Source organism: Shewanella sp. SM69 (assembly GCF_025653985.1).
GTDB classification, from domain to species: domain Bacteria; phylum Pseudomonadota; class Gammaproteobacteria; order Enterobacterales; family Shewanellaceae; genus Shewanella; species Shewanella oncorhynchi.
Genome location: NZ_JAKKRV010000016.1, coordinates 1 through 57671, shown reverse-complemented (window position 1 = coordinate 57671; position 57671 = coordinate 1). Strand labels below are relative to the sequence as shown.

The following is a 57671-nucleotide window of genomic DNA, read 5'->3' as shown; positions in this document are numbered from 1 at the left end:
TTGCAGTGTGGTTTTATCGTCATCTAACCAACGGGCACGCAGAATATGCTGGCTGCGTTCGTCTAAGGTCTTGATGGCAGACAATAAACGACCTTGGGCATTCGATTCCCAGTTATCGTTTTCGATATTTTCCGCTAAATCCGATGAATGATCTTCCAAATAATGGACTGGGGCAAAATCATGCTCCTCGTCTTGATCATTGGTTAAATCAAATGCAGGATCTTGCGCTGCCATACGTGATTCCATTTCGGTCACATCGGCCTTAGACACACCTAAATTTTCAGCCACCATAGTGACTTCTGCATCGCTGAACCAACCTAAGCGTTTTTTCGCTTTACGGATGTTAAAGAACAACTTACGTTGTGCTTTAGTGGTCGCGACTTTAACAATGCGCCAGTTTTTCAGCACATATTCATGAATTTCAGCTTTGATCCAGTGCACAGCAAAAGACACAAGACGCACGCCAACATCGGGATCGAAGCGTTTAACCGCTTTCATCAAGCCTATGTTGCCTTCTTGGATAAGGTCTGCCTGTGGCAAACCATAGCCTGAATAGCCTTTAGCAACGTGCACTACAAAACGTAAGTGCGACATAATCAGTTGCTTCGCAGCTTGTAGATCACCAGTTTCCTGTAAACGCTTGGCTAACTCATACTCAGCCTCAGCGTCCAGCATGCTGATGCTAGTCACTGAATGGATATAAGCTTCTAGACTACTGGCGCCCTGTGGGACAGTCAGTGCCATTGATTGCGTTTGAAAGGTCATTCGCTCTCCTACATTTATCAGACTACTTAACGAGTGCATTCTTAGGTTCAACAACAAAATACCCTAAGAATAAGCTCACGAACTATCGGCTAATTGACAGAGTATGTCAACCTCAGCTCGTTTGCAGATACCCTTTTTACCTCGCTGAAGTAGACATTGCAAGTGAACAAAAGTTCATTCCTCAGCATTTTTTTCGTCACTTTTTTTAGTTTAATCGACTGATTATTATGAAGGTTCAATCGACCGTAAATGCTGACGTACAGACAAATACGAACCTAACCAACCTAAAAATGAGGCAAGTCCAACCAATTGCAGCAGTTCAATAAAAGTGAGTGATTTCATTTCAAGCTGACTGCCATACAAGCCTAAAAGCTCGGCAAGGGCAGAATCGAGATACCACACTAATAAGTTGATGATGAGCCAAGCCAATATGCCGCCAATGACTCCGTACCAAATCCCAGTGTAGAGAAATGGGCGCTGGATAAAGGCTTCAGTTGCTCCGACTAGCTTCATCACTTCAATTTCGCTGCGCCGATTCATAATTGCCAAGCGAATCGTATTACCTATCACTAAGACCACCGCCAGCACAAGTAATGCAGCAATCGCCATCACAGTACGTTCGAGTAGACGCACTACCGCCTGTAACCGTTCTAACCATTCAATATCTAAACGGCCAAAGCTAATCTCAGGCTCGCGCTCTAGTTTAGTTAAGAGTTCACGGGCGCCCACCGGCGTTGAGTAACGCGGCGTAGGCGTAACGGTAATGACCGCGGGCAAAGGATTTTTATCTAAATAGGCCAATGCCTCACCAAACCCAGATAAGCGTTGGAATTCTTCTAGCGCTTGATTTTTATCAATATATTGCACTTTATCCACTTCGGGATATGTCCGAATGCGAGTCAGCAGGCTCTGAATCGTTTGTTCACTACGATTATCGTCGATAAACAAGGAGATCTCTGCCGCGCTGTTCCAGGAACTGGTAATGGTCTCGGCATTTTTAACTAACACTTGCAATGCTGCAGGCAAACTTAGGCTCACCCCTAAGACAGCCATGGTCATCACAGAGGATATTGGGTTGCGCCAGAGCTCTCCCATGCTCGCCATTGCTTGCTGCGCATGACGAATAAAAAACATCACAATCCGGCCAGACAGCGGCAGCTTGCTGCGAGTTAATTTTGCGCTATCGCTCATTGCCCTTCACCTCTGTTCGTCGGTGCACTGCGAGTGTGCACATTAGGATGCAACTCTTGTGCACCTAACATACGGCCCTGTTTGAGGGTAAAAGTGCGATATTTCATTCGTGCGATAAGACCTAAATCATGGGTGGCGATTAATACGCTGGTTCCAGCATCATTAAAGGTTTCAAACAGACGCAAAATATCCATAGATAATTTAGGATCTAAGTTACCCGTAGGCTCATCGGCGAGCAGTAAGGGCGGCTTGTTCACTATCGCACGGGCAATGCCAACACGTTGCTGCTCACCGCCGGACAACATAATCGGGTTATGCCGCTCCTTGCCATATAAACCCACCATGTCGAGGGCACCCGCAACACGCTTACGGATTTCACCGTGTGAGAATCCCTCAATCACCAGTGGTAAAGCCACATTGTCGAACACACTTCGGTCCATCAATAGGTGATGGTTTTGGAAAATCATCCCGATATTGCGGCGCAAATAAGGCACATGTTTAGGGCTGACTTTGGCGATATCGTGACCGTTAATCGCGACGCGCCCCGTTGTTGCCCGCTCGATTACCGTGATTAATTTCAACAGCGTACTTTTACCCGCCCCCGAGTGGCCGGTTAAAAATGCCATTTCACCTTGCTGTAGATGAAAATTCACATCCTCCAGCGCCATTTGGCCGCCAGGATAAATCTTACTGACCTGCTGAAAATCAATCATAAATTAGCTATCCGCTTTTTCTTGAGTGAACAAGGCATCGATAAATTCTTTCGAATTAAAGGTACGCAAATCATCAATTTGCTCACCCACACCTATGTAACGGATCGGAATATTAAACTTATCAGCAATCGCAAATACCACGCCGCCCTTAGCCGTTCCATCTAACTTACTGATGGTAATACCCGTTACACCTACGGCTTCCTGGAATAATTGTGCTTGGCTAATCGCGTTTTGCCCTGTGCTCGCATCTAATGTCAGCATGACCTCATGTGGCGTATCTGGGTCGAGTTTCTTCATCACTCGCACGACTTTCTTCAATTCTTCCATCAAGTGCGCTTTATTCTGTAAACGACCCGCTGTGTCGGCGATCAACACATCCACTTTACGGGCTTTAGCCGCTTGCAAAGCATCGAACAGTACAGAGGCACTATCGGCACCCGTATGTTGGGCAATCACAGTAATATCATTACGTTGACCCCAAACCTGTAGCTGCTCAACCGCTGCAGCGCGGAAAGTATCGCCCGCGGCTAACATCACTGACTTACCTTGGCTTTGATATTGTTTGGCTAATTTGCCAATAGTGGTGGTTTTACCCACGCCATTAACGCCAACCATTAAGATAACAAATGGGCCATTAGCATTGTCTGGTACTAACGGGATAGCGACTGGATCGAGTGTTTTTTGCAACTCATCCCGCAGCAATTCATATAAAGCTTCGGCATCTTTAAGCTGCTTACGTGAGGCATGCTCTGTCAAATTCTTGATTAATCGCGTAGTGGTTTCGACACCAACGTCGGCGATTAATAATTGTTCTTCGAGTTCTTCAAACAGATCGTCATCGATTTTCTTGCCGCGAAATAGGCCGATAAAACCACTGCCAATATTCTCGCTGGTACGCATTAAGCCACGTTTCAGGCGAGCAAAGAGCCCTTCCTTAACGGGTCTAGCCTGCGGCTCAGGTTGTAATTCAGCAACTGCTACAACAGCTTGCTCAGTTTCAGCTTGTTGCTGAACTAAAGCCTCTGCTTGCTCACGTGCTAGTGCTTCGCTAGCGAGTTGTTCTGCCGCTAAGGCTTCAGCGGCATGCCGTTCGGCGGCCAAGCGGGCAAGTTCAGCTTGTTCCGCTGCGAGTAATTCTGCTTCTAGCTGAGCGGCAACTACACGCGACGCCTCTGCTTGAGCTAATTGCTCTGCGGCGGCTTGCTCAACCGCTAACTGCTGTTCTGCCAATTGTTCTGCAATGCGTTGCTCTGCTTCTAACTGTGCTTCGGCTAACTTCTCTGCAGCATGCTTTTGTGCACTAAGTTGTTCAGCAACCAAACGTGTCGCATCAGCTTGCTGATTAGCAAAATGCAACGATTCAATTCGGGCATGCTCAAGGGCGAATTGCTCGGCTTCGGCTTTTGCCTGTGTTTGTTCGGCCGCTAACTGTTCTGCAGCCTGTTTTTCAGCATGAGCTTCGGCCTCGATGACCCCTTGTAACTCTACTTGTTCCGGCGCTACACACTGTGCTGCATCAGTATCTTGTGTTGGAGTAACAACTGGCGTTTCAGCGACGACCTCATCTTGTGACTTATCTTTACGAAACCAAGAGAAAAAACCTTTCTTTGCCATGTGTGATTCCAGCGCTCTACTTCAGTATTGAATTTTGAATAAGACCCTGATGTTATACCAGATTGCCTCGGCAATTACGCCCAAAAAGTCGGCAATTAGCTAAGCTCAGTTAGCCTTCTCACCTTTTAGTGAGACTTTGATATAAAATAGCGGCCTTAATTAAGGTGGCACAGTCTACCACTTTCTTTCTTCAGGCAAAATCACGGGGGCACTTTGGTTAATCATCGAACGGTCAAAAATAATGTGACCAAGGGTCAAACAGCCAAAAATAAACCCGGCAGTGGACAAGTGCGGATCATCGCAGGCCAATGGCGCTCGCGTCGTCTACCTATCCAAGATCTCGAAGGTTTACGCCCGACGACAGACAGGGTTCGCGAAACACTCTTTAATTGGCTGGCTAATGATTTAGTCAATGCACGTGTACTCGACTGTTTTGGCGGTAGTGGCGCTTTAGCTCTCGAAGCCTTGTCCCGCTATGCCAGTTTCGCCAAAATTATCGAGTTGCAACGCGGCGCAGCCATGCAATTAAAAGAAAATCTACAAACCCTTAAATGCGATAAGGCCGAAGTGCTCAATGCTGATACGTTAGTGGTACTGCAAAGGGGCTGCGAGCAAGGTTTCGATGTGGTGTTTATCGATCCACCCTTTCGTAAGGGATTGGCAGAAAAGACGATTCAACTGCTAGATACTCAAGGCTGGCTCAATGATGGTGCGCTGATTTATGTCGAAATCGAGTCTGAATTGACGCAACTTGCTATCCCTTCTCGCTGGCACGCCTTAAAAGAAAAGAATGCAGGGCAAGTGAGCTACCGTTTATATCAATATCACTCAGAAACCACTGTTGAGCCCATCGAAGATGAAAACCATGCCCTTATTAATTAACTTAGGTAAAGCCATCACTCTGATTGCTTGGTTGATGATGGCCTACAACTTAGTCATCCCCTTTGAAGGCAATGTGGCGATTACTTTAAATATCCTGTTTGCCATTACCTGCATGATGCATTGCTTCCAAGTCGCGATTTTCCACATGCTGTTTAATAACTTACTGTCACTTCGTAAAACGGACTATCTGCAAGTCTTTATCTTCGGAATTTTCAGCCTGCTAGTTTATCGGCAACGGGTGATGACTCAAGCGAATTAACCGAGCACACAGACAGCAAAAAGCCCTCTATTGAGGGCTTTTTTAATGGTTATCAATTAAGAAACTTAATCGCTAAACCTTATCCTTTTGGATATGGGTGTGCTACGCCTTTATGGCAGTCAACACAGGTCTTTCTCGCGTCAGGTTCTTTCTTGAAGTTATTTGAGTGCATTCTTACAGCCATTTTACTCATAGTTTCTGGCTGATTCTCATAAATACGAGTGTGGCAATGCTGACAGTTAGCAGAATCGTTCGCACGGAAATAGTTCAGCGCTTTATCCGCTTGTTCTTTACGATTTTCATCTAACCAGGCTTGAGTGTTAAAGCCATCAATTGTCATGAAACCATATAAATCTTTAGATACGATGATTTTTTTGATCAAATAATCGACTGGACCATGGGGTAAGTGACAGTCTTGACACTGAACCGTAATCCCCGCTTTGCCGCCGCCATGGGCAGAAGCCAACACTTCATCCTTCAGCGAATGATTGCTATGGCAAGACATACAGAACTCATCTGTACTGGTCGCGTGTAATGTTTGTTGAGTGGTAAAGTACCCCACAACACCCACTACAATACCGACGACCAGTAGCGCCAGGATTGAATATTTCGCGCTAGGTTTAAATAGTGCACGCCAGTTCATCACTCTATCTCCAAAATTGTCAAAATTAGTTTTTATAAGACTAGTTTATGCTCTTTCATTAATTAGAAATTTGATTTTAAGCCGAAATTTGCTGATTAAATTAACCTTAAAAGCGCAAAATGAGACTTAGCTCTAACTATTTGGACGTCATTTGGTAAAAACCGCTAGCTGAACTGTGATGCACTTTAACTAAAGCTAATGCAATCACCCGATAATCGCAAGTTACCGATTTTTTATAGTTAGGTTTCCCCTTGATAATCTAGAACTAGAAAATTATTTTCTAGAAAACAGAAATGTGATCACACCCATGTTTATTGCACCTTGAGAGTGAAGCAGAAATAAATGGTAAAACGCAGGTAAGCCGAATAATACTGTTCGAAATGAAACTTTCTACGATCAATTTGAGTCTCTTAGAATACGCAGTCATATTCATGATTAGCCCGTTGAAGACAAAACTGCGAGTCAGAAATTCTATTTGCTAATTTAGATTAATTAGATGTTTAAATTGAGGCGTTAACTGAAGTGTGAGTTAAATCATTACAGCTAAACATCGCTATGCTAGAATCGAGCCGTTCATCATTTGGAAGACTTATGCATCACACACTCGGTCGTTATTTTTTAGTCATATTCACTCTACTCGCACTCGTCGGGCAAAGTGTCGTGTCTAATGGTCACGCCATGGTGCCACACACTATGGATATGAGTACGATGAATCATGAGGTTTCCTCCCAAATGCACCACGCTACAATGATGCAGATGGACACGGAGAACAGTTCTGACTCACATTCAATGGCCAACACGGATTGCTGCAACGATAAAATGCTTCCCGGCGCGAAACAGCATTGCTGTGATGGCACCACATCATGTTCAAATGATTGTGGTCATTGTTTGACGATTTCAGTCGCTGGCACTCTATTCAGCCCACACCTCTGGCCAAGTGTGAGCATGAGCGATACTGCAATGGCCACTCCTATGCCTCATTTCCACTCTATCTCTTTGTCTTCGGCCTTTAAACCACCGATAGCCTAGCTCTACTTTGTGCTTATTGGGCAAATAAACCCTTAAAAAAAGCCAAACGACCAAGCTAAAACGACAATGCTGTTAGCCCTAAGCTAACGCCCTATTTAGCCGTTTATTGTGGTGCCTTATCATTAAATCGTGCACCCGAGTCTAGCAAAACGTTGATTACTGAGCCGAATGCCAAATTGTGGCATCAATCCGTCTATCGAAGCGAACCGCTTTGATCCACTGTGCTCACTGACGTTTATGCGCTCGTATTCGGCCGTTAATCCGATGGAGTGAATAATATGAAAACACTAACTAATCTCGCCTTAATCACATTCTTGCTGACCAGCACAAGCGTGTTTGCGACGGCCGCGCCGCACGCACATCAACACGACAATGCCAATCCACAGGAACAAGCACATACCCATGTTTGCCCTATGCACCCTGAAGTGACTGGCAGCAAAGAGGATACTTGCCCTCAATGTGGTATGAACTTAGAGCCAAAGGCAATAGAAGCAAAACCGGCTGAAGGTGCGGCAAAAAACGCCCACAAACACCACTAAGCTAGGCTGGAGATGAGGCATATGAATTCATTTAAAACCGTAAAAAAGCAGACCCCTAAAGCCGTACTGATCTTGAGTAGCTTACTCTTAGGTACGCCTTGGTTGAGCCATGCCCAACTTGCGAGCACACAAGAGCCCGTGGCAACCGAAGCTGCAGTAAATTCTGCAACAGCGCCTAAGAGTAATCCGTTAAATCAAGTAAAAACCTACACTTGCCCCATGCATCCCGAAGTGCTCAGCCATGAGCCTGGTCGCTGCCCTAAGTGCAATATGTTTTTAGTTGAAAAGGAAGGTACCGATACCAATTCAGCAGATCCACATGCTGAACATCAACATACAGATCACTTAGCGACAGAACATGCGCACACCTCGACCACGAAAGCGGCAAGCCAAGTGTTCGACACACCAACCCCTAAGGCTAACAATCTTGTTAAAAAAACCAGCGAAGAAACAACAACTAAATACATTTGCCCTATGCATGCCCACATCATCAGCGATGTACCCGGTACATGCCCTATCTGTGGTATGAATTTAGAAAAAGTCGAAACGGGTGGTAACACTCACGAAATCAATATCAATGTTTCCGGCAGCATGCAGCAAGCGCTAGCCATAAAAGTCGCTAAAGTTGAGCGCGATACGCTATGGAAATTTGTCGAGACCGTTGGACAAGTGGATTACGATGAAAGCCAAATAACGCATATCCATGCTCGAGTAACGGGTTGGGTTGAAAAACTAATGGTTAAGTCCATGGGAGACACAGTCAAAAAAGGGCAGCTACTCTATGAAATCTATTCACCGGATTTAGTCAATGCTCAGGATGATTATTTACTCGCCTTAGATACCGCCAAAACAGCAGGCAATCAGAGATATCAGGATCTTGTTCGTAGAGCAGGCTTAAGACTGTCATTTTTAGGATTTACCGAGCAACAAATCAAGCAATTAGCCGACTCGCGCCAAACCCAATATCGGGTACCCTTTTATGCACAACAGGATGGTGTAGTCGAAACACTGTCTATCCGCGATGGTATGTATATTGAGCCATCCACCGAAGTGATGTCGTTAGTCGATCTCTCTAAGGTATGGGTCATAGCCGATGTGTTTGAAAATGAACAAAGCTGGATAGTCAAAGGCCAACAGGCTGAAGTGGCTGTGCCCGCCATGAACTTAAGCGGGATAAAAGGCACTATAGATTATATCTATCCGGAACTTGATCCTGTCACGCGTAGCTTGCGAGTGCGTGTTGTGCTCAATAACACCCATGTTTCCCTTAGACCTAAAACCCTCGCCAAGGTCTCGCTTTTTGGCGGCCCCAATAAAGACACGCTAGTAATCCCACAGGAAGCCTTAATCCAAACGGGTAAAGAGAATCGCGTGATAGTCAAACAAGACGACAATAGTTTTGCCGCTAAAGTCGTGACCGTCGGCATGATGAGTCAAGGTAAGGCAGAAATTGTCTCGGGCTTAACCGAAGGCGAGCGCGTGGTGATCTCAGGGCAATTTTTACTCGACTCCGAGGCCAGTCTCAAGGGCAGCTTAATGCGTTTAAGCAGCGGTCATCAGCACTAGGAGCGCGTTATGTTGAAATATATTATCGAGGCGTCAATCAGGCAGCGATTGATGGTGCTGATTATCGCCATCATGATCACTGTTTGGGGCGTACAAGAGCTGCGCAAAACGCCGCTTGATGCGCTGCCGGATTTATCCGACGTACAAGTGATCATTAAAACCCCTTACCCGGGTCAAGCGCCAAAATTGGTTGAAGAACAAGTGACTTACCCTTTATCTACCGCCATGTTAGCTGTACCCGGCGCCAAAACGGTACGCGGCTATTCCATGTTCGGCGATTCTTATGTCTATGTGATTTTTGAAGATGGCACTGATATCTACTGGGCGCGCTCGCGGGTGCTGGAATACTTAAGTCAGATCAGCAGTCGATTGCCGCAGGGCGTACAACCGTCCCTTGGCCCCGATGCCTCAGGTGTGGGTTGGGTATTTGAATATGCGCTGGTCGATCGCTCCGGCAGTTTAGATTTATCACAGCTCAAGAGTCTGCAGGATTGGTATCTCAAGCTTGAATTACAAAGCGTTGCAGGCGTGTCTGAAGTCGCCACCGTCGGTGGCATGGAGCAGACCTATCAGATCGTACTCGAACCCGACAAAATGGCGATCTATAAACTGGATATCGCCAGCATTAAAGATGCGATAGAAAAATCTAATAGCGAAGCGGGTGGCTCGGTCATCGAAATGGCTGAAGCCGAGTATATGGTGCGCGCCAAAGGCTATCGTCAAACCCTTGAGGATTTCCGCGAAATTCCCCTTGGTATCACCAGCCCTTCTGGTACAGGTTTATTACTGAAAGATGTTGCTACCGTGCGCAAAGGCCCTGCCTCACGCCGCGGTATAGCCGAACTTGACGGCGAAGGTGAAGTCGTAGGCGGCATTATTGTGATGCGTTACGGCGAAAATGCTTTATCCACGATTGATGCCGTAAAAGCTAAACTTGAAGAACTGAAAGCAGGTTTACCCGATGGTGTAGAAATCATCCCCACCTATGACAGATCCCAATTAATCCTTAATTCCGTTGATAATTTATTCAGCAAGGTCGTCGAAGAAATGCTAGTAGTAGGGTTGGTCTGCCTGCTGTTTTTACTGCACGCACGCTCAACCTTAGTCGCCATCATTACCCTGCCGCTTTCAATCCTGATTGCCTTTATCGTAATGAATAAGATGGGGGTGAATGCCAACATTATGAGTCTTGGGGGTATCGCGATTGCCATAGGCGCAGTGGTGGACGGCGCAATTGTGATGATTGAAAACCTGCACAAACATTTGGAACAGTTTCACACAGAACACAACCGAGAACCCGATACTAAAGAACATTGGCGAATCGTCACCGAAGCGTCGATTGAAGTCGGCCCTGCGTTATTTTTCTCATTGATTATTATCACCTTAAGCTTTGTGCCTGTGTTCGCACTCGAAGCGCAGGAAGGCCGTTTATTTGCACCGCTGGCCTATACCAAATCCTTTGCTATGGCCGCTTCCGCATTATTAGCAATCACATTAGTGCCAGTCTTAATGGGCTATTTTATTCGGGGAAAAATTCCGAGTGAGCATAAAAATCCCATCAGTCGCGTGCTGATCGCTTTATATAAGCCCTCGCTTAATCTGGTACTTAGGTTTCCTAAAATCACCCTAGGATTAGCATTGATTGCCTTAGTCAGCGCTTGGTATCCGATGACGCGCATGGGCAGTGAGTTTATGCCCGAGTTAGAAGAAGGCGATTTACTCTACATGCCAACCGCGTTACCAGGACTCAGTGCGGGCAAAGCCGCCGAAGTGTTACAGCAAACCGATCGTTTGATCAAAACCGTCCCCGAAGTCGCCCGCGTATTTGGTAAGGTGGGCCGCGCCGAGACTGCGACCGATCCCGCACCGTTAACTATGCTCGAAACCACCATCATGCTTAAACCCCATGAAGAATGGCGCGAGGGCATGACCTTAGATGGCATCATCGCTCAACTGCAACAAACGGTGAAAGTGCCAGGTATCACCAATGCTTGGGTGCAACCCATCAAAACCCGTATCGATATGCTCTCGACGGGAATAAAAACCCCTGTCGGCATTAAGATCACCGGAGCCGATGTGAATGAGCTGCAAAGTCTAGGGGCAGAAATAGAGGCCATCCTCAGTAGAGTGCCACACACTAAGTCGGCCTATGCCGAACGCAGTGGCGGTGGGCGTTATATCGATATCACCCCCAAACTCGATGTGGCCGCACGTTACGGTATGTCATTGCAGGATATTCAAGATGTAGTGCGTTACGCCATTGGCGGTATGGATATTGGTGAATCGGTACAAGGGGCTGAGCGTTATCCCATCAACCTACGTTATCCCCGTGAGCTACGCGATAATATTGAGAAGCTACGCGAACTCCCTGTGATCACTAAATCGGGAAATTATCTACCACTGCGAAATTTAGCGGATATCGAAATCACCGATGGCGCACCTATGCTCACCAGTGAAAATGGTCGCTTAATCTCTTGGGTGTTTATCGATATTGAAGGCACGTCTATCGGCGAATACATTACTACCGCAAAGCAAGCATTAACTACCGAACTTAAAGTGCCCCCGCGCTACAGCTATACCTTCGCAGGACAGTACGAGTATATGCAGCGAGTCGATGCAAAACTGAAGCAAGTGATCCCTATGGCCTTAGGTGTGATATTCATCCTGTTGATGATGACATTTGGCTCTACTTTGCAGGCGAGTATTATCATGCTCAGCCTCCCATTCGCGCTGGTCGGCAGCACTTGGCTATTGTATCTACTGGATTACAACATCTCAGTCGCCGTCGCAGTCGGTATGATTGCTTTGGCGGGCGTTGCCGCGGAGTTTGGGGTAATCATGCTGATTTACCTTAATAATGCCATTAAGCACAGGCAAGAGAAGAATAACTACCATACAGTTACCGATCTCAAAGAAGCTTTAATTGAAGGTGCTGTTATGCGTATTCGCCCCAAAGCCATGACAGTAGCAACCATCTTCTTCGGCCTACTCCCCATTATGTGGGGTGCAGGATCGGGTAACGATGTGATGCAAAAAATTGCCGCACCTATGGTCGGTGGTATGGTTACTGCCCCATTATTGTCACTGTTTGTACTACCCGCACTTTATTTACTGATTTACTCGCGTAAATTAAAGAAAAATGCGGCGTAATTGAGTTTACGGCGCTAGAACACCGATAAAATCCCCTCAACCCATTGACATTTGAGGGGATTTTTTCATTCAATCAGATTAAAAATCTAATTTTGCAACAGTGCCATACACCACTCTGAGTAAAATAAGCCTCTAAGTTTATAGCGCTTATGTGTACCATTGACTCAGTGCCACGCAGAATTGACTCAATTCACTGCCGCAGGAAGGATCCCATCACATGACCAAGTCATTTTGTTTAACCATCAGCCAGATATGGCCGCAAGCACTTTCCCTTAAAACCCCATCACGCGCATTACTTGCCGCATTCGGTTTATGCTCTGCGCTCATCATTACAGCACCCACCTTTGCCGCACCCGCAACCGGTGAATTCGTTGCCGACAAACGCTGTGAGCTATTTCAATCGAAAAATAAGCAGACGAATCCAGATCAATGGCAGAGCAATATTGGTGAGCGCTACCCTGTACTTGAAATCCTCGGCAATAGCGCTAAACCTGATTGGCTAAGAGTGCGCACCAATGCGGTGAAGTCTCCCATGCGTTGGATCAGCGGCGATTGTGGTCAATATCTATCTAATGTTGCTGGCAGTAATTTATCAACACCTGCAACGGCGGCGGAACCGGCGCAAACAACCACGGCATCGGACATCAAAGCAAAAAGCCGAGATAGCCTTAAAGAGCATGGTACCCCAGAGAAACGCCAAGGGAATCAATGTCAAATCGGTGGCGAATTCGATGCTAACGTGCTCGCATTAAGCTGGCAAAGCACCTTTTGTGAACTCTATGGCCGCCGTAAAGCCGAATGCCGCGCCCTCAGCCAAACGCCAGAATCGAGCCAATGGCAACACTTCAGCCTGCACGGACTGTGGCCGAATAAACAACAATGCGGCACGCGATATGGCTATTGCAGCACAGTCAAACTGCAACCGAATGATTTCTGTACTTATCCAGAGTTTGAACTGAATCCATCGGTGCGCAAAAATTTAGAAGAAGTCATGCCAAGCGCCCAATATGGCACCTGTTTAGAACGCCACGAATGGTGGAAACACGGCACTTGCCGTAACCAAGACCCTAACGAGTACTTTTTATTGGCAACCCAGCTGACCCAAGCGGTCAATGCCTCGGCATGGGTACAAAAATTTATTCATGACAACATAGGTAAGAGTGTCAGTAAAAGTGAGTTAAACCAAAGTTTTGATGGCAGCTTCGGTCAAGGCGCTCACACTAAAATGAGTCTAGAATGTGGCAAGGGATTACTGAGTGAAATCCGCATTAACTTGCCCGAAGTCATTAAAACTTCTGACTCCTTACCTAGCCTATTCGCCAAAGCCAATAAGGCCTCAAAAGGCTCCTGCCCTGAAACAATCATGATTGATAACGCTAATTAAACAAATAGTTAGACAAATAAAAACGGCGATTTAGCGTCGCCGTTTTTAACCTTAATGACAGTCCTTAATATGCCAGTCACATCTGATTAAGCTTGATCACCGCAAAGGTAGCGCCTTGGGCGTCAGCAATGACAGAAAATCGTCCCACATCAGGGATATCACTAGGCGGAATGCACACTTGCGCACCTAAGGCTTGGGCCTTCTCAGCAAACGCATCGCAATCCGCTACTGCAAAATAAAACAACCAATGGGGAGAAATATCACCCCATTCGGGCATTATCGTCATCATACCGCCGATGGATTGACCATCAAGCTGCCATTCTGAGTATTCAATGTCAGGCATGTCACTTGGCATGTTGGTCCAAGGGAAGATTTTGCAGTAAAAGGCTTCTTCAGTACGCGGCTCTTTGCAAGCCAGCTCAACCCAGCAAAGGGTATTGAGTTCACCCTGACGGCGAGCACCTATGTGGTTCTTTGCTTGCCATAAGGCAAAGCGTGCGCCTTCAGGATCGCTCACCTGCGCCATCACGCCCGCATCACCCACAATATGCGGCCCCATGTGCACTTGGCCGCCCGCCGCTTGAATCGCTGCAATGCTGGCATCGATATCATCGACGGCAAAGTAGATACGCCAGTGGCTGGGGATATGTGCTTCTGACTCAGGGATTTGATACATGGCGCCTAAGTCATCTCCCGCTAAATTAAATAGCGAAAAGTGACCTTCAGGGATCGGCATTTCGACCGAGTTCCAACCAAATAACGCTTGGTAAAATGCTGTAGCTCCCTGCCAATCATGGCTTGCAAGTTCAACCCAACATGCATGTCCTTGTGCGTACTGAGTCATTTTCATTATCGGCTCCTTTGTTTTAACAATCATTCGAGTTAAGCCTGAGTTTGTATTTCTGTCCAGTATTCAGGTTAAAAAGATCTGTAAGACAAAACTCAACCGCTAAAGACAAAAAAGCCCTCACATGGAGGGCTTAAATCATCACAACAAATTAGGAATATTGCGGCAGTAAATTTGCCATCGCGAGCAGATGACATGCACCCGTGACTATGCCAAATAACACCACAAGAATAATCAGCGGTGTACCGCCTATCACTCTAAAACCTGTGCTATCGGGGAACAACTGCCGCGATTTATAGGCCATCAGCGCCGGGACGATTACCGTCCACACTGTCGCCGCTAATGCCGCAAAGCCAATCGCTACTAAGAAGCCATCGGGAAACAGTAATCCTAAAATCGTTGGCGGCACAAAGGTCACTAACGCGGTTTTCATTCGGCCAGAGCGTGAGTCATCAAAACCAAATAAATCGGCAAGATAATCGAACAGACCTAAGGTCACCCCTAAGAAAGATGAAGCCACGGCTAAGTTAGCAAACAGGGTCAACATACTGTTTAACCAGCTACTCGCCATCACCTCAGACAAGGCGCCCACCAACACACCCATATTGCCGCCTTGGGCAATAATGTCGATAAACTGGCTGCGGGGAATATTGCCCATAGTCGCCACTAACCAACAGGCATAAATCACCAGCGCGATAAAGGTACCGACAAAAATCGCCTTGATAATGGTGGAGGAATCTTTGCCGTAATACTTCACTAAGCTGGGAACGTTACCATGGTAACCAAAACTGGCGAGACCAAAGGGCAGCGCCGCCCACAGATAAGGTGAAAAGCTGTTATTACCATCGGGTTCGAGCAACTTAATCACATCAATTTCGATCAATAAATTGCCGATCGCAAGGAAGAAGGTAATGATCATACCGCCGAGCATAATCGTGGTAATCCGATCCACGGCTTTAGTACTGATCAACACTATGCTCGCCAATACTATGGCGAACACTAGCCCTGCCACACTTTGCGGTAACTCAATTCCCATGCCCTGCAAGCTGTGATTCACAATCGAACCACCGCCGCTGATATAGGCATAAGTCAAAATATACAACACGAAAGCGATAGAAACGCCGTTCACTATCCGCCAAAACTGCCCAAGAGTTTGCTTGCTTAAGGTATCGAAGCTAGCACCGGGTTCGAAATGTAAATTGGTTTCGAGCAACAATAAACCCGACATCAACATGCAAAACCAAATACCCAATAACATTAAAATCGAATAGCCAAACCACATACCTGCACCGACCACGGGCAGAGAAAACATCCCAGCACCTACGGTCGTGCCAGCAATAATCATGGCACCACCAAGCAAGGACTTACCTGCGGGCTTATGCTTAGCCGCATTCATATGATTTGCCATTAAACTGTGTGCTCCGCGGTGACACTCGCCACTATCGTTTGTCTCACTGACGGACGTAATAAGCTATTGGCCTGATCTCGTATGCGATTGATATTGGACTTATCTTCACTATCCGCCAGATATCCCAATTCTTTAAGCTTCACGCTCAAAGTACCGTAGAGTTTTTTATCGTAGAACTCAGGCGCGGTAATGCCATGTAAAGCCCCTAAACGCTGGGCGAGTAAATGGCTCTCAGACTCAAGTTCTGAGCGCTCCATCTTAGGTCTGTTCGCTAACAGATTGAAAATAATAGCGTAGCGTTGCAAAGTTTCACTCACTGAACTGGCTAACAACAATAATTGGCTTGAGTGCTCAGGCACGACAGCTAAAGTATCTGTCTCAACCACTAAACCTTGCCCAATCAGGAAATCCAGCACTTGCTCAACATAGGCTGGTAAGTCTTTAATTCCCATGAAGAGTTCGGCTTTCAGCAGTGGATAAAAATCGGCAACGATTGAAACCACTTGCTGGCGCGGGATCTGTTCATTGTGGGTTAAACAACTCGCAATTAATGAAGGAACAATAAATAAGTGAATGATATTGTTACGATAGTAAGTCATAGACACAGCCTGACTCGCTTCGATAGACACTATTTCCCCTAAAGGATCGGCACTAACAACAAACTTGTTCAGCTCTAAACCTTGCTGCACTAAATGCTTACCATCACCTTCGGCAACAGATGTATAAGAAGTGTAAGGCACTTTTTTGAGTAGGGTCAGATACAAATCAAGCTGACGCTCCAGCAGACTACGTTCTAAGGCGTTTTGATCTGTCGCCAGTAAAACTAAGCTAGTCAAAGTCACAGAACTCGCGGCTGCGGCATCATTGATACGCGTCATCACCCGATTAGCCAGCACGTTTACCGCTGGCGTTAACCAACTTGGTTTCTGCTCGGGATCATCGGCCAACTCAGCACGCCAGTTTGGCGCACGCTCATTTAAGAAATTTTGCAGGGTAATAGGCTCGCCAAAATTCACATAACCTTGGCCGAAATTACCTAATTTACGAATGGCACCGAACACCTGCCACACAGATTCTTTTTTCTTTTTCTTACCGCTTAACTCTTTATGGTAAGTCGCTACTTCCATCACATGGTCATAGCCTAAATACACAGGCACAAGTGTGACAGGACGTTCAATACCGCGCAGTACGCTGTTCATCGTCATGGCGATCATGCCAGTTTTCGGCGCCAACAGACGGCCAGTACGTGAACGGCCACCTTCGGAGAAGTATTCCACCGAATAACCTTTAGCAAACAGCTGATCTAAATACTCACGAAATACTGCGGTGTACAGCTTGTTACCATTAAAACTACGGCGGATGAAGAAGGCACCACCGCGACGGAACATAGGTCCCGCGGGCCAGAAATTGAGGTTGATGCCAGCAGCAATGTGCGGCGGAACCATGCCTTGATAATACAAAATATACGATAACAGCAGGTAATCCATGTGGCTGCGATGGCAAGGCACATAAACAATCTCGTGGCCATCATGGTGCAACTGCCGAACTTGCTCGGCGCCTTTAATGTTGATCCCGCTGTAAAGCTTGTTCCACAGCCAAGTTAAGAAACGCTCGGCAATGCGCACTAAACTGTCTGAGTAATCGGCAGCGATTTCATCGAGGTACTCAATAGCCGTCTCGCGCGCTTGGGTCTCAGAAATCTTTTTACTGGCGGCTTCTTCTTGAATCGCTTTGCGCAGCGACTCAGATTTGAGCAACGAATGAAACAGTGCTTGGCGGTTTGGCAGCACAGGCCCTGTCATTACCTTACGTTGACGACGGAAATGCACGCGCGCAACCCGTGCTAACTTATGGGCAATCCCCATGTCGGTGCCATGTTCGTCAGCCATGTAACGCAGGGATACGGCATTCGAAAACTGCACGAAGTTATGTCGACCTAAGAACAGAATCATCAAGCACTTGCGCAACCAAGTCGGGTTTTCCCGCTCAAATACGGCCGCCTTCATAGTGTCGTCTTCTTTCCCTGGCGTGCGACCCCAATACAAGCTCACGGGCACCAGTTGAATATCCAATTCAGGACGTTCCTTATGCACGGCTAACAAACGCATAAAGCATTCGAGGAAAGGCTCATTACCAGCACGTTCGCCAAATAGTGGCTTACGTCCTTGAAGACAGACAACCCGAGGCGCAGTCACACCATTAGCCACTAGAGGCTCATAAGGGCTTGGTAAGCCTAACTTAGCCGTTATTTCGCTCAAAGCAGCGATGTCACTGAGGGATTCTGTTTTCATCACATAAACAAGGGGTCTGGAAGCATCCAGATTCAGATCGGCAAAGGGATCCTGAGGCACCACAATAGTGTGCACTAAGTGTTTTTGGATCCAACGTAATGATTTCAACCAAAGAGAGTCGTGTTTAGGCATTATTCTTATGCAATTAAGTGCGTTTACTAGCCCGATAGAATACCAGACTATGGGCAATATTCGCTAATTCTCTCCAACATAGCTAAAAAGTGGTTAATACTTGCGCTGCAAATAATACTGTATATACTAACAGTAACTGTATAGAAAAACAGGAAACACCATGAGACCTTTGACGCCACGCCAAGCTGAAATATTAGAGCTAATTAAACGAAATATTGCCGATACTGGCATGCCACCCACTCGGGCAGAAATCGCAACCCGTTTAGGTTTTAAGAGCGCCAATGCGGCTGAAGAACACCTTAAAGCGTTGGCGAAAAAGGGCTGCATTGAGATCATGCCTGGCACATCTCGGGGCATTCGTCTGCCTGCGGAAATCGAAGATTTGACTGAAACAGGTTTACCGCTCATCGGCCAAGTGGCCGCAGGTGAACCTATCCTCGCCCAAGAACATGTTGAACAGTACTACCAAGTCGACCCAAGCATGTTCCATCCCGCCGCCGATTTTTTACTGCGAGTAAAAGGCGACAGCATGAAAAATATCGGCATTCTCGAAGGTGATTTGCTGGCAGTTCATAAAGTAGAACAAGCTAGAAATGGTCAAGTGGTTGTCGCTAGAGTCGATGACGATGTCACTGTTAAACGTTTCGAAAAAAAAGGTAATGTAGTCTATCTACATGCCGAAAATGAAGATTACTCCCCGATTAAAGTGGATTTAGGCTTCCAAAGTTTAACAATTGAAGGACTCGCCGTCGGTGTGATCCGTAATGGAGATTGGCTATGAATAAACTACTTGGCAATGCCCCCCGCCATCCGGGCCTGTGGCTCGATGAAGTCCGTGATGCTGACTATGACTGGCACCATGCGCCCATCGCCTGCATGCCAACTAAGACTCAAGGTCGCCAAGAATTAATTCATCTGAGTGCACAACTCGCTCAGTTAAGCCAACAGGGCCGTTGGTTAGTGCTCATCAACCCTCCAAGTATTGGCTACAAGCAAATGCTCGCCAGCGCAGGTGTGCGTATGGATAGAGTTTTGCTGGTACATGCTAAAGATGAAGTCGAAACCCTGTGGGCAATGGAAAAAGCCCTGACAAGTGGTACGTCCAGTGCAGTCATTACTTGGACTCAATCATTGGATGCGCGGGATAATCGACGCCTACAAATCGTGGCTAAAAGTGCCCGAGCTATGGGCATAGTGCTTGAAGACGTAAACAGTCACTTACATGCCGACGTACGCATTGAGCAAGGCAATCTCTTCGGTCAGCAATCTTTTTTTAGCGCTGTACACTAAATATTCATTTAATTTTTACCTTGAAAGCCGCCTCACCTATGAATGTGAGGCTTTTTTTTGGCAATTTTTCAGATAATTAGATAAATAAGTGATCTTGATCAATATTTAAACAGCAAGTATGGTTGGTTAAGTCGGTGATGATATATCACCTTCCGTGGTCAATGAATCGAGTATTTATCGAACTCGAAGCGCCACTAAAAATAGAGAACAGATTTATTTCAGCAGTATGTGCCAGCGTGGCTAATTACCAGCAGTAACAATACTTGATTAAAAGTAACAGCCGCCAACGCACGTTGAAGTCAAAAAAGCTTTTTTGGGAACTGAAGAGTTTGCATAGAGTTGAGACTTACTGTGTTGCTCTTCTTTGTAGTTGCTATTCGCAATTGGCAGAGGAGAAGTCTTGTGAAGCAATTGTTGTATTGTTTACTCGTGGTGCTTTTCGCACCACCGTTGACCGCCGCGGACATGCGGTTCAACATGACCCCTGGCGTGACCGAGATCAGTGGCAAGGTTTATCACTTGCACATGACCATTTTGTATATCTGCTGCGCAATAGGCCTAGTGGTCTTTGGCGTCATGATTTACGCCATGATCAACCACAGAAAATCCAAAGGCGCTGTCGCGTCCCACTTTCACGAAAGCACTAAAGTTGAAATCGCTTGGACGATTCTGCCATTTATCATTTTGATCTTAATGGCGATTCCAGCGACAAAAACTTTAATCGCAATGGAAGATCCCAGCAACGCCGATCTCACCGTAAAAGTTACGGGGTCCCAATGGAAATGGCATTACAGCTATTTCGATCAAGATATTGATTTTTATAGCATACTGACAACACCCAGAGCACAAATCGAAGGCACCGAAACCAAGGGTGAAAACTATCTATTGGAAGTCGATAAACCGCTCGTTCTACCAATAAACCGCAAAATCCGCTTTCTGATGACTTCAGAGGATGTCATCCATTCTTGGTGGGTACCCGCCTTTGCCATTAAGAAAGATGCCAATCCAGGATTTATCAATGAGGCCTGGACTCGCATCGACAAACCCGGCATTTACCGTGGTCAATGCGCCGAGCTCTGCGGTAAAGACCATGGTTTTATGCCTATCGTAGTACAAGCGTTACCCGAAGCCGAGTTTGAGGCTTGGGTCACAGAGCAGAAACAAGCCGCAGGTGCTGCGGCTGAAGCCGCTCAAGCCGCTTTATCACAAACCCTAAGTAAAGAAGAGTTGATGACTCAAGGTGAACAAGTTTACCTCGGGCACTGCGCAGCCTGCCACCAGCCCAATGGCGAAGGGTTGCAAGGCGTATTTCCGCACCTTAAAGGTAGCCCGATTGCAACGGGACCGCTCAGCGGCCACCTTGAAATTGTGCTCAACGGTAAAACGGGTACAGCCATGCAAGCGTTTAGTAAGCAATTGACTGCACAAGAAATCGCGGCAGTGACTACCTACGAGCGTAATGCTTGGGGCAATAATACTGGCGATGCAGTGCAAGCCAAAGACGTCAACGAGTACATGAACGGCAATTCTGCACAAACATCCGCCGCGGTACCAAGCAGTACAACTCCGACACCCGCACCTGCAGACGTCTCAGCTGCAATCGATCCCGCAAGCCTCCCCACACTCAGCCATGACGCCCTCATGGCCGAAGGTCAAACTGTCTACGCGACCTTCTGTGCTGCCTGCCATCAAGTGACAGGTGCAGGAATACCACCCGCCTTCCCCGCGCTAGTGGGTAGTGCTATCGCCATTGGACCAGTCGCCAATCACATCGATATTGTGATGCACGGCAAAACGGGCACGGCTATGCAGGCATTTGGCAAACAGCTTAGCCCACAGCAACTTGCAGCAGTCATTACCTATGAACGCAATGCTTGGGGTAACAATACCGGCGATACAGTGCAACCTGCTGATATCGCAAGTCATGGACAGTAGGGGATAATGATGAGCACTACGACTCAAGATCAAACCGCAGCCCATGATGACCATCATCATGGTGCGCCAAAGGGCATCATGCGCTGGCTGCTAACCACCAACCATAAAGACATAGGTACTTTGTATTTATGGTTCAGCTTCATTATGTTCTTAACCGGTGGCGCTATGGCCATGGTGATCCGCGCGGAACTCTTTCAACCTGGATTACAATTGGTCGAGCCCAACTTTTTCAACCAAATGACAACTGTTCATGGGTTGATCATGGTATTCGGCGCCGTGATGCCAGCCTTTACAGGGCTAGCCAACTGGCTGATCCCTATGATGATTGGTGCGCCCGATATGGCGCTGCCACGGATGAATAACTGGAGTTTTTGGATCTTACCCTTCGCCTTTACCATTTTACTCAGCTCACTGTTTATGGAAGGTGGCGGACCTAACTTTGGTTGGACCTTCTACGCACCACTATCAACAACTTATAGTCCAGATAGCACGGCGTTCTTTGTATTTTCTATTCACATCATGGGGATAAGTTCGATCATGGGCGCAATCAACGTGATTGTGACCATAGTGAATTTACGCGCGCCAGGCATGACATGGATGAAGTTACCATTGTTTGTCTGGACTTGGCTTATCACGGCATTCCTACTGATCGCGGTTATGCCCGTACTCGCGGGCGCAGTGACTATGGTGCTGACAGATAAGTTTTTCGGCACGAGTTTCTTCGATCCGGCTGGCGGCGGCGATCCTGTGATGTTCCAGCATATTTTCTGGTTCTTCGGCCACCCTGAAGTCTACATCATGATCTTGCCGTCCTTTGGCATCATCTCTGCCATAGTCCCAGCCTTCAGTCGTAAACCCTTATTTGGCTATGCATCCATGGTTTATGCTACGGCTAGTATTGCAATTCTGTCGTTCCTCGTGTGGGCGCACCATATGTTCACCACAGGTATGCCTGTGTTTGCCGAGCTGTTCTTCATGTATTGCACTATGTTGATTGCAGTGCCAACTGGAGTGAAAGTGTTTAACTGGGTTGCCACTATGTGGCGCGGCTCACTCAGTTTCGAAACGCCCATGCTGTTTGCTGTAGCCTTTATCATACTCTTCACTATTGGCGGTTTTTCGGGATTAATGCTCGCCATTACACCCGCCGACTTCCAGTACCACGATACTTATTTTGTTGTGGCACATTTCCATTATGTGCTCGTGACTGGTGCGATTTTCTCCATCATGGCAGCGGCCTATTACTGGCTACCTAAGTGGACGGGACACATGTACAACGAACGACTGGGACAATGGCATTTCTGGTGCTCGGTGATTTCAGTCAATGTGCTATTTTTCCCGATGCATTTCCTTGGGCTGGCAGGAATGCCAAGGCGTATCCCTGACTACTCGATTCAATTTGCCGATGTTAATCAAATCGTCTCGATTGGTGGGTTCGCCTTCGGCTTATCGCAATTGATTTTCTTAGTATTAGTAATTAAGTGCATCCGTGGCGGCGAAAAAGCCCCCGCTAAACCTTGGGAAGGTTCCGAGGGTTTAGAGTGGACATTGCCAAGCCCTGCACCTTACCACTCCTTCACGACACCACCTGAGGTGAAATGAAATGGCAACCCAACACCAGCAAGATAAACCTAAGTCAAATCGTAAACTTATCAGCATGTTAGTTATCGGCTGTATTGGAATGTTTGGCTTTGGATTCGCGCTGGTGCCGCTCTACGATGTGTTGTGCGAGCAACTCGGTATCAATGGAAAACCCTCCAATACCGCGAGTAGTTATCAAGCAATCACAGTAGATACAAGCCGAATAGTGACTGTAGAATTTATTTCTCAGGTACAAACAGGCATGCCATGGACATTTGCGCCACAAACCAAACGGCTCGAAGTTCACCCTGGCGAGCTAATCCATACGGCATTTTTGGCGCGCAATATGTCCGCTAAAGCAACGATTGGCCAAGCGATACCTTCAGTTTCGCCCGGCCAAGGTGCCGCTTATTTTAATAAAACAGAATGCTTTTGCTTTAATCAACAACCCTTAGCGGCGGACACTAGCGCTGAGCTGCCGCTCATTTTCTATGTGGATCCTCAGTTACCTGAGTCTATCCATACTCTGACCCTCTCTTACACTCTCTACGACATTACCGACAAGCAGTTAGCGTCTGCCATAGAGCAAGGAGCTGCAAAATGACAACGAAACATCAGTCTTACTACGTTCCATCCCAAAGTGTCTGGCCTATTGTAGGTGCCATTGGCTTGTTCTTAATCGCCTCTGGTGCAGGCCTTTTCGTGCAACAGTTAAAATCAGGTGCATCCGGTGGCGGTTATGTGCTGCTGGTTGGAATAGCTGTGATCCTATTCATGCTGGTAGGTTGGTTTAGAACCGTGATCCAAGAGTCGATGGCAGGGCTCTATTCTAGCCAAATGGATCGATCGTTTCGCCAAGGTATGAGCTGGTTTATTTTTTCGGAAGTCATGTTTTTCGGCGCTTTTTTCGGGGCACTATTTTATGCCCGCATGTTCGCAGTGCCTTGGCTCGGTGGCGCATCGAATAATGCCATGACCCACGAAGTACTCTGGCCTCAGTTTGAAGCTATTTGGCCGCTCATTACTACGCCAGATGGTACTAAAACCCAAGCTATGCCATGGACTGGACTGCCATTAATCAACACTATCGTACTGCTAACCTCCTCAGTTACCTTACATTTCGCCCATGTCAGCCTAGAAAAAGGCAAGCGTTCTGCCATTACTCTCTGGCTTGGTATCACCATACTCTTGGGTATGGGTTTCCTTGCCTTACAGGCAGAAGAATATATGCATGCCTACCGGGAAATGGGACTCACCTTAACCTCTGGGATTTATGGCAACACCTTCTTCCTGTTAACTGGCTTTCACGGCATGCATGTCACACTGGGGACGCTCTTTTTATTCGTGTTGTTTTTCAGAGTGTTGAAGGGGCACTTTAGCGCAGATAAACATTTTGCGTTCCAAGCGGGGAGTTGGTATTGGCACTTTGTGGATGTGGTCTGGCTGTGTTTGTTTATTTTCGTTTACGTTCTCTAGTGCTTTAGTAAGGCGTGGGATTGGGGCTAATTAACCCAGTCCCTAAGGCCACCAGCAATAACAAGATAACGAGCACGGAGAAAATCACTCGCCGCCCAAGATAACGGCTCATAGGCACTTTTTCATCACCTTTCACCATAATAAACAAGGCGCGACCTAGATTAAAAATGATGAATAGCAACAGCAGAACTAAGACCAACTTAAAAATGAACAGGCTATTCATACAATATCCTCATGTTCTGCTGAATAAATTAACGGTTTTTCTACTGATATTGACTGTGGCTGTATTAACTATATTGGTCAAGTTGGGTTTATGGCAGTTAGCCCGTGGTGAAGATAAAACGACGCTTTTAGCCCAAATGGAAGCAAGGCAAGCTTTGCTGCCATTAAGTTTTGAGCAGCTCCAACTCAAGGTCGGCAAAGAAGGCGTAACGGGTTATCGACTGCAAGTACGCGCCACTCCCGCAAGCTCACAAATCTGGCTGCTGGATAATCAAATCTATCAAGGTCAAGTGGGCTATTTAGCCTTCCAACCATTGCAAGTAGAAGTTGAAAAACCTTGGTTGCTGGTCGAGTTAGGCTTTGTTGCCGCAGGCTCCCATCGGGATGAGTTACCCCACATCACTCCCCTAAGCGGGGCATTAAATATCGAAGGCAGGCTTTATCAAAAGCAAATCAATCCCTTGAGCCAAGCTTTAATGGCAGAAACAGGGACAAGTATTCGCTTTCAAAATTTAAATATGCCCGAAATGGCTAAGGTATTAGGGCACCCAGTGTTACCTGTCGTGTTGCAACCAGAGCAATTACCTTCCCTCACATTGCCCCATCCTTGGCAACCTTTCCCACTGTCAGCACAAAAACATTGGGGCTATGCGTTGCAGTGGTTTTCGATGGCAGCCGTATTTGCAGGACTAATGCTGTGGCAAGGGATTAAATATGTAAAACGCCATAGCGCCCAAACAGTCGCAAACTCAAGGAGCAAATAGGGAAATTCGTACCATACTTAGCAAGACACTAATAAAACTAAATAAATATAAAACAATAAATTAGGGATAATTTGAATGAGAGGAGCAAGCATGAACTCCCAGAACAAATCTAAACACAAAGCATTAGGGCTATTACTGCTGGCGTTTATTGCCCCCGTAGTGATTGCTAAGCTAGTGCTGAGCCTGAATTTATACCATGGCGGTGCCACCAATCATGGCGAGCTGATCAGTCCCGAAACCAGTTATGCCAGCCTTGGGGTTGAAAATTCTAATCCCAAAGAATGGCAACTACTGTATTTATTGCCCGCCAAATGCAACGATACTTGCCGCGAACGCCTGTATATTTTGCGCCAAAGCCACACAGCGTTAGGGCCAGATCAGGCGCGAGTAGAACCGCTCATCCTCACCCATCCCGACAGCGATCTTAACGCCTTAAGCGCCTTTCACTTCAACACTCGCCCCGCCAATGCAGACTTAAGCAAATGGTTAGATGAACAGCAGCTAATCATAGTCGATCCCTTAGGCAGCTTAGTCCTGCGCTACCCTCAAGTGCAGGGCAAAGAAGCACATTTAGCTCAAGGCAAGGCGCTGATTGCGGATCTGCGTAAGTTGTTAAAACTGTCGAGGGTAGATTGATGCAACTAACTTGGATCCTACGCTTAACCTTAGTCTTTACCCTATTGGTGATTTTAATGGGCGCTTACACCCGTCTATCGGATGCAGGGCTTGGCTGCCCCGATTGGCCAGGCTGCTACGGCCATATTAAAGTGCCCACCCAAGACCATGAAATCGCCCATGCGCAAACTATATTCCCAGATCACGATATCAATCCAGAGAAAGCTTGGCTGGAAATGATCCACAGATATATCGCAGGCGGACTTGGCTTACTGGTGTTGTTCATCTTAATTTTGTGCTTAAAAACACCGGAAGCACCCAAAAAGTTACCGGTCATCATAGTGCTGCTGATCCTCTTTCAAGGAGCGCTAGGCATGTGGACTGTGACCATGAAACTCATGCCAATAATTGTGATGTCGCATCTTATTGGTGGCTTTAGCCTAATCTCGCTGCTGTTACTCCTTTACCTGCGAACCCGACCTCGGCGTATATTTAATAGCGAAACCCATCCTCGACATCTCGCACCGTTAGCGTTGGTGAGCCTATTCGTCCTTGTGGGTCAGATTATGTTGGGCGCTTGGACATCATCGAATTACGCGGCGCTCGCCTGCACCTCTTTACCCATCTGTGAGGGAAATTGGGTAGATAACTTAGCAATAGCCGAGGCATTTTCACCGTTCCAAGGCCAACACCCTAGCTTCGAATTTGGGGTACTCGATTACCCTGCACGAATGACTATCCACGTAGCCCACAGAATTGGCGCTATCGTCACTGCCAGCTTGTTACTCGTGCTCGCCTACCGATTATTTGTGGGCGCTACGGGACTTAAGGCTTTAAGCCTTTTATTAGTGGGACTAGTCATACTACAAGTGAGCTTAGGTATTTCTAACGTAGTGATGCATTTGCCACTCGGTATTGCCGTGTCTCACAACGGTGGTGCGGCACTACTGCTACTGACCTTAGTCACAATCAACTATTTTTTATGGCGCAAAGCATAAGCGAGGGATCCAAGATGGCAAAACCACTCTCAATCACCAGTAGCCTGCCCACTTTCAGCGTAACATGGCGCGCCTATTTTGAAATGACCAAACCTAAAGTGGTTGCACTGATGCTGCTCACAGTCTTAGTCGGCATGTGTCTTGCTGTGCCCCATGCAGTCCCCGTTCAACCTTTAATCGCCGGTATGCTGGGTATTGCTATGATGGCGGGTTCTGCGGCGGCGTTGAATCATCTGATCGATCGCCGTATCGATGGCTTAATGGCACGCACCTACAATCGCCCGCTACCCAAAGGGCGTATTTCGGCCACACGCGCGTTAATTTTCGCCGCTAGCTTAGGTAGTCTTGGCTTTATCGTCTTATATTCCTTAGTCAATCCACTCACAGCTTGGCTGACCTTTGCCAGCCTGATTGGCTATGCCTTGGTTTATACAGCCTATTTGAAACGCGCAACATCACAAAATATTGTGATCGGCGGCCTTGCGGGAGCCATGCCACCCTTGCTGGGATGGACGGCAGTAACGAACGAATTTCACGGCCATGCGTTATTGCTAGTGATCATCATTTTTACGTGGACGCCGCCACATTTTTGGGCACTGGCCATTCACAGACGCGCCGAATATGCCAAAGTAGATATTCCCATGCTACCAGTCACCCACGGTGTCGAATTTACGAAAACCTGCATCTTGCTCTACACAGTATTGCTGGCGATTGCTTGCCTGTTACCTGTGCTGGTTGGTATGTGTGGGCCAGTGTATTTCGTCAGCTCGAGTTTACTCAGTACGGGATTTATCTATAAAGCATGGCAACTTAAATATCGGGATCATGATGGCTTAGCGATGCAAGTGTTCCGCTTCTCTATCTACCATTTAATGTTGTTATTTATGGCATTACTGCTAGACCACTATTTGTGGAACTAGTATATGGAACGAGTTTGTCGCGCTAACCTGTATTTATGGAGCGAATAATGCAGAAAAGAATTTTAGTCATCGCCATTTTGTTGTTCGGTCTTGGCGGCCTATTTGCGGTGAAATTTAATCCCCCAAAACCTATCGAGTTAGAGAGCGGTTTTCTGTTTCCACAGGCCTATGAATTAGCGCCCTTTGAATTGGTCGATCAACACAAGCAAGCTTTTACCAATGCCAGTTTGCAGGGAAAATGGAGCTTATTTTTTATCGGTTTTACCTTTTGTCCCGACATTTGCCCTACGACCTTAAATAAACTTGCAGCGGCTTATCCTGATCTAAACAAAATAGCGCCATTGCAAGTGGTGTTTCTATCCGTCGACCCCAAACGGGACACACAGGATAAACTCCTGACCTATGTGAATTTTTTCAATCCAGAGTTTAAAGCTGTAACGGGTGAACAAACGCAAATCTTCCCGCTCACACGCAGCTTAGGACTCACTTATGCCATGGTGGGTGAAGGGGAAAATTACCAAGTCGACCATAGTGCGGGTTATGTGTTGGTGTCGCCGCAGGGAACGCGAGTTGCGGTATTTAAACCTACGGCAGCGTTAGGCAAACCGCCGCAGGTATTAAATGATAAATTAATTAGCGATTTTGAAAAAATAGTGGCGCAATACAAACCTAGCCGTTGATCACTCTTTAACCCAAGAGCCATCGTCCTTTGGCCTTACCCAAGGCTGAGAAAACCAATAGTAGCCATTACGCGCCTTACTCGGCGCTGTGCAGTTATAACGCGAGCGCCCCGCGGGCAAGGCTAAATCCGCTTGAACACTAAACTCGTTTTCATTGAGCCAAGTCGGCTGTTTTGAGCCTTGACCTTGGATGTAACACATCACCTGCTTAGCAGAGATATCACTCATATCGAGGGTCACTTTAAGCTCTGGACGCCAATGACCACCCTTTAACTCAGGATCACTTGGGGTTTGTACAATCACAGGCATATTTAAGCTATATAACTTTGCCTTAAGGCTTTTTAGGTCAGCATATTGTCCAGCAACGGGGAAACGCGGCAGGGCCGTTAATGGCGAATAGGGCCCCGCGGCACCGGACTGTTGCCCAAAAGCGACAAAGCCGTTCTCAGTTAACATATCCTGCAACGCTTGATTGTACTCACCATATGGATACGCCAGCATTTTAAAATTGTGCCCAGTGGCATCTGCAATCGCTTTTTCTGTATCTAAGATATTGGCTTTTATCCGCGCTAACCACTGCGCCTGTGATTCGTTTTCTAAGGAGCGGATCAAATGTTCGTGCGCCCAACTGTGATTAGCAATATCGGCGCCTTCCTTGGATAGTGTGATGAGTTCATCCCAAGTCATCATCTCGGTAAACTTTTGTTTAATCGGCTCAATTGCCACAAACAAGGTGTAGGGGAATCCAAATTCCTTTAGGATAGGATGCGCCGTAGTCGCTATACTGCGATAACCATCATCGAAGGTAATTGCGATTGTTTTAGCGGGTAAATCTTGTTTTTGCTTGATCGCTTCAACCACTTTAGAAAGCGGGATCACCTTAAAGCCGTCATCGACGAGAAACTGCATTTGCTCACGAAATTGCGCGGGCGTAACGCTGGTTGCCGCCGGAGTGGTTTCTGACACATGGTGATATTGCAGAATGACCACGGCATGGGCAGAAAACGTCATTAGCCCTATGAGTGCCAACAGCACACGTTTAACCATAATGTGAACACCTCTGAAATTAATGAATACTGCTAAATCAACTTGGCTCGACCTCATGCTCAACGGCGCGAAAAATCGCCAGTTACTAGCGCTCGCCCTGCCGATGATACTCTCCAATATCACTATCCCGCTGTTGGGCTTAGTCGATACGGCTGTTATAGGTCATCTGAGTGAGGCCTATTATTTAGGGGGAGTCGCTGTCGGGTCAACGATTATCACATTAATCATTTGGTTATTGGGATTTTTGCGTATGGCGACGACAGGTTTAGTCGCGCAAGCCTTTGGTGCTGACGATCTTCACGCCCAGCACAAACTCTTAGTCCAAGGCGCTATGCTAGCGATGTTATTGGGCGCAGGCGTTATCGCACTGCAAGTCCCGATATTGAATTTAGCGTTAGGATTATCCGAAGCGAGTAGCGAGGTCGAACGTTATTGCCGCGAATATTTTCAGGTACGGATTTGGTCAACGCCCTTCGCCCTGCTCAATTTAGTGATGTTAGGTTGGCTCTTAGGGCGACAACAACCTAAAGCCGCCATGTGGCAGCTGATTTTAGCCAACCTTGCCAATATTATTCTCGATGTGGTGTTTGTCCTCGGCTTGGGTTGGGGCGTTAAAGGCGCTGCCCTTGCCTCAGTCTTTGCCGATATCACCGCTTTCTCAGTCGCACTCACTATGGTGTTACAACAACTCAAGCGCGCACCCGAGTTTCACTTATCTCAGCTATTTCCTCATGTCACATTAACGGGTTATGGCAAATTACTGAGGCTCAACACAGATATTTTTGTCCGTAGCCTCTGCTTGCAGGCAGCTTTTGCCTTTATGACATTCCATGGTGCAGGTCTAGGTGATAATACCGTTGCGGCCAATGCCGTGTTATTGAATTTACTGCTATTAATCTCCTATGCACTCGATGGCATTGCCTATTATGCCGAGGCAGAAGTCGGCCGTGCCTATGGGCAAAAACAGGCAGAACAATTAAGGGAAGCTGTAATATTAGCTTGGTGCTGGTCGGCCATAACAGCGCTAGGATTCTGCGCTGTATTTAGTCTTTTTGGCAGTAATATTATCGCGTTATTGACCAGCATTAATGAGGTCAGAGCCACTGCGCAAACCTATCTTATCTGGCTAATATTCTTGCCTTTATGGTCCTTTAGCTCGTATTTATTCGATGGTGTTTACATAGGTGCCGCTAAAGGAAAAGTGATGCGCAATAGCATGATACTCGCCACCTTTGGCGCGTTTTTCCCAACATGGTATTTACTGCAGCAGCTATTACTGCCAGAGCAAGGCAACCATGCCCTCTGGGCCGCGATGAGTGTCTTTATGATCGTCAGAAGCCTAACGCTCGCAGGGCATTATTATTTCAGTCAGGCCTTTTTACATAAATAAATCTGTAAAGACAGTGGTTTACTAATCTCAAAATCATTATTATGTTGATTTTACAATTGTAACAAAGATGTGAATCGATAATGAAAAGGATTTTACCGCTGCTATTGCTGTGGCTATGTAACTATACGGTTGCCAACACTGCGCCACAATTACCCGTTGAAGCCTTTGCAAGCATCCCAGATGTTGGCTCTGTGCAGCTCTCGCCTAATGGCAAAAAAATCGCTTCTGTTGTACGGGTCGATCAAGCCAAACTCAAAGGTACTGTCGTTAGTATCCAAGATATAGAAACAGGCGAAAAAAGCATTCCGCTGCACACGGATAACCAAAAATTTGTCATCCTGTCTCTGCAGTGGGCAAACGATAATATCTTACTGATCAGTGCTAAGTTTCCGGCTAACCGTTACGGGACACCTACAACCGAAACCCGCCTTGTTAAGTATGATTTGACCACGAAAAAGACCTCGAGTGTCCTTCCGCGCAGCGTCTTAGACCGTCTTAATTGGATCCCGCAACATCAGGGGCAAATTATCGATCTTATGCCAGATGATCCCGATAATATTTTACTGTCATTAGACGGAATGGGAGAAAACGTAGGCGAAGACAGCGTTCTGAAAGTCAATTTAGCGCAGGGGAAATCCAGTTACACCCAAAATGCTAAAAAGAAGATTATAAGTTGGATTACCGACAGGCAGCACAAAGTCCGAATTTCTATCTACAACGATGATACTGAGTACCGCATTTATGAACAGGCCGAGCAAAAGAGTGATTCACGCTTGCTTTGGACCTTTAAAGCTTTTTCTGAGGACACTGTTTGGCCATTAGGTTTTGATGCAGACCCTAATATCCTCTACGTTCGCGCCTATCACCAAGGTTTCGAAGCCATTTTTAAAGTGAACCTGACCGACCCTAATCTTAGAAAAGAGTTAGTTTACGCCAATGAAGCAACTGACGTCGAAGGGGATTTACTCTACTCGCAATTAAAGAAAAAAGTCATTGGTATCAGTGAAGGCGACGGCGAGGAATACACCTTCTGGGAAACAGAATATGTCGGACTACAAAATGGTCTTAAGGCTGTATTACCCGATGCTCACAACTATATTACTCAATTCAGTGCAAATGAACGCCGCTACATAGTGTATTCCACCAGCTCGACCGAGCCTGGCACCTATTATTTCGGCGATAGGGACGAAAAAACGTTATATCCCATCGCGAACAGATACGGCAAGCTCAATAGTGAGCTACTCGCCAACACCCAACATCTAACTTACGAAGCAAGGGATAAGCTCAAAATCGATGCTTACCTAACAGTACCAAAGGGACTCGAAGCCAAACAGCTACCGACGATTATTTTCCCCCATGGCGGCCCGATCAGTTATGACAGTAACGACTTTGACTACTGGGCACAGTTTTTCGCTAATCGTGGTTATGCGGTATTTCGAATGAATTTCAGGGGGTCGGCAGGTTACGGCTATGAGTTTATGAAGGCTGGCCTAAAAAGCTGGGGTCTCGAAATGCAAAACGATGTTGAAGACGGGACTCGTTACCTAATAGCTCAAGGGATTAGCGATCCTAAACGCATTTGTATTGCCGGTGCGAGTTATGGTGGTTACGCGGCCTTAATGGGGGCTGCTATGACTCCCGATCTTTACCGTTGCGCCATCAGTGTGGCTGGTGTGACCGATGTGGCCTACCTAGTAAAATCAAGCCGCAGACATACCAACTATGAAGTGGTTAAAGAACAAATAGGAGATGATCTCGATGCCCTCTATGAGCGCTCACCTATCAGTAAAGCAGATAAAATTAACATCCCAGTATTACTGCTACATGGCGATAAAGACAGAGTCGTTAAGGTTCAACATAGCCGAGAAATGTATGACGAGCTCAAATCACTGAATAAACCAGTGGAGTATATTGAGTTGGAAAATGGTGATCATTACCTGAGCAATAACGACAACAGACTCGCGACGTTTAAAGCCTTAGATAAGTTCTTAGCTGACAATCTTAACCCTAAGTTATAACTGAACAACTGCACTTAAAGCGAAAGCCAAATATGAAAAACGCGACTCTGAGGTCGCGTTTTTCATTCAGCTCAACAAACAAGATTAAGCGTAAGAATGTTCACCGTGTTGGTGATCTGTCACGTCACGTACGCCAGTCAACTCACCTGGGAACATGTCTAACAATTGTTTTTCGATACCATCCTTCAGGGTGATATCAACTTGAGAACAACCGTTACAACCACCGCCGAACTGCAGTACAGCCACGCCTTCTTTAGTGATTTCAACAAGCATGATATTACCACCATGGCCAGCTAACTGAGGGTTGATTTCAGATTGGATCACGTATTCGATACGCTCGACTAAAGGTGCATCACCAGACACTTTACGCATTTTTGCGTTAGGTGCTTTCAGCGTGAGTTGTGAACCTAATTGGTCAGTCACAAAATCGATAGTGGCATCTTCAAGGAAAGGTGCACTCTTCTCATCGACCATAGCATTGAAGCCAGTGAACTCGATTTCAATATCATCACTTTCTACTGCATCCGGTGGACAATAAGACACACCACACTCGGCTTGCGAGGTACCAGGACTGATCACAAATACGCGAATATGAGTGCCTTCAGGTTGATCTGCTAACAACTTAACAAAATGGGCTTGAGCCGCATCGGAAATGGTAATCATGAAAACCTGCTCCGTCAGGGGATACCTGAGTGTTTTAGTAAGAATTAGCCGTATGATACTCCGACTCACCTTCGCTTTGTAGTCCTTTGGATAGCAAGTTTATGGATTTTTGCCATAGCGATCACGATTTATTCATCATAAACAAGCTTTAAACGAATGTGTTGTACGCGAGTTAACAGCATCATTTACAAACAAAAGCGACCCAATTGGGTCGCTTTAAGCCAGACATAAAATACAAACTATTTAGCCGCTTCTTGTCCCGCGATACGACCAAAGACAATGATATCAGTGTAAGCATTACCACCGAGTCGATTGGTTCCATGGGTTAAACCAGTCACTTCACCCGCAGCAAACAAGCCCGGAATCACCTTTCCTTGTTCATCAAGTACACGAGTACGTGTATCAACCGCTAGTCCACCCATAGTATGGTGCACAGAAGGTGTCGCTTTTAAAATCCAATAAGGTCCTTTACTTAAATCGACTAATCCTGAGCGATGATTAAAGGCTTCATCCTTTCCTGTTGCGGCATAACGATTAACGTCTTTAATCGTTGATAACAGCTTATCTTCAGGAATATTAAAGACTTTAGCGGCTTCTTCTAGGGTGTCGACCTTATACATTAGCCCGTCTTTTGTGAATTCCTTCAGTTCACCTTGATGCATTTCAACAGTATGGGCAACATCTTCAATAGCTTGGTTCCAGAGAACATAAGTATAACGGCCTGGTTGGGCTAGAATGGCCTGTGAAATCACATCTCGGCGTTCCAATTCCTCAACAAAGCGCTCACCCTTCTGGTTGATTAACACCGCACCAAAGAAGCGAGAGTCAGCAATCAAGGCAATCGCACCCGAGGTTGGGCTACAAATGGGATATGACTGGATATATCCCATATTTTTAGCTGCTGCATGTATTTTTTCTGCCATCACAATACCGTCACCAGTACCACCTGAATGACCAGTGCTGCCATATCGTTCATCTAACTCTGGGTTATATTTTTTACGCATTTCCATGTTAGACGAGAAGCCACCCGTGGCAATCACAACACCGCGTTTTGCATAGTAGGTTACCGTTTTGCCATTATGAGTCGCTTCTACACCCACAATTCGGCCCGTTTGATCTTGAATTAACTTTTCAGCCTTAGTGTTGGTATGAATTGGTAAGCCCACTTCTTCAGCTTTAATAGAAAACTTGCTGATCACCTCTGCTCCGGTATGACCTTTAGGGATTAGCGCTCGTTTCACGCTGTGTCCACCAAACTGAAATAATTGATCTGGGTAAAATTCTACTTTGACGTAATCCCTTAACCACTCAGCTGCATCAACCGCATTATCGACCATGGTCTTAACCATTTCAGGGTCACCTTTGAAATCGCCGCCTTTTAGCGTGTCGCTAATAAACAGGTCTTTGCTATCGGTAACACCCATATTTTTTTGTACCCAACTACCAGCAACATTCATCTCAGCACCCGAGATCAATGAGTTACCACCAATAATTGGCATTTTTTCAATAATAACGGCGGAGCGGCCTGCGGCCATAGCCTCTAAACCAGCACTGAAACCTGCACCACCCGAGCCAATAATCACCACATCATAGGTATATTCTGCTGGTGTTAATGCTTCATTTTTTTTAGCTGAAGCGACAGCAACTAACGTAACACCTGCGGCTTCAATACTTTTACCCACGGCTTCTTTAAGCGCTTTAGACGTTACGGTTGCGCCTGCAATACCGTCAACCTCGATAGAGTTATTATCAATAATCGCCTGTTTAACATCTTTAAATACGGCACCAGCAAGGACCTTATTTTCCTTTTGCTTTAGTACATCAATCGCCACAATGTGTCCGTCTTTGAATGTGGTTTCGACCTGCACTTCGCCATGCTTGCCTTGAGCGGTTCCCTGGCTTTTTACTATTTGATGGGTAACTTGACAGCCGACAATAATTGCTGTTGCCGTGGCAGCAATACCAATAATGGATTTTTTATAATGCATTACAATTCCCTTATTATTTTTGATGAAAATTAGAACAGCACCAAATTAAATGAGATTCTACTTATCAAAATTTCAACCTATTTTATAAACCGTTAAAACTGATAACCAACAGATACACCGTATTCAATACCATCATTATATTGCGAGCCCCAGCTATCATAATGGGTGATATATAACTTTGAAAATATTGAATCCGTGAGGCTTGTTTGTAATGTTGTAATTATCTGATGGCCATAGCTGTCATATGAAAATAATGCTTGATGCGCTGCATCCCTATCAATTTGTGCTTCATAATTCAAACTTAAACTATGTTTTAACCCTAGCAACTCAAATGGGTACTTTGCATTTAAAACCACGGCATAACCTGACAGATCATTAAACTTCTCTGATGTGGGGGAAAAGCTACCAATGGTATAATTTAAACCGACACCATAGTTTAGTGATAAATTTTGAATTTTTGCATTATGGGTAATACCTAAGTAAAGATTATCTTCAACTAGCGTTTCACTCGCAGAGATAAAGTTCTGAGTCCAGAAGTTGAACTGCGACTCTCCCAGCTTATTTTCAAGTATCAATAATGACTTAATGGTAGTTTTACCATCAAGGTTCTTCTGATTTTCCGCGATTTCAACAGGGTTTTCGAGCTTAAGATTAGCAAAGTAAGTACCCCAATCAGCAATTCCTAAATGATTCAACTTTACAAAAGGTTGATTAAAAACACCTGGGTTATCATTTTTTGCGTCACTGGTATAAAACTTATAACCTAAATCCACGCTCGTTTTATTCACATCAGCATATACTGAACCACTGAAAATAATTGCACTGACTAAAATAGATGCCACACTTTTTTTACACATAGAGTCCCTCTCAACCATGTATTCTAGGAAGTATTTTAAAATACTTATCTACCAGTAAACTTTATATAATAAAGTTACTACGAATAGCATGATGACTATGTGATCTAAGCCCAACGGCGCTTTTGCATTTTAAAAGTGTGTGGTTTAATGCAGTAAATCTATAGTTCTATAGTTCTCATTCTTTAGTTATTAGATATTACCAGCCTAGCAGTAAATAAATTATTTGCAGATGAGCTATTAAAAGTCCAACCCAGTTGATTCGCGAGACGTTTCACCAGTAAAAGCCCTAAACCAAATCCATGGCGGCCCTTACTATTGTAGGAATTGGTTATTGCTATACAACAAGCATCTTGAGTAATGCTAATATCCATCCCACCATGCTCAATACTATTCCTTAATAAATTGCTTAAGATTATTTTTAGCGGATGAAGCTGGACGGGCAAGCAAGTATCGTCACACAATAATTGAATTTTTTGCTCATAACCATGTACCCGTTGCTGCTCCTCGATAATACTGGCAAGTAAAGGCGATAATGCTACGTTTTCCTTTTCTAGGTTTGAACACTCTTTATTAGTTAACCATAGTAGGGTTTCAATGAGTGACTTCATTTGATTGGTCGCTTGGGAAGCATACAGAGTTGCCCCCGTAAGCTCACCTTGTTGTAATGCGAGGATTTCAAATGAAGATTGGCATATGGCGACTGGCGTACGTAACTCATGACTAGCAAAACGTAAAAAATTGAGTTCTCGCTGCTGAGCCTCCTGAAGTTGTAAAATCGAGTTATCTAAAGCATCAACAATTGCCTTTAATTCAGCATATTCTTGTTCTGGTAAACTCAGTTTTCCTCCTCCTTCCCAATCATGTTGTTTAATCGCATGACTAATTTGATGAACAGGCGTAATCACTTTACTTTGCATATAAAACGCTAAGCTTGCACTGGCACAAAAGGTTATCAAGACAAGCAGCAAGATCGCCGTCATATTTTTAGGGGCAAATTGCAAATCATGGGTAACACTAAACTGCAGCCAAACGTATAGCGGCTGGCCAGTTTGGGTGTAGTACACACTTAACGCGTTAACAATGGGACCTTCTGCATGCTCATAGTGAATTGTGCTCGCATCAGTTAAGACTTCATTGTTACTTAACTCACGAATTTGCAGCGGAATATCTCGCCAATGAGGATAGACAGTTAAGTTATCGGTTTTTAGAAGTGGTTGATGAAGTAATGATTGCTGAGTTGGCTCCGCCATCTTCAGTAATGCTTCGGCCGCTTGCCCTGCATTGTGCATTGTGACCTCATGCATAGAAATCATACCTGCACACATCATGCAAAGCGGGATAAAACTATTCACGCCTAAGGTTATTAATAGAAAAATAACTCCCCACACTTGATAGCTACGCTTGAGGCTAAGTTTAGGCGCTTGCATTGATATCATCTCTAAGGCTTAAACCAACGCCACGAATCGTATGTAATATTTGCCGTTCAAAGGGGCGATCGATCACTCGACGTAAAAGATGAATATGGCTGCGCAAGCTGTCACTATCAGGTACGCTGTCGGGCCAAAGCATTCGCTCAATCTCTTCTCTACTCACCGTTTCTGGACTACGCCTAGCTAATAAAGCCAGGATCTGCCATCCGGTTTTAGACAAAGCCAGCTGTTGCCCTTGCCGATACACCATGTGGTTTGCAAAATCGATTTCTAGGTCGCCAATAGTCAACCTTTGGGGCGCGGGACGACGCTGAGCAACCACCTTCAATCGCGCGACCAGTTCCTCCATTGCAAAGGGTTTTACTAAATAATCGTCCGCGCCCACAGCAAACCCACTCAAGCGATCATTCAGACTACTACGTGCAGTTAACATGATTACTGGTGAGGTAATGCACTGTGCTTTCCAGCGTTCACACGCTTCAATCCCATCACCATCCGGCAAATTTAAATCGAGAATAATAGCGTCGAACTGCTGCTGACTAATGAGCATATCCGCTTGTGCCAGGTTGAAAGCGTAATCACACTCTATACCACTCAATTCAAGATATTGAATGATGTTGTTAGAAAGAAGTCGATTATCTTCAACCAGTAATATCAACATATTTAGATCAACTCATATTGATGGGCTAAATGGATTAAATTTGCTCTATTTGTAGCCCCAAATTTCTTACGCATGGATTCCATATGATATTCAACTCCTCTGACACTTATCGGGAGCTGAGTTGAAATTTCGTCGTTTTGAAGACCGTTTGCGACCATAAGTAGGATATCTCTCGCATTATCTTTAAGCAGAGAGCTTTGTAGAAATGGATTGAACAATTGTTTATTACATTCAAAAAGCTTGTTTTGAGCTTCTTTTAAAGTGTCTGCCAATCCCTCTAACACCACCTCCGAAGCACTAAGATGGCTAAGTAGTATAAACCGGCCTGCCCAATGACGATTAGAGTGGAATGAGATGGGCCAGCTCAAAACACTTTGAATATTATGCTTACTAAACAATAGGCTGGTCTTATCATTTTTTTCACTCGTGAATCTATACATATAAGATTTTGAAGTATCCAATGAAAAACCAAAATTGAAATCATGGGAGGCTATCTGATTTAAATAAAAACGCTGTAATTCAGCCATAACAGGGGAAGAAGCTATGCTGGCGATAGGTTTTCTTAGTGCCGTAGGAGAGAACAGATTGGTATCTTTTGGAAAGTGATAATTTTCATACGCACAATGTGGAACTCCTTGAAACCAGAAACCACAAAAACCATGTAGCTTCAAAGAGTAGTTTATCGCCTGAATAACGTCCTTCAGCGTTGATGCAGTATCTGCATTTGATCGCGCCAGTTTAGCGTCCATAAATACCCTCCAAACGAAATAATATAGGAAGGTATCTCAATACAAAAAATAAACAAAACCCATTGATACAGATACTTACATCTTGTCGCAAAATTAAAACTTATTCATTTTTACGCAGTATTTTTGACATAATTTTGACATACACAACGATATAATGGAGCAATGCTTTTAACCTTTTTAAATATCATCCAACAAGCCTGGCGCCTCTGCCCTTGCCAAACACCATACTTGAACATGCACATAACGCGCTTCGAATAAGCGAGCAATTTCAGAGACTGTAGTGCCAGTGGTAACCACATCATCCACCAATGCAACACGTTGGAACGCAAAATCATCCGCTAACATAAAGGCATCATGTAAGTTGCGTCGTCGCTGTGCCCCCGAAAGCCCCGCCTGCGGTCGAGTGTCTTGTTGGCGCGTTAACCCTTCGCTCACTAACGGCAGTTGCAAGAGCTGCGATAACTCATGGGCAATTAACCAAGCCTGATTAAATCCCCGTTGTTGCAAACGTTTTGGATGTAATGGAACTGGCACTATCGCTTGAGGCAGCGAGATTAATCCTTGCTGTTCTAATACCTTAAGTCGTGCCACTAAGGCGCGACACAGCACGGACAAAGCGGCAAGTTGACCTTGATATTTAATCGCACCAACCCAAGCACCCAAACCTTGATGATAACTACAAGGCGCAATAACTTTACGTGGCTGGCGCTTTTGGCATTCACCGCAATAATCGACTTCTATTTGCATCGACTTACCGCAACCTAAGCAAATAGGCCCATGATATAAGCCAGATTGAAGACAAACGGCGCAAATGCCAGTCTCGGGAAGTGATATGGATTGGTGGCACAGCAGGCAACGGTTAGGTAAACTGCCCGCCAACCACCTTGTACCGAGTTGATAGCCTAAACGCATTATCCGCAAAGCAGATTGCGGCCAAATCCTTTTGACAAAGTGCGGCATACATTCACCTAATCCCTTTTTGAGGCACTCAAATGAGCCAAGTGACATCCACAAACCAAGCAAATTTGCATATTGAAATCAGCGGCCAAGGGCCAGATCTGGTGATGCTTCACGGTTGGGGAGTGAATAGCGCTGTGTTTACGCCATTACATGAGTCACTGTCTCAGTATAGGGTGCACTATGTAGACTTGCCGGGCTTTGGCCATAGCCAAATGGTTGAAGGTGGCCTATCAACCTGGGTAGATACCTTAGTCGCTGCATTGCCTGAACACGCTATTTGGGCCGGCTGGTCACTCGGTGGACTCGTTGCGACTCAAGCAGCGTTAAGTTATCCACAAAAAATCAAAGGCTTGATTACTATTGCCTCATCCCCTTGCTTTATGGCAAGGGAAGACGAAGCATGGCCGGGCATTCCGCCACAAGTCCTTAATCAATTTAGAGAACAACTCGGCCAAAATTTACCTAAAACTATAGAGAGATTTCTGGCGATTCAAGCCATGGGTAGCGAAACCGCCAAGGAAGATATCAAACAACTGCGCGATCTTGTCCTCGCACGTCCTTTACCCAATACCAGAGCCTTAACTCAAGGCCTAAATATGCTAACCGACGTCGACTTAAGGCAGCAACTGATAGAGTTGCAACAACCTTGGCTAAGGATCTGGGGCCGACTCGACGGGCTAGTGCCCAAACGCGTACCACCTAAAATGCCCATCACAGCTCAAAGTGAGGATGTGATGCTCGCCAAAGCCTCTCACGCGCCCTTTATTTCCCATCAGCAGGAGTTTTTGCAGGTATTTATGCCTTGGTTAACGTTACAGACACGTTAACGCTTTATCTTTGAGCGATTAGTGACTAGTATTTAACCATTAATGTGCCAAGGAATTTTCCATGTTAGTTGTCAGTAACTACCCCCAAGTCCCGCTAGCGACCAGTAATGTCGCGACGGACTCGGCTCGGGTCGACAACCAACTGAAACCTGTGGTCATCCCACCACAAGCGGCAACTAAAGGTCACGAAGAACGCGCCTTTAATCCACAGAATGAACGCACTGCGGATCAAGCTCAACAACAGGCGAAAACGCTCGAGCATAATCAGCAGCAAGTTCAAGAAAAACAGCAGCAACAGCAATCCTCACAGCAACAGAACCAACAACAGCAAGAGAAAAAAACGCCCCTTGTCGTGGCCGAGCGTGTTTTACCTAAAACGCTAAAAATTGCAGCAAGAGGCCAAGCGGCACTGCAACGTAAGGATATACGCTTAAAGGTCAGTCAAGGTGCGACAAGTTATGCCACTAGTAGCGCTAAAGCGAATGTTCGACAATCGCTTCAAGGCGAATCGAGTCAATTTTATCAACAACTTGGGCAGCGTATTGGTCAGTTTTATCAGCAGCAGACTCAGCCAGAGCAAGAATCTATTATGTCGACGTGGATTTAACCTATTCCAATCGTATGAATCCGTTTGCGCACAAAATTAGCATGAGTGATAAACAAAAATGCCGCTAAAAATAGCGGCATTTTCCATTCTGTTTAACGCTTATTTAGGCAAACGATACAGCTCTTGCTGGTAGGCCAAACTGCCCCACAATGCCCAACTTAAGGCTTTCTTCTCTAGCGCGGCAGCAGCGGGTGGATGAGGTGTTAACTGCTCGTTTTTTTCATTATATTCGAAACCCTGTGCCTCTTTCTCTGGTTGCAGAATGACCACATCTTTACCTTCCATCAGCGCAAAGTTTTTATCGTATTGCATCAGAGCACGCCCTGGCCAATCATCGCTGACCTGAGTTAAGTCACGGCCCAGCATAGGGTAAGAGTCAGATATTCCAATTAAGGATAACAAAGTCGGCGGCAAGTCAATTTGACTCACGATACGATGATCGCGTTTTGGCGCAACATTATCCCCAAGAATTAATCCCGGAATACGGAAACGCGATACTGGCACCAGATCCGCACCACCCACTCGACTGTCATGGTCGGCAACCACGATAAAAATCGTATCTTTCCAATAGTCCGCGTTTTTCGCCAATTTGAAAAACTCACCAACCGCATAATCAGCATATTTCGCCGCATTGTTGCGAGTTTGCTTAGGTTGTTCATAAAGTTCGATACGATCATCTGGGAATTCAAATGGATCATGGTTGCTCGAACTAAACACTAAACTAAAGAAAGGCTTACCTTCGCTATGCAGACGCTCAAACTCACTGTTCGCCTTGCGCATTAAATCTTCGTCTGACGCGCCCCACGAACCCACGAAGGCCGGAGATTTGTAATCTTTCTGATCTATGATGTCACTAAAGCCGTTGCCCAAGAAGAAGCTACGCATATTGTCGAAATGACTTTCGCCACCATAAATAAACTGCGTGGTATATCCATGATTTTTAAGTAATTCAGCAATACTGAAAAAGCCAACTTGGCTCTTACCTAGCTTCACCACAGCGCGAGCTGGCGTTGGCGTAAAACCTGTTGTCACGGCTTCGATTCCGCGTACAGATCGTGTACCAGTAGCGTACAAGTTATCGAAATACCAACCTTCTTTAGACAAAGCATCGATATTCGGTGTCAGGGGTAACCCACCTAAACTGCCGACAAATCGTGCGCCTAAGCTCTCTTGCAGTAGGATCACTAAGTTCTTTGGCTTACCAGTATAACTGGCTTGGTTAAAGCTCAGTGATGGGATATCCGTTGAAGTAAAGGCACTTTCAGGGCGACCACTTTCCTGCCTAATCGTTGCAATAACCTCCGCGTTATCTAGCTTGCCATACACTTTAGAAGCATCTTCTTCACTATCCATCTGCTTGATGGCAAACACCAAGGAATAAGCAGAGTTAATCACTAAAGAGTTCACTAATGGATCGTCAGCAAAGGCCACCAGAGCGGGGTTAAGCGGACGATGACCCAAGGTTGAACGGGCACCTAATATCGTAATTGCGATAACAATTAACGCTAATACTGGACGCCAATACCAGCGCGGAAAGCGCAGGTTTCTCGTCAGTTTACCGCTGAGAACCCAACCGCCCCAGAGTGTACCTATGGTTAATAATATTGAGAAAATAAGCTCAAGCTTACGACCCGCCCACAGCATAGAAAGCACTTCTTTCGGGTAGATCAGATATTCCACATACAAACGATTCGGACGAAAACCGTATTCTTCAATAAAGGCGGGGGTCGATGCTTCTAAAAACAGCATTATCCACAGACCGACGGTTAACCACACCCGTAAAATCGGCTGCCATAGACGGCCAATAAAATGATCACCTGAAAATAATGCAGTCCCTAAGGCGGCAATCCCCCATAACCAGCACAGGGTAGCGATATCGATGCGTAAACCTTGGATTAATAGATGCGACCAACCATCCACAGCGGCAACGCGATCGGCTTGCCACAGCCCTAAAGCGATACGGCTCGCGGTGGCAATGAAAAGCACTAATAGCCAGAAAATAAAGATGGCGCGAAAAGGCCCATGGGCATTGTTTCGCCCGCGAGGTGATAAACCAGATTGCATGTGTTACCCCAAAACGTATAAAAAGAGCCACTCTGCTTTGGAGTGTCAATTTGAAAAAATCGGTGAATAAGCTGTGCTATGACAACCGATTTTGCTTAACGTTGCATTAAATGCCGACTTTATATTCCCTAAGACGACATTTATGCAACAATTTTGTGAGTAACAGGTTAAAAAGTCGACTCGGACATGACGTATGTCCGAGTATTTACATTACAACGTTTACTTTTTCAGCTTAGCGAAGGCATCGGCAAAGGCATTGCCCATGGCAGCGTTTGCTGGCGCTTTAGGTGTTTGCTTTTGCGCAGGACGCGCAGCCGGTTTCGCTGACTGCGGTGTTTTACCATGATTAGTTCTGGCAGGATTGTGTGGTCTTTGCTGCGGCTTGCTTTGGTCGATAGCTTCATCCAAACGCATGCTCAAACCGATGCGGCGGCGCTCAACGTCAACTTCCATTACTTTGACTTTCACCACATCTCCCGCTTTCACCACAGTGTGCGGGTCGCTGATGAACTTGTCGGTTAGAGAAGAGATATGCACGAGTCCATCTTGATGTACGCCAATATCGACGAAGGCACCAAAATTAGTCACGTTGGTCACTACGCCTTCGAGTACCATTTCAGGTTTCAGATGTTTAAGTTCTTCAACACCATCTTTAAACTTGGCGGTTTTGAACTCACCGCGGGGATCGCGTCCTGGCTTATCCAGTTCGGCTAAAATATCCGTCACCGTCGGCAGACCAAATTCCGCCGTAATAAACTCTTCTGCCTTGATGCTGCGCAGCAAATCAGAGTTACCCATCAGGCTCGCCAACTCTACTTGCTTAGTCTTAGCGATAGTTTCCACTAGCGAATAAGCCTCTGGATGCACAGACGAGGCATCGAGTGGATTGTCCCCTTCTCGAATACGCAAAAAGCCCGCCGCTTGCTCGTAGGCTTTAGGCCCTAAACGCGGTACTTTCAGCAGCTCTTTACGATTCTTAAACTGACCATTGGCATCGCGATAATCGACCACGTTTTTCGCTAACGTCTTATTTAAACCAGCCACTTGTGACAATAACGGCACTGAGGCCATGTTGAGATCTACACCCACGCCGTTTACACAGTCTTCCACCACGGCTTCCAACGAACCCGATAATTGGCTTTGACTCACGTCGTGTTGGTATTGACCGACACCGATAGACTTAGGCTCAATCTTCACTAATTCGGCTAATGGATCTTGCAAGCGACGGGCGATAGACACTGCACCACGAATCGACACATCCAGATCAGGAAACTCCAACGCCGCCAATTCCGATGCAGAATACACAGACGCGCCCGCCTCACTGACCATCACTTTGGTCAAATGTGGATGGGTATCTTTCACTTCGGCAATCAGCTCAGCGGCCAGCTTGTCAGTTTCCCGTGATGCAGTGCCGTTACCAATCGCAATCAGCTCAACCTTATGCATTTTGACTAAGTTAGCCAAAGTACGGATCGACTTTTCCCACAGATTTTGCGGTGCGTGTGGGAAAATAGTCGCATGGCACAACAACTTACCTGTGTTATCGACCACTGCTACTTTAACACCGGTACGTAAACCAGGATCGAGTCCCATGGTGGCTTTCGCGCCCGCAGGAGCGGCCATCAATAAATCACCTAGATTACGGGCGAAAACTTTAATCGCTTCGGCTTCAGCGCGTTCGCGCATTTGCGAAATAAACTCAGTTTCCATCTGCAGGGCAATCTTAATACGCCATGTCGCCGTCACCACAGTTTTCAACCATTGATCAACGCTGCTATCACCTAATTTCAGCCCTAAATGATCACAGATAATCACTTCGCAGTAACTACCTTGGCCCGCTTCAGCGGCTGGATCGGCATTCATAGATAAGGTTAAGAAACCTTCATTACGCCCACGCAGCATAGCCAGTGCACGGTGTGATGGGATCTTAGCTAACTGTTCTGTATGCTCAAAATAATCGCGGAACTTCGCGCCGTCTTTCTCTTTGCCAGCAATTAAACGGCTTTCTAACACACTGTTTTGGCTTAAATGCTCACGCACTTTACGCAGTAATTCAGCGTCTTCGGCGTAACGCTCCATCAGGATATAACGCGCGCCCTCGAGCACAGCTTTAACATCGGCAAAACCCGCTTCGCTATTGATATAGCCTGCCGCTGTAGTCTCGACATCTACGCTACGATCAGCCAGTAAGGCCTCGGCTAATGGCTCAAGCCCAGCCTCGATAGCGATTTGGCCCTTAGTACGACGCTTAGGTTTGAAGGGCAGGTATAAATCTTCGAGGCGTGTCTTACTGTCTGCCTCGTCAATCGCCCATTGTAATTCTGGCGTTAACTTACCCTGAGCTTGGATGCTAGACAGGATCACTTGGCGTCTGTCGTTCAGCTCACGCAGGTAACCTAAACGCGTGTACAAGGTACGCAGTTGTGTATCGTCTAAACCGCCCGTTGCTTCTTTACGGTAGCGGGCAACGAAGGGAACTGTCGCACCATCGTCAAGCAGAGTGATGGTTGCGGCAACTTGTTGCTCACGAACATTCAGTTCTTGAGCGATAATCTGAGCGATGTTATGTGCATTAGTTTGCATAAATAAAGTGTCGTGCCTAACTGTAAAGTAAGTCGTTATTGCGCCAAAGATACCACAGGCGCCCCGTATGTTTCATGCTAAAGCCTAGGTCAAATCAGAGAGTTTGATCTTTCCCGCAATCCCGTGACTACCGCCGCTATTTTAACAGCGGCAACTCTGTGGTTAATTCGCCTCGCTGGCGAGAGTAGTTTCAAAAGGGGTATAACGGATCTGATTGATATACCACTCTTTTGGACCCGATGGCGTTTGCACTAGCACCTCATCATCCACTTGCTTGCCGATTAAGGCACGCGCCATGGGCGAGTCGATGGTGATATAGCCTAATTTTGTATCGAGCTCATCTTTACCGACGATCCGATAACGCACTCGATCACCGGCTTCACTTTCAAGCTCAAACCAAGCGCCAAAGAATATTTTGCCTTCCTGCTGCGGCGAGTAATCGACGATTTTTAATTCTTCTAACCGCTTAACTAAGTATCTGACTCGGCCATCAATTTGTCTTAACAAACGCTTGTTGTAGGTGTATTAGTACCACTCCAATAAGCATACTAAAAATATGTGAGTTATCAATTTAATGCTCTAGATCCAATGTTTTCTAGTTAATGAAGATACATTAGTACCACTAACTATATAACTTATACTAATAGACTCTGGGAAGTAAGTTATGCCTTTATATGTATAGGGTCTAGTTAAATGAACACTGGGTAACGTTAGGCATCAGAGTGAATTTATGTGGATTAGATAGGATCGTAATGTTGATGAGAACTAGATATGGCGCTGGGCTCAAGGTTTTTAAAACTTGGCCCCTTACTTATTTGAAGCATTACATAATCTGAGCATGTTTGAGCACTCCTTTTAACACGTGCTGATTTAACCTAGTAGATTGAGCGCTGAGCGAATGTGGTGAAAGTCAGTTAAACATTTAAACTAATCGCCGATATCTTTGCCAATCGAAACCACTTGACCAATAACTTTGATTTGGTCCTGTTTTTCCTTGTCGATATCTATCTTATCATAGATCTGATTATCACTAATCAGTCGCCAAGTGCTGAGCGTACTCTGAAAACGTTTCACGAGCAGTTCATCACCTTGTCTAAAAGCATAAATGTGTCCATCCATCGGCTTATTGCGGCCAACATGAATAATCAACGTATCATTATTGTTTATCGTTGGCTTCATGCTGTCGCCGCTGGCGAATATTAGCACTAAATCATTATGATTAAATTCACGTTCTTTCAACCAGTTAATACTTACAGGTTTGAATTTTGCGGCGTTCTTACGCTCAAGGTTTGGATAGATAAATGAACCATTCTCTATCTGCATCATATAGAGCGGGATCAGCTTAAAATCATTCAAAAAGTCAGGTTCAACGTATTGGATGGAATATCCACCTATTTCATCTTCAACGCCTTCAAACTCATTATTTAGCAATATTCTCTGCACGTCAGCTGGAAACAAACTAATGTGGTACTCTGTTGCTTTAGTGCCCCTTCTCTTTCGAGCCAGATGAGTTTTACCTTCTGCCAACTCCTTTAAATGATCCCTTGTCCATCTTGCCGATGTAGGAAAACTCCCACAACCGGACAATTCGGATGCCGTAAACCATGAAATCCGTTGCTCTTTACTATCAACGGATGTTCGATCTGCTTGTGCATTTTCAACATCCATTCCTTCTATCTTATTGTTTGAATTCTTGTAATTCATATTTAAACCCATAGTTTCAAGTTATACAAACGGATGCGACATCAAATAAACCATCCGTTACATTGACCAAACCATCCGTTTGATCAATTATTGAGTTACAAAGCGGAGCAACAAAGCGGAGTTACTAGGGTGAATAACAGAATAGTCTCTCAAATAAATGAACCTGATGGAAGTGATTGGCATCGTGCCGACATTATCGCCGCTTTAAAAAAACGCGGTTTGTCCGTTCGTCAGCTATCAAGGGACGCAGGTTTAAGCGAAAACACTCTAGCAAACGCACTGCGTTCACCTTGGCCTAAAGGCGAGGAGATTATCGCCACGGCCATAGGTATGACACCAGAACATGTTTGGCCTAGCCGTTATCGCTCAGTGCGCGCAGCGAGTGTCTTCGTATGTGGCTAATAGCAAGTAAATTAGCAGGCGTTGTTGGCTTGCCTAGTTCAGATAGAAATATTCGTGAGCAATTAAAAAAACTTGCCACTGAGAATCCAGAACTTGCCCGAAAAAGACAAGGGACTAAAGGAACCGAATACCATATCAGCCTATTACCGACTACAACCAAAACTGGCGATCAAGTGCTTGTCTTACCTAAAAAGAAAAGCCTGCAGTCCTATTGCCGTGAAGAACTTTGGTCGCGTTGGAATAAAACCAATCATGCCGCCCAGACTAAAGTACAATTTGCGTTACGCACAGTGCAAGCTGTGTTCGCACTTCAGCGTAATGACATCAAATTGATGGATGCGTATGACGTACGACATCTCTCTTAGCACGCTGCGCCGTCACTGCACCATGGTTAAAGGGATTGATGAAGCCGATTGGGCACCAGCCTTATTGCCGAAACACTTTGAAGCCTCACAGCCTTATGTTCTAAAGCGGTATGTACTGTACAAAGCTCATCAAGCGACTTCAACAACTAACTTACCGGCTCTCTTTACTGAAAAAGGAGCCTTGATCTCACATTTAAGATTTCTCTATACCAAGCGTCATAAATCTCAATCTTGGGTTGAACGCAATGTCTTTGCAGTAGAGCTGCTACTTAAATTTATAAATGCCCATATTAATACTTCGATATCAGCCACAGAGTTGCTTCGTTCTTTTGTCGATACTCTATACATCGGCTCAATAGATAATTCAAACTACGACCACTCTGGTTTGTACTGGCAATCAAGGAAGGTTGAAGATGTTAACGTACTACTTAGCCACATTAACTTCTATTGTGACTATCTAGACCAACAGCATGGCCATGAGTTACCTAATCTGAACCCATTAAGAAAAGCGACAAAAGCAGAGGAGAAAATGCGCTGGTGCGCTTACTATAAACGTCAGTCAAACTGTTTCTTAAACCACCTTAGTAACCCATCAAAACATCAGTTTACTATGGTCCGCAACATTAAGGGCCCTATAAATCATCTAGTGTCGATTGAATCAGTAAATCGTTTCCCAGAAGAGCATTTCGAACGTTTTTTACAATATGGTTTTCTCAACAATCGAAACAATGAGATGAATTTCGGAAGTCTGCTAATTGGAATGTTGATGCACTATGGGGGGCTTAGACTATCTGAGTGTTTCCACATTTATACCAGTGACATTGCTCTTGATAGTAAAGATGGGTCTGCAATAGTTTCGGTTTTTCATCCTAGTGATGGAGCAAGTCCGGAGCAAGGGTTCTCAAATCGCAGAGAGTATCTAAACGCTCGCTTTCGCCTGAAACCGCGTAATGAATACAAACGGTCCCACAGACTTTTCTCTGGATGGAAAGGGGCCCTATTAACAAACCGCAACTTGTCATTCGATGTTATGTTTTTCCCTAGTAGTAAGGCGATCGAATTCTGCTGGTTATTGCAGCAATACCTATCAGTAAGAATTAATGGCGAACATCCATATTTGTTCACAAATTCATATGGGGAACCAGAATCAAAAAAAAACTTTATTCAAAAGCACCAGCGAGCAGTGGAACGGATTGGACTTGTAACAGGGAAACATCTCGGAACTAGCCCCCACTCTCACAGACACTCGTATGGTTATAGGCTCGCGACCTCGGGGTTTAACCAGTTAGAAATTCAAAAAGCGATGCACCATAAGAGCCCAGAAAGTTGTTTGGTCTATATAAAACCTCAAGATTTTGAAATTAGAGAAAAAATTAGGGAGTTAGGCCTATGAAAAAATGTTTTTATGCTTCTCTAACCGAAGCCCAGCAAGCTGCCCAAGCCCTCGGTATCACCACAAGCGTAGAATACGTAAAGCGTTACCGAGAAGATCCGCGTTTGCCAAGCGCTCCGAGTGCAAACTATGCTGCCGAGTGGCAGTCTTGGACTCAGTTTTTCGGCAAAAAAGAGAAAGTTTTCTACACCTCCTACGACGAAGCCCAGCAGGCCGCCCAAGCTCTCGGCATAGCCACTCTGACGGAATACCAACAGCGTTACAATGAAGACCTGCGCTTGCCAAGCTCTCCTTACGCAACATATTCCGCAGACTGGCAATCCTGGCCCACATTTTTAGGCACAGACAAAAAATTCTATGCGGCCCTCATCGAAGCCCAGCAGGCAGCTCAAGCCCTCGGTATAGCCTCACGGCCAGAATACCAACAGCGATACCGTGAAGACCCGCGTTTACCCCGCAAACCTTACGCAACCTATGCCGCCGACTGGGAATCCTGGCCCAAATTTTTAGGCACAGACAATAAATTCTATGCGACCCTCGCCGAAGCCCAGCTGGCCGCCGAAGCCCTCGGCATCACTTCATCGGCAGAATACCAACAGCGATACAGTCAAGACCTGCGCCTGCCCAGAGTACCGAATGTGGCCTATGCAGCTGAATGGCAGTCCTGGACTCAGTTTTTCGGCAAAGAAGAGAAAGTTTTCTACGCCTCCTACGCCGAAGCCCAGCAGGCCGCCAAAGCCCTCGGCATCACTTCATCGACAGAATACCAACAGCGATACTGTGAAGACCCGTATTTGCCCAGCACCCCTCGTGTATTCTATTCCACCTACTGGCAGTCTTGGACTCAGTTTCTCGGCAAAGAAGAGAAAGTTTTCTATACCTCCTACGCCGAAGCCCAGCAGGCTGCCCAAGCTCTCGGCATAGCCACTCTGACAGAATACCAACAGCGATACAATGAAGACCAGCGCTTGCCAAGCTCTCCTTACGCAACATATTCCGCAGACTGGCAATCCTGGCCCACATTTTTAGGCACAGACAATAAATTCTATACTACACTCACCGAAGCACAGCAGGCCGCCCAAGCGCTCGGCATCACTTCATCGGGAGAATACCTAAAGCGTTACCGTGAAGACCCGCGCTTGTCCAGCTTCCCTCCTGCATTCTACTCCGCCGACTGGCAATCATGGATTCAGTTTTTCGACAAAGAAGAGAAAGTTTTCTACGCCTCCTACGCCGAAGCCCTGCAGGCTGCCCAAACCCTCGGCATCACTTCATCGACAGAATACCAACAGCGATACTGTGAAGACCCGCGTTTGCCCAGCTGCCCTCCTGTATTCTATTCCGCCGACTGGCAATCCTGGCCCACATTTTTAGGCAAACAAAATAAATTCTATTCCTCCCTCGCAGAAGCTCAACTGGCTGCCAAAGCCCTCAGTATCACCACTCAGGCAGATTACCAACAGCGTTACCGTGATGACCAACGCTTGCCCAGCAAACCGAGTGCGACCTATTCCGCAGACTGGCAATCCTGGCCCACATTTTTATGCAAAGAAAATAAATTCTATGCCTCCCTCGCCGAAGCCCAACTGGCAGCCAAAGCCATCGGCATCACGACTCAGGCAGATTACCAACAGCGTTACCGTGATGACCCGCGCCTGCCCAGCAGCCCGAATGCGACCTATTCTACCGACTGGCAAACCTGGCCCACATTTTTAGGCACAGAAAACAAATTCTATGCCTCCCTCGCCGAAGCCCAACTGGCTGCCCAAACCCTCGGCATCACCTCTCAGCCAGAATACCAACAGCGTTACCGTGAGGACCCGCGCCTGCCCAGCACACCGAATACGAACTATTCCGCCGACTGGCAATCCTGGCCCACATTTTTAGGTAAAGAAGAAAAAATATTCTATGTCTCCCTCACCGAAGCCCAGCAGGCCGCCCAAAACCTCGGCATCACTTCAGCGGGAGAATACCAACAAAGTTACCGTGAAGACCCGCGCTTGCCCAGCGCCCCTCCTGTATTCTATCCCGACGACTGGCAATCATGGTCTGAATTTTTACTGCCAAAGCAAATTAAAACACTTAATGAATTAAAGAACGCATGCAAAGTTTTAGGAATTAAGAATGCACTACAGTATCGTCACGTACAGAAAAACTATACGCAAATGCCCTCGAAACCTGATAAGAAATTTACAGATTGGATAGATTGGTATGATTTATTAGATATTGCAAAACCATATGAACTTCATGAGCTTAAAAAAATTGTTCAACTCAATCTATGTACATCTCTAGCTGATTATAAAAACTTACGCAGCAAACTGAACGACCCCAAAATGCCAGTATCTCCAATTGAGTATTATGAAGGTGACGGCTGGACCAACACCTTTGATTTCTTTGGAGTAAAGAGACCTTATCAAGTCCGATATTTTGAGCCTGAATGGAAACCATGGGGTGATTTGATTACTGAGTTTTTGAAAACTGCAAAAGGAGGGGACACTAAAGTCAAAGACCTTTGTGAATTTGTCCGAGAATACATTGAACCCAATATGTTTGAAACCTCTCCACTTGACTACCTCACTCACGGCAAAACCAATATTCAACCCATGCTTGAATTATTTGAATCAGTACCTATCACTCGTAAGAAAAAATGGCTCTTTTCAATCAATGAATTTTTAGACTGGATCATTGTAAAATTCTTAACAATTGAGGATTACGATACAGGTGAAGTATCTTGCATAAAGGGAGCAAAAACCCATTTTATAACATCAATTTTGATGGGGAACAAATACCGATTGCACTTAATGAAACCAACAAATTAGCATTACCTTATCAATTTGTAAAAAGCGCTCGAGAATGGATTCTGCCTCCAAACTCAATGCTCAAACAAACTAGTTACTCGGAACTCCACCATCTTCATAAGTTTCCAGCCGACTGGATTGCAATCGATGATTCATTCGTAATAGATCCTTCAGACCCAGACTGTGTAACTAAAGTAGAAGGCAACAAAAAGTTCCTTTGGTTACCAATATATTGGACCTACACCTATGCATTAATGCAATTACCTGCAAGAGGAAGACAAATTGTCTATTGCGACTCAGGTGAAGCTGATTCAGAGGTGCCCGAAATTCAAAACAATAGCATTATATGGCAAAAAAATCGAAACAGGCTTGCGGGCCTAACTAAACGACAAAGCATGGTGAGCAAAACAAAAGATAATGACTTTGGCGTTTATTACACATCAAATAAAACCAACTTTAATGGTGAAGGTTATGCCATCCCATTTATGCCTCAAGAGTTGGCTTATTGGCTCATCAAGTTAAGAAAATGGCAAGAGAAATACAACCCAATTGATGCTCCCACCAAATGGTTTTATTGCACACGAACTAACTTAAACGAGATACAAAGAAAACACAAAGGCATTAACTGCTTTCTTTTTAGAGATTATCAAGAAAATGAACCAGGAACATTTAATGGCCGCTTAGCCTCAAGACTTGCAGCTGCACTTTTCTTTACATCTGAAGATCAATTAGTCTCAGCAACTTATGCCGAACAAAACTTTAAGGAGTGTCACCATAAACTTGCGCAGCAACAGGGTATAGCTCTTACCAACTTTAAGTCCGCTTACACACCACATTCTATGCGCGTCAGCCTAATTAATGCTTACGCTTATGAATTCGGCATGCCACTAGAAGTAATTATGAAGCTAGTTGGGCATTCGTCGATTGTCATGTGTATTTACTATATGAAAAGTGGCAAAACAGGCGCAAATATTCGAGAGCGAATAGAACTTGGAGAGAAACAAGCATTAAGCCAAGGCGCGGAAACTTTAAGAAGTTTCATTGAATCACAACGAGTTGAACAGTGTAAAAGCCAGTTGGTAGCAAATAATCCAGAATTTCTGCAAACCATAGATAATATTCGGCCAGCCTCCAGCTATCTGTTTAAGGACTTTGGCATGTGCCCTGTTGGTGGTGCATATTGTAGCGAAGGTGGAGTACCGGTTGCAGTAAAAGCGAATATCTACCACCCAGTCAATTCGGGTTATCTAGGAGAACAAAATTGTATTCAATGCAGGTTTTTTGTCACAGGACCCGCTTTTATGATGGGACTGACGGCACTTTTTAATGAAATTTGTTTAGCCGTTAACACTCAATCACATCGCTATGCAAAGTTAGAAAGTGAGCTAAATCAAGCAGTCACCCAAATTCATGTACTCTCGCATGAGATCTACCAACAAAAAATCCAAAACGAGCACTTGGTTAAGCTCGAACAAGAAAAACTGCAGCTCCAAGCCATAAGACGGAAACTAAACTCCGAAATAGAGACTAGAGCGAAGAAAATGGATTTATACATGTCTGATATGAACTCCATCCATAAGCACCTGATTAGTTGCAAAAAGATACTCAATCAAGAAAAACTATTCGACTGTTCAAAATTGCATTTACTCGTACCACACGAATTTGAAGTAAGTTTTGAACTGAATGATGTCAGTGGTTTTCAGCAACTATCAGAAGTATGTGAAAATGCTGAACTGTATCATAGTTGTAGCGACGAATTAGCGGTTACAAGACGCAGCCAAGCACTCGATAAAATGCTGATCCAAAATGGATTAAATCCGCAGTTTGTGTTCCTTAGTGAGGAGCTGCAACTTGTGGTCGGTAATCAAATGACTCAATTAATGCTCACAAGACTACAAAGCTGGGAAAAGATCGATAAACTTATTAATGGCAGTTTAGTGTTAAACGACTTCACAGAGGCGGAAAGATTCTCTAGTCGCGATATAAAAGAGCTGTTTGCGAGCTCAACCCCTCTAAAGTTGGTAAATTAAGATGTTAGAAATATCTCCTCAAATAGTACTGGAACAACTAAAAAAGCAAGTCTCGAACAAAATTCAAGCCTCACTCGAGGCTATCTATCTCATTTGCGAGGAGCAACAGCAGCGTGGACTGAATGAATTTAGCTATGCGACAATCGCTCGCCTTGGTAAAGGTCGCGGAGTACCTGCAGCACAAAGCATTCGCAATAAAACTGGCGAACCTTATCGTAGCTTGATTGCTAGCTTTGCCAACTTAACTCCGAAGTCGAATAAACCAGTCGCAAAAACAAACAAAGGGCAAAGTTACGCTTGGATTGATGAGCTGAAGGATCCGATTGTAAGACTGCAAGCAAACATACTCTATTCCCAAAAGCTTACAGCAGAAAGATTAGTAAATGAAATTGTCCCAATTAATCAAGTTATCGAGGTTTTTGATGGTGCAGCAACTGCATCAGTACAGGCCAAGCTGACTGACTTGGAAAGAGAAGCTTTTGAATACCTTATTTCTACAGAGTTTATGCGACGGCAACAATTGGAGTTCGGCCCAAATGGCAGTATATTGTCGTTCAATAGCAAAGACTCTGTTTTCCCTGTAGCAACAATTGATGCCATTAAAAAGGCATTACAGTATTTGTAATCAAGGGATGGGTGCAACAACTTGAAAACTAACTTAATAACCCGTGAAGGTTTTGAAAAGCTCAATACAGAACTTAACTACCTTTGGCGTGAGTACAGACCTGAGATCACTAAAAAAGTGACTTGGGCAGCGAGTCTTGGTGATCGCTCAGAAAACGCTGACTACAAAGAAAATAAGAGGTTACTTAGACAAATCGACTCTCGTGTCAGATTCCTAAGAAAGCGAATTGAAGCCGTTAAAATTGTTGAGTATTCCCCTCAACAAGATGGAAAAATATTTTTTGGTGCTTGGGTTCAAATCGAAAATGACGCTGGTGATATGAAAAGCTTCCGTATAGTTGGTCCTGACGAGATCTATGGAAGAAATGACTATATTTCGATAGATGCCCCAATGGCTCGCGCTTTGCTGAAAAAAGAAGTAGATGACGAAGTTGTGGTCAGTACACCATTAGGTGAACATACCTGGTATGTAAATTCTATTTCCTACCAAAACCCTCAAATAGAGAATGATCAATAGCAAAATCTGTTTAAAAAAAGCTTCACATGAAAACCGGTGGGGGGAGGATGTAAAAAAATCATGACTATTTTTCACATCCCAGAATTCCGATACAAGACTAGTCGCAACTAAATTGTACAGTAACCTTACCGGTCATTGTAAAGCTAGATCAACGACACTGACCTAAATTTAGTCGATCTTAAAGCTAGGCATTATTAATATATTTGTACTTCTTCTAGGGCTTTTTGAGCTAGATTTAGGAAAGAAATATAAAGGCTTTGCTCCACTTAGTACATGTTTCTCCCAAGCCAATTGCCTTCTCTTTTTTTCCTTTGCTAACTTGTCATACTCTTCACTCATACCGCTACCTACTTAAAAGCTAATATTGTTAAGTTAAATAGTGAACCCGACCACTTTGTTTATAAAACATACAATAAACATATTTTGATTTATGTACAAGCAGTCAGAAAAAATAGGAGCTTCACCCCCTTGAGCTTTCTATGAGACTTACATATTAGGCTTTCAATTAGCAGTGTTAAAGCAGCTAATGTTAAGGGCACATTTAATTGCATTTTTATTAAAAGGGATCATCCCAACCTCAAAATATAGATGACTTAACACTAGTTTAGGCGGAAGATACGAGTTTTATGAAATAATGAGTTGATGGATGAAAACAGAGGATCTGATATGCAAGAAATTGATTTTAACGGTTCAAGTGCTACTCGGATTGGGATGAGAACTTCATTGAAAATCTTGGAAAAATGGGGCTGCAATCAGGATCAAGTTCAGGCTTTACTCACACCTCCCAAAAACTATAACGACCTTGATTTTAAACAAGTGAGTTTCAATCAAGAACAAATTGAAAGAATTAGCTATACCGGTGATCAATGAAGATGCTTGATTTTCAGTGAAATGAGGATCAAGCTAACGATTATGAAACTACTCCTTACTCCTGAACAAAAACAAGTCCTAGAGACCCAGCATGCTCAAACGCGTGACGGGCGTATTCGTGACCGCATCAAAGCAGTACTGCTTGCATCCGAAGGCTGGACCCCGGCAATGATTTCTCAAGCATTACGCATTCATGAAAGCACTGTACGTAATCACCTTGCCGATTACAC

Annotated in this window: 49 protein-coding genes and 2 pseudogenes (1 of these 51 running past the window's edge); 30 read left to right on the top strand and 21 right to left on the bottom strand. The window is 45.3% G+C overall.

Going from position 1 to position 57671, the window contains the following annotated elements; translation table 11 throughout:
* The 4 genes from rpoH to ftsY form a co-directional block, all read right to left on the bottom strand.
* On the bottom strand, positions 1–765 hold the 5' portion of the coding sequence (gene rpoH, locus L5M37_RS18720; RefSeq protein ID WP_006079635.1) for an RNA polymerase sigma factor RpoH. Its footprint begins 93 nt before the window's first position; 765 of the gene's 858 nt are visible here — the first part of the coding sequence; it begins with the start codon at positions 763–765; the stop codon falls past the left edge of the window.
* A 225-nt stretch (positions 766–990) separates the two neighbouring features.
* Positions 991–1956, bottom strand: coding sequence for a permease-like cell division protein FtsX (gene ftsX / locus L5M37_RS18715; protein ID WP_113940269.1), 966 nt, complete (start codon positions 1954–1956; stop codon positions 991–993).
* Positions 1953–2669 carry a cell division ATP-binding protein FtsE gene (ftsE, locus tag L5M37_RS18710; RefSeq protein WP_105250626.1) on the bottom strand — a complete coding sequence of 239 codons (717 nt, stop codon included), beginning with the start codon at positions 2667–2669 and terminating at the stop codon, positions 1953–1955. The genes ftsX and ftsE overlap by 4 nt, the downstream gene beginning before the upstream one ends.
* Before the next feature lie 3 nt (positions 2670–2672).
* Positions 2673–4283, bottom strand: a complete 1611-nt coding sequence (ftsY, locus tag L5M37_RS18705; protein ID WP_263185124.1) for a signal recognition particle-docking protein FtsY — start codon at positions 4281–4283, stop codon at positions 2673–2675.
* 213 nt (positions 4284–4496) lie between these two features.
* On the opposite strand from ftsY, the gene rsmD reads away from it, so the two are divergent.
* Both rsmD and L5M37_RS18695 read left to right on the top strand, forming a co-directional pair.
* Entirely contained in the window at positions 4497–5165 is a 669-nt protein-coding gene (rsmD, locus tag L5M37_RS18700; protein ID WP_263201556.1) for a 16S rRNA (guanine(966)-N(2))-methyltransferase RsmD, read from the top strand.
* Positions 5140–5424: a DUF1145 domain-containing protein gene (locus tag L5M37_RS18695; RefSeq protein ID WP_263201555.1), complete on the top strand. Its 285-nt coding sequence runs from the start codon at positions 5140–5142 to the stop codon at positions 5422–5424. The genes rsmD and L5M37_RS18695 overlap by 26 nt, the downstream gene beginning before the upstream one ends.
* A gap of 79 nt (positions 5425–5503) precedes the next feature.
* Here L5M37_RS18695 and L5M37_RS18690 read toward each other — a convergent pair whose 3' ends face one another.
* Complete coding sequence (locus tag L5M37_RS18690) at positions 5504–6067, bottom strand: NapC/NirT family cytochrome c (protein ID WP_105250630.1); 564 nt, start codon at positions 6065–6067, stop codon at positions 5504–5506.
* A 591-nt stretch (positions 6068–6658) separates the two neighbouring features.
* Here L5M37_RS18690 and L5M37_RS18685 point away from each other — a divergent pair.
* The 5 genes from L5M37_RS18685 to L5M37_RS18665 all read left to right on the top strand — a co-directional run bounded on the left by L5M37_RS18685 (position 6659) and on the right by L5M37_RS18665 (position 13735).
* Positions 6659–7096: a hypothetical protein gene (locus L5M37_RS18685; RefSeq protein ID WP_263201554.1), complete on the top strand. Its 438-nt coding sequence runs from the start codon at positions 6659–6661 to the stop codon at positions 7094–7096.
* 278 nt (positions 7097–7374) lie between these two features.
* Positions 7375–7635, top strand: coding sequence for a heavy metal-binding domain-containing protein (locus L5M37_RS18680; protein WP_198572393.1), 261 nt, complete (start codon positions 7375–7377; stop codon positions 7633–7635).
* Between the two features lie 21 nt (positions 7636–7656).
* A complete protein-coding gene (locus L5M37_RS18675) occupies positions 7657–9201 on the top strand; it encodes an efflux RND transporter periplasmic adaptor subunit (protein WP_263201553.1) in 1545 nt (514 codons plus the stop codon).
* A 9-nt stretch (positions 9202–9210) separates the two neighbouring features.
* Positions 9211–12351: an efflux RND transporter permease subunit gene (locus L5M37_RS18670; protein ID WP_219255488.1), complete on the top strand. Its 3141-nt coding sequence runs from the start codon at positions 9211–9213 to the stop codon at positions 12349–12351.
* A gap of 217 nt (positions 12352–12568) precedes the next feature.
* The gene (locus L5M37_RS18665; RefSeq protein ID WP_219255487.1) at positions 12569–13735 is read left to right on the top strand and encodes a ribonuclease T2 family protein; all 1167 of its coding nucleotides are present in this window, start codon (positions 12569–12571) and stop codon (positions 13733–13735) included.
* Between the two features lie 76 nt (positions 13736–13811).
* On the opposite strand, the gene L5M37_RS18660 is transcribed toward L5M37_RS18665, so the two are convergent.
* From L5M37_RS18660 to plsB, 3 genes are all read right to left on the bottom strand, one after another.
* Positions 13812–14585: a VOC family protein gene (locus tag L5M37_RS18660; RefSeq protein WP_263201551.1), complete on the bottom strand. Its 774-nt coding sequence runs from the start codon at positions 14583–14585 to the stop codon at positions 13812–13814.
* A gap of 148 nt (positions 14586–14733) precedes the next feature.
* Positions 14734–15990: a tryptophan permease gene (gene mtr, locus L5M37_RS18655; protein ID WP_263201549.1), complete on the bottom strand. Its 1257-nt coding sequence runs from the start codon at positions 15988–15990 to the stop codon at positions 14734–14736.
* Positions 15990–18413 carry a glycerol-3-phosphate 1-O-acyltransferase PlsB gene (gene plsB, locus L5M37_RS18650; protein WP_263201547.1) on the bottom strand — a complete coding sequence of 808 codons (2424 nt, stop codon included), beginning with the start codon at positions 18411–18413 and terminating at the stop codon, positions 15990–15992. The genes mtr and plsB overlap by 1 nt, the downstream gene beginning before the upstream one ends.
* A 160-nt stretch (positions 18414–18573) precedes the next feature.
* On the opposite strand from plsB, the gene lexA reads away from it, so the two are divergent.
* The 6 genes from lexA to L5M37_RS18620 all read left to right on the top strand — a co-directional run bounded on the left by lexA (position 18574) and on the right by L5M37_RS18620 (position 24695).
* On the top strand, positions 18574–19194 hold the full coding sequence (gene lexA / locus L5M37_RS18645) for a transcriptional repressor LexA (RefSeq protein ID WP_105250639.1): 621 nt from the start codon (positions 18574–18576) through the stop codon (positions 19192–19194).
* Positions 19191–19703 carry a cell division inhibitor SulA gene (locus tag L5M37_RS18640; RefSeq protein WP_131524817.1) on the top strand — a complete coding sequence of 171 codons (513 nt, stop codon included), beginning with the start codon at positions 19191–19193 and terminating at the stop codon, positions 19701–19703. The genes lexA and L5M37_RS18640 overlap by 4 nt, the downstream gene beginning before the upstream one ends.
* 402 nt (positions 19704–20105) lie before the next feature.
* Complete coding sequence (coxB, locus tag L5M37_RS18635; RefSeq protein ID WP_173497973.1) at positions 20106–21638, top strand: cytochrome c oxidase subunit II; 1533 nt, start codon at positions 20106–20108, stop codon at positions 21636–21638.
* Positions 21639–21647: 9 nt separating this feature from the next.
* Positions 21648–23240: a cytochrome c oxidase subunit I gene (gene ctaD, locus L5M37_RS18630; RefSeq protein WP_263201601.1), complete on the top strand. Its 1593-nt coding sequence runs from the start codon at positions 21648–21650 to the stop codon at positions 23238–23240.
* A 1-nt stretch (position 23241) separates the two neighbouring features.
* Positions 23242–23823 (top strand): cytochrome c oxidase assembly protein, encoded by a 582-nt coding sequence (locus L5M37_RS18625; protein ID WP_105250643.1) that lies wholly within the window; start codon positions 23242–23244, stop codon positions 23821–23823.
* Positions 23820–24695, top strand: coding sequence for a cytochrome c oxidase subunit 3 (locus L5M37_RS18620; RefSeq protein WP_105250644.1), 876 nt, complete (start codon positions 23820–23822; stop codon positions 24693–24695). The genes L5M37_RS18625 and L5M37_RS18620 overlap by 4 nt, the downstream gene beginning before the upstream one ends.
* Before the next feature lie 4 nt (positions 24696–24699).
* On the opposite strand, the gene L5M37_RS18615 is transcribed toward L5M37_RS18620, so the two are convergent.
* Complete coding sequence (locus L5M37_RS18615; protein WP_105250645.1) at positions 24700–24918, bottom strand: DUF2909 family protein; 219 nt, start codon at positions 24916–24918, stop codon at positions 24700–24702.
* Here L5M37_RS18615 and L5M37_RS18610 point away from each other — a divergent pair.
* From L5M37_RS18610 to L5M37_RS18590, 5 genes are all read left to right on the top strand, one after another.
* Entirely contained in the window at positions 24917–25681 is a 765-nt protein-coding gene (locus tag L5M37_RS18610; RefSeq protein WP_263162685.1) for an SURF1 family protein, read from the top strand. The two genes, L5M37_RS18615 and L5M37_RS18610, sit on opposite strands and share 2 nt — an antisense overlap.
* Positions 25682–25771: 90 nt before the next feature.
* Positions 25772–26317: a hypothetical protein gene (locus tag L5M37_RS18605; RefSeq protein ID WP_198572401.1), complete on the top strand. Its 546-nt coding sequence runs from the start codon at positions 25772–25774 to the stop codon at positions 26315–26317.
* Positions 26317–27294 carry a COX15/CtaA family protein gene (locus L5M37_RS18600; protein ID WP_263201545.1) on the top strand — a complete coding sequence of 326 codons (978 nt, stop codon included), beginning with the start codon at positions 26317–26319 and terminating at the stop codon, positions 27292–27294. Before L5M37_RS18605 ends, L5M37_RS18600 begins: the two co-directional genes overlap by 1 nt.
* A gap of 14 nt (positions 27295–27308) precedes the next feature.
* Positions 27309–28214, top strand: coding sequence for a heme o synthase (cyoE, locus tag L5M37_RS18595; protein ID WP_168827217.1), 906 nt, complete (start codon positions 27309–27311; stop codon positions 28212–28214).
* Between the two features lie 47 nt (positions 28215–28261).
* Entirely contained in the window at positions 28262–28894 is a 633-nt protein-coding gene (locus L5M37_RS18590) for an SCO family protein (protein WP_173497969.1), read from the top strand.
* Here L5M37_RS18590 and L5M37_RS18585 read toward each other — a convergent pair whose 3' ends face one another.
* Positions 28895–29941, bottom strand: coding sequence for a polysaccharide deacetylase family protein (locus L5M37_RS18585; protein WP_263201543.1), 1047 nt, complete (start codon positions 29939–29941; stop codon positions 28895–28897).
* Positions 29942–29963: 22 nt separating this feature from the next.
* On the opposite strand from L5M37_RS18585, the gene L5M37_RS18580 reads away from it, so the two are divergent.
* Both L5M37_RS18580 and L5M37_RS18575 read left to right on the top strand, forming a co-directional pair.
* A complete protein-coding gene (locus tag L5M37_RS18580) occupies positions 29964–31331 on the top strand; it encodes an MATE family efflux transporter (RefSeq protein ID WP_263141484.1) in 1368 nt (455 codons plus the stop codon).
* Between the two features lie 80 nt (positions 31332–31411).
* Positions 31412–33349, top strand: coding sequence for an alpha/beta hydrolase family protein (locus L5M37_RS18575; RefSeq protein WP_263201542.1), 1938 nt, complete (start codon positions 31412–31414; stop codon positions 33347–33349).
* A gap of 84 nt (positions 33350–33433) precedes the next feature.
* On the opposite strand, the gene nfuA is transcribed toward L5M37_RS18575, so the two are convergent.
* The 7 genes from nfuA to L5M37_RS18540 all read right to left on the bottom strand — a co-directional run bounded on the left by nfuA (position 33434) and on the right by L5M37_RS18540 (position 40657).
* Positions 33434–34012 (bottom strand): Fe-S biogenesis protein NfuA, encoded by a 579-nt coding sequence (nfuA, locus tag L5M37_RS18570; protein WP_006079591.1) that lies wholly within the window; start codon positions 34010–34012, stop codon positions 33434–33436.
* 239 nt (positions 34013–34251) lie between these two features.
* Positions 34252–36000 carry a urocanate reductase gene (urdA, locus tag L5M37_RS18565; protein ID WP_173497966.1) on the bottom strand — a complete coding sequence of 583 codons (1749 nt, stop codon included), beginning with the start codon at positions 35998–36000 and terminating at the stop codon, positions 34252–34254.
* 92 nt (positions 36001–36092) lie between these two features.
* Positions 36093–36857, bottom strand: coding sequence for an outer membrane protein OmpK (locus L5M37_RS18560; protein WP_263201539.1), 765 nt, complete (start codon positions 36855–36857; stop codon positions 36093–36095).
* A 182-nt stretch (positions 36858–37039) separates the two neighbouring features.
* Positions 37040–38284 (bottom strand): sensor histidine kinase, encoded by a 1245-nt coding sequence (locus L5M37_RS18555; protein WP_173497964.1) that lies wholly within the window; start codon positions 38282–38284, stop codon positions 37040–37042.
* Complete coding sequence (locus L5M37_RS18550; RefSeq protein ID WP_113940244.1) at positions 38271–38948, bottom strand: response regulator transcription factor; 678 nt, start codon at positions 38946–38948, stop codon at positions 38271–38273. Before L5M37_RS18550 ends, L5M37_RS18555 begins: the two co-directional genes overlap by 14 nt.
* Positions 38949–38950: 2 nt before the next feature.
* Positions 38951–39697, bottom strand: coding sequence for a helix-turn-helix transcriptional regulator (locus tag L5M37_RS18545; RefSeq protein ID WP_113940243.1), 747 nt, complete (start codon positions 39695–39697; stop codon positions 38951–38953).
* 177 nt (positions 39698–39874) lie between these two features.
* A complete protein-coding gene (locus L5M37_RS18540; RefSeq protein WP_263201538.1) occupies positions 39875–40657 on the bottom strand; it encodes a ComF family protein in 783 nt (260 codons plus the stop codon).
* A 32-nt stretch (positions 40658–40689) separates the two neighbouring features.
* Between L5M37_RS18540 and bioH the strand changes: the two genes are divergently transcribed.
* Together bioH and L5M37_RS18530 are read left to right on the top strand one after the other, a co-directional pair.
* Positions 40690–41484 carry a pimeloyl-ACP methyl ester esterase BioH gene (bioH, locus tag L5M37_RS18535; RefSeq protein ID WP_105250658.1) on the top strand — a complete coding sequence of 265 codons (795 nt, stop codon included), beginning with the start codon at positions 40690–40692 and terminating at the stop codon, positions 41482–41484.
* Between the two features lie 61 nt (positions 41485–41545).
* Positions 41546–42091, top strand: a complete 546-nt coding sequence (locus L5M37_RS18530) for a hypothetical protein (RefSeq protein WP_263201537.1) — start codon at positions 41546–41548, stop codon at positions 42089–42091.
* 99 nt (positions 42092–42190) lie between these two features.
* Here L5M37_RS18530 and L5M37_RS18525 read toward each other — a convergent pair whose 3' ends face one another.
* From L5M37_RS18525 to L5M37_RS18510, 4 genes and pseudogenes are all read right to left on the bottom strand, one after another.
* Complete coding sequence (locus L5M37_RS18525; protein WP_263201536.1) at positions 42191–44155, bottom strand: LTA synthase family protein; 1965 nt, start codon at positions 44153–44155, stop codon at positions 42191–42193.
* Positions 44156–44374: 219 nt separating this feature from the next.
* The gene (locus L5M37_RS18520; protein WP_212599491.1) at positions 44375–46738 is read right to left on the bottom strand and encodes a Tex family protein; all 2364 of its coding nucleotides are present in this window, start codon (positions 46736–46738) and stop codon (positions 44375–44377) included.
* Between the two features lie 162 nt (positions 46739–46900).
* Positions 46901–47263 (bottom strand): annotated as a pseudogene (locus tag L5M37_RS18515) (GreA/GreB family elongation factor); the annotation flags it as partial.
* Between the two features lie 402 nt (positions 47264–47665).
* Positions 47666–48442, bottom strand: a complete 777-nt coding sequence (locus L5M37_RS18510; RefSeq protein ID WP_263168601.1) for a helix-turn-helix transcriptional regulator — start codon at positions 48440–48442, stop codon at positions 47666–47668.
* 129 nt (positions 48443–48571) lie between these two features.
* On the opposite strand from L5M37_RS18510, the gene L5M37_RS18505 reads away from it, so the two are divergent.
* From L5M37_RS18505 to L5M37_RS18465, 8 genes and pseudogenes are all read left to right on the top strand, one after another.
* Positions 48572–48844: a transcriptional regulator gene (locus tag L5M37_RS18505; RefSeq protein ID WP_263168604.1), complete on the top strand. Its 273-nt coding sequence runs from the start codon at positions 48572–48574 to the stop codon at positions 48842–48844.
* Complete coding sequence (locus L5M37_RS18500; RefSeq protein ID WP_263168607.1) at positions 48835–49209, top strand: DNA-binding protein; 375 nt, start codon at positions 48835–48837, stop codon at positions 49207–49209. Before L5M37_RS18505 ends, L5M37_RS18500 begins: the two co-directional genes overlap by 10 nt.
* Positions 49187–50602: a gamma-mobile-trio recombinase GmtY gene (gmtY, locus tag L5M37_RS18495; protein ID WP_263168609.1), complete on the top strand. Its 1416-nt coding sequence runs from the start codon at positions 49187–49189 to the stop codon at positions 50600–50602. Before L5M37_RS18500 ends, gmtY begins: the two co-directional genes overlap by 23 nt.
* A pseudogene (locus L5M37_RS24175) lies at positions 50599–55430 on the top strand (VPA1269 family protein). Before gmtY ends, L5M37_RS24175 begins: the two are co-directional and overlap by 4 nt.
* Before the next feature lies 1 nt (position 55431).
* The gene (gmtX, locus tag L5M37_RS18480; RefSeq protein WP_263168615.1) at positions 55432–56055 is read left to right on the top strand and encodes a gamma-mobile-trio protein GmtX; all 624 of its coding nucleotides are present in this window, start codon (positions 55432–55434) and stop codon (positions 56053–56055) included.
* Positions 56056–56076: 21 nt separating this feature from the next.
* Positions 56077–56571 carry a transcription elongation factor GreB gene (greB, locus tag L5M37_RS18475; protein WP_263168617.1) on the top strand — a complete coding sequence of 165 codons (495 nt, stop codon included), beginning with the start codon at positions 56077–56079 and terminating at the stop codon, positions 56569–56571.
* 666 nt (positions 56572–57237) lie between these two features.
* Complete coding sequence (locus L5M37_RS18470; protein WP_263168621.1) at positions 57238–57441, top strand: hypothetical protein; 204 nt, start codon at positions 57238–57240, stop codon at positions 57439–57441.
* A gap of 42 nt (positions 57442–57483) precedes the next feature.
* Positions 57484–57671: helix-turn-helix domain-containing protein (locus L5M37_RS18465; RefSeq protein WP_263179487.1), on the top strand; the 188-nt coding region annotated here is incomplete at its 3' end.

Bases quoted from the DNA above. Each gene is read 5' to 3' on its own strand.
- ftsX (WP_113940269.1), bottom strand. From the start codon at position 1,956: ATGAGCGATAGCGCAAAATTAACTCGCAGCAAGCTGCCGCTGTCTGGC.
- ftsE (WP_105250626.1), bottom strand. From the start codon at position 2,669: ATGATTGATTTTCAGCAGGTCAGTAAGATTTATCCTGGCGGCCAAATG.
- ftsY (WP_263185124.1), bottom strand. From the start codon at position 4,283: ATGGCAAAGAAAGGTTTTTTCTCTTGGTTTCGTAAAGATAAGTCACAA.
- L5M37_RS18695 (WP_263201555.1), top strand. From the start codon at position 5,140: ATGAAAACCATGCCCTTATTAATTAACTTAGGTAAAGCCATCACTCTG.
- L5M37_RS18690 (WP_105250630.1), bottom strand. From the start codon at position 6,067: ATGAACTGGCGTGCACTATTTAAACCTAGCGCGAAATATTCAATCCTG.
- L5M37_RS18685 (WP_263201554.1), top strand. From the start codon at position 6,659: ATGCATCACACACTCGGTCGTTATTTTTTAGTCATATTCACTCTACTC.
- L5M37_RS18680 (WP_198572393.1), top strand. From the start codon at position 7,375: ATGAAAACACTAACTAATCTCGCCTTAATCACATTCTTGCTGACCAGC.
- L5M37_RS18675 (WP_263201553.1), top strand. From the start codon at position 7,657: ATGAATTCATTTAAAACCGTAAAAAAGCAGACCCCTAAAGCCGTACTG.
- L5M37_RS18670 (WP_219255488.1), top strand. From the start codon at position 9,211: ATGTTGAAATATATTATCGAGGCGTCAATCAGGCAGCGATTGATGGTG.
- L5M37_RS18665 (WP_219255487.1), top strand. From the start codon at position 12,569: ATGACCAAGTCATTTTGTTTAACCATCAGCCAGATATGGCCGCAAGCA.
- L5M37_RS18660 (WP_263201551.1), bottom strand. From the start codon at position 14,585: ATGAAAATGACTCAGTACGCACAAGGACATGCATGTTGGGTTGAACTT.
- mtr (WP_263201549.1), bottom strand. From the start codon at position 15,990: ATGGCAAATCATATGAATGCGGCTAAGCATAAGCCCGCAGGTAAGTCC.
- plsB (WP_263201547.1), bottom strand. From the start codon at position 18,413: ATGCCTAAACACGACTCTCTTTGGTTGAAATCATTACGTTGGATCCAA.
- lexA (WP_105250639.1), top strand. From the start codon at position 18,574: ATGAGACCTTTGACGCCACGCCAAGCTGAAATATTAGAGCTAATTAAA.
- L5M37_RS18640 (WP_131524817.1), top strand. From the start codon at position 19,191: ATGAATAAACTACTTGGCAATGCCCCCCGCCATCCGGGCCTGTGGCTC.
- ctaD (WP_263201601.1), top strand. From the start codon at position 21,648: ATGAGCACTACGACTCAAGATCAAACCGCAGCCCATGATGACCATCAT.
- L5M37_RS18625 (WP_105250643.1), top strand. From the start codon at position 23,242: ATGGCAACCCAACACCAGCAAGATAAACCTAAGTCAAATCGTAAACTT.
- L5M37_RS18620 (WP_105250644.1), top strand. From the start codon at position 23,820: ATGACAACGAAACATCAGTCTTACTACGTTCCATCCCAAAGTGTCTGG.
- L5M37_RS18615 (WP_105250645.1), bottom strand. From the start codon at position 24,918: ATGAATAGCCTGTTCATTTTTAAGTTGGTCTTAGTTCTGCTGTTGCTA.
- L5M37_RS18605 (WP_198572401.1), top strand. From the start codon at position 25,772: ATGAACTCCCAGAACAAATCTAAACACAAAGCATTAGGGCTATTACTG.
- L5M37_RS18600 (WP_263201545.1), top strand. From the start codon at position 26,317: ATGCAACTAACTTGGATCCTACGCTTAACCTTAGTCTTTACCCTATTG.
- cyoE (WP_168827217.1), top strand. From the start codon at position 27,309: ATGGCAAAACCACTCTCAATCACCAGTAGCCTGCCCACTTTCAGCGTA.
- L5M37_RS18590 (WP_173497969.1), top strand. From the start codon at position 28,262: ATGCAGAAAAGAATTTTAGTCATCGCCATTTTGTTGTTCGGTCTTGGC.
- L5M37_RS18585 (WP_263201543.1), bottom strand. From the start codon at position 29,941: ATGGTTAAACGTGTGCTGTTGGCACTCATAGGGCTAATGACGTTTTCT.
- L5M37_RS18580 (WP_263141484.1), top strand. From the start codon at position 29,964: ATGAATACTGCTAAATCAACTTGGCTCGACCTCATGCTCAACGGCGCG.
- L5M37_RS18575 (WP_263201542.1), top strand. From the start codon at position 31,412: ATGAAAAGGATTTTACCGCTGCTATTGCTGTGGCTATGTAACTATACG.
- nfuA (WP_006079591.1), bottom strand. From the start codon at position 34,012: ATGATTACCATTTCCGATGCGGCTCAAGCCCATTTTGTTAAGTTGTTA.
- urdA (WP_173497966.1), bottom strand. From the start codon at position 36,000: ATGCATTATAAAAAATCCATTATTGGTATTGCTGCCACGGCAACAGCA.
- L5M37_RS18560 (WP_263201539.1), bottom strand. From the start codon at position 36,857: ATGTGTAAAAAAAGTGTGGCATCTATTTTAGTCAGTGCAATTATTTTC.
- L5M37_RS18555 (WP_173497964.1), bottom strand. From the start codon at position 38,284: ATGCAAGCGCCTAAACTTAGCCTCAAGCGTAGCTATCAAGTGTGGGGA.
- L5M37_RS18550 (WP_113940244.1), bottom strand. From the start codon at position 38,948: ATGTTGATATTACTGGTTGAAGATAATCGACTTCTTTCTAACAACATC.
- L5M37_RS18545 (WP_113940243.1), bottom strand. From the start codon at position 39,697: ATGGACGCTAAACTGGCGCGATCAAATGCAGATACTGCATCAACGCTG.
- L5M37_RS18540 (WP_263201538.1), bottom strand. From the start codon at position 40,657: ATGCCGCACTTTGTCAAAAGGATTTGGCCGCAATCTGCTTTGCGGATA.
- bioH (WP_105250658.1), top strand. From the start codon at position 40,690: ATGAGCCAAGTGACATCCACAAACCAAGCAAATTTGCATATTGAAATC.
- L5M37_RS18530 (WP_263201537.1), top strand. From the start codon at position 41,546: ATGTTAGTTGTCAGTAACTACCCCCAAGTCCCGCTAGCGACCAGTAAT.
- L5M37_RS18525 (WP_263201536.1), bottom strand. From the start codon at position 44,155: ATGCAATCTGGTTTATCACCTCGCGGGCGAAACAATGCCCATGGGCCT.
- L5M37_RS18520 (WP_212599491.1), bottom strand. From the start codon at position 46,738: ATGCAAACTAATGCACATAACATCGCTCAGATTATCGCTCAAGAACTG.
- L5M37_RS18510 (WP_263168601.1), bottom strand. From the start codon at position 48,442: ATGAATTACAAGAATTCAAACAATAAGATAGAAGGAATGGATGTTGAA.
- L5M37_RS18500 (WP_263168607.1), top strand. From the start codon at position 48,835: ATGTGGCTAATAGCAAGTAAATTAGCAGGCGTTGTTGGCTTGCCTAGT.
- gmtY (WP_263168609.1), top strand. From the start codon at position 49,187: ATGACGTACGACATCTCTCTTAGCACGCTGCGCCGTCACTGCACCATG.
- gmtX (WP_263168615.1), top strand. From the start codon at position 55,432: ATGTTAGAAATATCTCCTCAAATAGTACTGGAACAACTAAAAAAGCAA.
- L5M37_RS18470 (WP_263168621.1), top strand. From the start codon at position 57,238: ATGCAAGAAATTGATTTTAACGGTTCAAGTGCTACTCGGATTGGGATG.